Source organism: Kangiella marina (genome assembly GCF_039541235.1).
GTDB classification, from domain to species: Bacteria; Pseudomonadota; Gammaproteobacteria; order Enterobacterales; family Kangiellaceae; genus Kangiella; species Kangiella marina.
Genome location: NZ_BAABFV010000001.1, coordinates 230542 through 288212 on the forward strand (window position 1 = coordinate 230542; position 57671 = coordinate 288212).

General features: G+C 44.1%; 52 protein-coding genes and 2 tRNA genes (2 of these 54 only partly in view). 31 read left to right on the forward strand and 23 right to left on the reverse strand.

Features of this window, described 5'->3' with window-relative positions; genetic code table 11:
• Positions 1 to 159, reverse strand: partial view of a hypothetical protein gene (locus ABD943_RS00970; protein WP_345291331.1) — the beginning only. 714 nt of this gene lie to the left of the window's left edge; 159 of the gene's 873 nt are visible here — the first part of the coding sequence; its start codon is at positions 157 to 159; its stop codon lies beyond the left edge, outside the window.
• A 173-nt stretch (positions 160 to 332) separates the two neighbouring features.
• Here ABD943_RS00970 and ABD943_RS00975 point away from each other — a divergent pair, with 173 nt between their 5' ends.
• On the forward strand, positions 333 to 2747 hold the full coding sequence (locus ABD943_RS00975) for an acyl-CoA dehydrogenase (protein WP_345291332.1): 2415 nt from the start codon (positions 333 to 335) through the stop codon (positions 2745 to 2747).
• Between the two features lie 652 nt (positions 2748 to 3399).
• Here ABD943_RS00975 and ABD943_RS00980 read toward each other — a convergent pair.
• Positions 3400 to 4044, reverse strand: a complete 645-nt coding sequence (locus ABD943_RS00980) for a site-2 protease family protein (RefSeq protein WP_345291333.1) — start codon at positions 4042 to 4044, stop codon at positions 3400 to 3402.
• Positions 4045 to 4166: 122 nt separating this feature from the next.
• Here ABD943_RS00980 and ABD943_RS00985 point away from each other — a divergent pair, with 122 nt between their 5' ends.
• Positions 4167 to 5492, forward strand: a complete 1326-nt coding sequence (locus ABD943_RS00985; RefSeq protein ID WP_345291334.1) for an amidohydrolase — start codon at positions 4167 to 4169, stop codon at positions 5490 to 5492.
• Positions 5493 to 5612: 120 nt separating this feature from the next.
• Complete coding sequence (ansA, locus tag ABD943_RS00990) at positions 5613 to 6626, forward strand: asparaginase (protein WP_345291335.1); 1014 nt, start codon at positions 5613 to 5615, stop codon at positions 6624 to 6626.
• Here the strand turns inward: ansA and ABD943_RS00995 are convergent.
• Entirely contained in the window at positions 6623 to 7093 is a 471-nt protein-coding gene (locus tag ABD943_RS00995) for an OsmC family protein (protein ID WP_345291336.1), read from the reverse strand. The two genes, ansA and ABD943_RS00995, sit on opposite strands and share 4 nt — an antisense overlap.
• 73 nt (positions 7094 to 7166) lie before the next feature.
• Positions 7167 to 7517, reverse strand: coding sequence for a YeaC family protein (locus ABD943_RS01000; RefSeq protein WP_345291337.1), 351 nt, complete (start codon positions 7515 to 7517; stop codon positions 7167 to 7169).
• A gap of 192 nt (positions 7518 to 7709) precedes the next feature.
• Between ABD943_RS01000 and ABD943_RS01005 the strand changes: the two genes are divergently transcribed.
• Both ABD943_RS01005 and ABD943_RS01010 read left to right on the forward strand, forming a co-directional pair.
• Positions 7710 to 8915, forward strand: a complete 1206-nt coding sequence (locus tag ABD943_RS01005) for a cyclic di-GMP phosphodiesterase (protein WP_345291338.1) — start codon at positions 7710 to 7712, stop codon at positions 8913 to 8915.
• A 131-nt stretch (positions 8916 to 9046) separates the two neighbouring features.
• Positions 9047 to 10927, forward strand: a complete 1881-nt coding sequence (locus tag ABD943_RS01010; protein ID WP_345291339.1) for a cation:proton antiporter — start codon at positions 9047 to 9049, stop codon at positions 10925 to 10927.
• Between the two features lie 3 nt (positions 10928 to 10930).
• Here ABD943_RS01010 and ABD943_RS01015 read toward each other — a convergent pair whose 3' ends face one another.
• On the reverse strand, positions 10931 to 12262 hold the full coding sequence (locus tag ABD943_RS01015; RefSeq protein ID WP_345291340.1) for a hypothetical protein: 1332 nt from the start codon (positions 12260 to 12262) through the stop codon (positions 10931 to 10933).
• Between the two features lie 196 nt (positions 12263 to 12458).
• Between ABD943_RS01015 and mfd the strand changes: the two genes are divergently transcribed.
• The 6 genes from mfd (at position 12459) to ABD943_RS01045 (ending at position 21125) form a co-directional block, all read left to right on the forward strand.
• Positions 12459 to 15911, forward strand: coding sequence for a transcription-repair coupling factor (mfd, locus tag ABD943_RS01020; protein ID WP_345291341.1), 3453 nt, complete (start codon positions 12459 to 12461; stop codon positions 15909 to 15911).
• Positions 15912 to 16005: 94 nt separating this feature from the next.
• Positions 16006 to 16755, forward strand: coding sequence for a CsiV family protein (locus ABD943_RS01025; RefSeq protein WP_345291342.1), 750 nt, complete (start codon positions 16006 to 16008; stop codon positions 16753 to 16755).
• A gap of 33 nt (positions 16756 to 16788) precedes the next feature.
• Positions 16789 to 17928: a saccharopine dehydrogenase family protein gene (locus ABD943_RS01030; RefSeq protein WP_345291343.1), complete on the forward strand. Its 1140-nt coding sequence runs from the start codon at positions 16789 to 16791 to the stop codon at positions 17926 to 17928.
• A gap of 29 nt (positions 17929 to 17957) precedes the next feature.
• Positions 17958 to 18197 carry an EF-hand domain-containing protein gene (locus ABD943_RS01035; RefSeq protein WP_345291344.1) on the forward strand — a complete coding sequence of 80 codons (240 nt, stop codon included), beginning with the start codon at positions 17958 to 17960 and terminating at the stop codon, positions 18195 to 18197.
• A 308-nt stretch (positions 18198 to 18505) separates the two neighbouring features.
• Positions 18506 to 20026: an L-piperidine-6-carboxylate dehydrogenase gene (gene amaB, locus ABD943_RS01040; RefSeq protein WP_345291345.1), complete on the forward strand. Its 1521-nt coding sequence runs from the start codon at positions 18506 to 18508 to the stop codon at positions 20024 to 20026.
• A 64-nt stretch (positions 20027 to 20090) separates the two neighbouring features.
• On the forward strand, positions 20091 to 21125 hold the full coding sequence (locus tag ABD943_RS01045; RefSeq protein ID WP_345291346.1) for a Glu/Leu/Phe/Val family dehydrogenase: 1035 nt from the start codon (positions 20091 to 20093) through the stop codon (positions 21123 to 21125).
• Between the two features lie 70 nt (positions 21126 to 21195).
• On the opposite strand, the gene ABD943_RS01050 is transcribed toward ABD943_RS01045, so the two are convergent.
• A complete protein-coding gene (locus ABD943_RS01050) occupies positions 21196 to 21756 on the reverse strand; it encodes a hypothetical protein (protein ID WP_345291347.1) in 561 nt (186 codons plus the stop codon).
• 51 nt (positions 21757 to 21807) lie between these two features.
• Complete coding sequence (locus tag ABD943_RS01055; RefSeq protein WP_345291348.1) at positions 21808 to 22425, reverse strand: hypothetical protein; 618 nt, start codon at positions 22423 to 22425, stop codon at positions 21808 to 21810.
• A 611-nt stretch (positions 22426 to 23036) separates the two neighbouring features.
• Between ABD943_RS01055 and speD the strand changes: the two genes are divergently transcribed.
• From speD to aguB, 5 genes are all read left to right on the forward strand, one after another.
• Positions 23037 to 23510, forward strand: coding sequence for an adenosylmethionine decarboxylase (speD, locus tag ABD943_RS01060; protein WP_345292667.1), 474 nt, complete (start codon positions 23037 to 23039; stop codon positions 23508 to 23510).
• A 27-nt stretch (positions 23511 to 23537) separates the two neighbouring features.
• Positions 23538 to 24386: a polyamine aminopropyltransferase gene (speE, locus tag ABD943_RS01065; protein WP_345291349.1), complete on the forward strand. Its 849-nt coding sequence runs from the start codon at positions 23538 to 23540 to the stop codon at positions 24384 to 24386.
• 168 nt (positions 24387 to 24554) lie between these two features.
• Positions 24555 to 26480, forward strand: coding sequence for a biosynthetic arginine decarboxylase (speA, locus tag ABD943_RS01070; protein WP_345291350.1), 1926 nt, complete (start codon positions 24555 to 24557; stop codon positions 26478 to 26480).
• 14 nt (positions 26481 to 26494) lie between these two features.
• On the forward strand, positions 26495 to 27496 hold the full coding sequence (locus tag ABD943_RS01075; protein WP_345291351.1) for an agmatine deiminase family protein: 1002 nt from the start codon (positions 26495 to 26497) through the stop codon (positions 27494 to 27496).
• Between the two features lie 20 nt (positions 27497 to 27516).
• Positions 27517 to 28377: an N-carbamoylputrescine amidase gene (gene aguB, locus ABD943_RS01080; RefSeq protein WP_425559459.1), complete on the forward strand. Its 861-nt coding sequence runs from the start codon at positions 27517 to 27519 to the stop codon at positions 28375 to 28377.
• 41 nt (positions 28378 to 28418) lie between these two features.
• Here the strand turns inward: aguB and ABD943_RS01085 are convergent, their stop codons facing one another.
• The 4 genes from ABD943_RS01085 to ABD943_RS01100 form a co-directional block, all read right to left on the reverse strand.
• Complete coding sequence (locus tag ABD943_RS01085) at positions 28419 to 28790, reverse strand: VOC family protein (RefSeq protein WP_345291353.1); 372 nt, start codon at positions 28788 to 28790, stop codon at positions 28419 to 28421.
• Positions 28790 to 29476, reverse strand: coding sequence for a rhodanese-like domain-containing protein (locus tag ABD943_RS01090; RefSeq protein ID WP_345291354.1), 687 nt, complete (start codon positions 29474 to 29476; stop codon positions 28790 to 28792). The genes ABD943_RS01085 and ABD943_RS01090 overlap by 1 nt, the downstream gene beginning before the upstream one ends.
• A gap of 62 nt (positions 29477 to 29538) precedes the next feature.
• A tRNA-Arg gene (locus tag ABD943_RS01095) sits at positions 29539 to 29614 on the reverse strand.
• Between the two features lie 67 nt (positions 29615 to 29681).
• A complete protein-coding gene (locus tag ABD943_RS01100) occupies positions 29682 to 30548 on the reverse strand; it encodes a LysR substrate-binding domain-containing protein (protein ID WP_345291355.1) in 867 nt (288 codons plus the stop codon).
• A 98-nt stretch (positions 30549 to 30646) separates the two neighbouring features.
• On the opposite strand from ABD943_RS01100, the gene ABD943_RS01105 reads away from it, so the two are divergent.
• The 7 genes from ABD943_RS01105 to infA all read left to right on the forward strand — a co-directional run bounded on the left by ABD943_RS01105 (position 30647) and on the right by infA (position 36264).
• A complete protein-coding gene (locus tag ABD943_RS01105; protein WP_345291356.1) occupies positions 30647 to 31771 on the forward strand; it encodes an S-(hydroxymethyl)glutathione dehydrogenase/class III alcohol dehydrogenase in 1125 nt (374 codons plus the stop codon).
• 17 nt (positions 31772 to 31788) lie between these two features.
• Positions 31789 to 32622 carry an S-formylglutathione hydrolase gene (gene fghA / locus ABD943_RS01110; protein ID WP_345291357.1) on the forward strand — a complete coding sequence of 278 codons (834 nt, stop codon included), beginning with the start codon at positions 31789 to 31791 and terminating at the stop codon, positions 32620 to 32622.
• 107 nt (positions 32623 to 32729) lie between these two features.
• The gene (locus tag ABD943_RS01115) at positions 32730 to 33152 is read left to right on the forward strand and encodes a LexA family protein (RefSeq protein ID WP_345291358.1); all 423 of its coding nucleotides are present in this window, start codon (positions 32730 to 32732) and stop codon (positions 33150 to 33152) included.
• Positions 33152 to 34405, forward strand: coding sequence for a Y-family DNA polymerase (locus tag ABD943_RS01120; protein WP_345291359.1), 1254 nt, complete (start codon positions 33152 to 33154; stop codon positions 34403 to 34405). The genes ABD943_RS01115 and ABD943_RS01120 overlap by 1 nt, the downstream gene beginning before the upstream one ends.
• Positions 34406 to 34500: 95 nt before the next feature.
• Complete coding sequence (gene aat, locus ABD943_RS01125) at positions 34501 to 35217, forward strand: leucyl/phenylalanyl-tRNA--protein transferase (RefSeq protein WP_345291360.1); 717 nt, start codon at positions 34501 to 34503, stop codon at positions 35215 to 35217.
• Between the two features lie 35 nt (positions 35218 to 35252).
• Positions 35253 to 35957, forward strand: coding sequence for an arginyltransferase (locus tag ABD943_RS01130; RefSeq protein WP_345291361.1), 705 nt, complete (start codon positions 35253 to 35255; stop codon positions 35955 to 35957).
• 88 nt (positions 35958 to 36045) lie between these two features.
• The gene (gene infA, locus ABD943_RS01135; protein ID WP_046561074.1) at positions 36046 to 36264 is read left to right on the forward strand and encodes a translation initiation factor IF-1; all 219 of its coding nucleotides are present in this window, start codon (positions 36046 to 36048) and stop codon (positions 36262 to 36264) included.
• A gap of 107 nt (positions 36265 to 36371) precedes the next feature.
• Here infA and clpA read toward each other — a convergent pair whose 3' ends face one another.
• The gene (clpA, locus tag ABD943_RS01140) at positions 36372 to 38639 is read right to left on the reverse strand and encodes an ATP-dependent Clp protease ATP-binding subunit ClpA (protein ID WP_345291362.1); all 2268 of its coding nucleotides are present in this window, start codon (positions 38637 to 38639) and stop codon (positions 36372 to 36374) included.
• A gap of 47 nt (positions 38640 to 38686) precedes the next feature.
• Positions 38687 to 39019, reverse strand: coding sequence for an ATP-dependent Clp protease adapter ClpS (gene clpS / locus ABD943_RS01145; RefSeq protein ID WP_345291363.1), 333 nt, complete (start codon positions 39017 to 39019; stop codon positions 38687 to 38689).
• Between the two features lie 130 nt (positions 39020 to 39149).
• Here clpS and ABD943_RS01150 point away from each other — a divergent pair, with 130 nt between their 5' ends.
• Positions 39150 to 39707 (forward strand): hypothetical protein, encoded by a 558-nt coding sequence (locus tag ABD943_RS01150; RefSeq protein ID WP_345291364.1) that lies wholly within the window; start codon positions 39150 to 39152, stop codon positions 39705 to 39707.
• Positions 39708 to 39768: 61 nt separating this feature from the next.
• Here ABD943_RS01150 and ABD943_RS01155 read toward each other — a convergent pair whose 3' ends face one another.
• A complete protein-coding gene (locus ABD943_RS01155; RefSeq protein WP_345291365.1) occupies positions 39769 to 40269 on the reverse strand; it encodes a SixA phosphatase family protein in 501 nt (166 codons plus the stop codon).
• A gap of 203 nt (positions 40270 to 40472) precedes the next feature.
• On the opposite strand from ABD943_RS01155, the gene ABD943_RS01160 reads away from it, so the two are divergent.
• Entirely contained in the window at positions 40473 to 40994 is a 522-nt protein-coding gene (locus ABD943_RS01160) for a TIGR00645 family protein (RefSeq protein WP_345291366.1), read from the forward strand.
• 61 nt (positions 40995 to 41055) lie between these two features.
• On the opposite strand, the gene ABD943_RS01165 is transcribed toward ABD943_RS01160, so the two are convergent.
• Positions 41056 to 41385: a YegP family protein gene (locus ABD943_RS01165; protein WP_345291367.1), complete on the reverse strand. Its 330-nt coding sequence runs from the start codon at positions 41383 to 41385 to the stop codon at positions 41056 to 41058.
• Positions 41386 to 41572: 187 nt separating this feature from the next.
• On the opposite strand from ABD943_RS01165, the gene ABD943_RS01170 reads away from it, so the two are divergent.
• Complete coding sequence (locus ABD943_RS01170; RefSeq protein WP_345291368.1) at positions 41573 to 42049, forward strand: DUF3465 domain-containing protein; 477 nt, start codon at positions 41573 to 41575, stop codon at positions 42047 to 42049.
• Positions 42050 to 42055: 6 nt separating this feature from the next.
• Here ABD943_RS01170 and ABD943_RS01175 read toward each other — a convergent pair whose 3' ends face one another.
• The 3 genes from ABD943_RS01175 to ABD943_RS01185 form a co-directional block, all read right to left on the reverse strand.
• A complete protein-coding gene (locus ABD943_RS01175) occupies positions 42056 to 42646 on the reverse strand; it encodes a carboxymuconolactone decarboxylase family protein (RefSeq protein WP_345291369.1) in 591 nt (196 codons plus the stop codon).
• A gap of 26 nt (positions 42647 to 42672) precedes the next feature.
• Positions 42673 to 45543 (reverse strand): M16 family metallopeptidase, encoded by a 2871-nt coding sequence (locus ABD943_RS01180; RefSeq protein ID WP_345291370.1) that lies wholly within the window; start codon positions 45541 to 45543, stop codon positions 42673 to 42675.
• A 181-nt stretch (positions 45544 to 45724) separates the two neighbouring features.
• Positions 45725 to 47671 carry a M1 family metallopeptidase gene (locus ABD943_RS01185; RefSeq protein WP_345291371.1) on the reverse strand — a complete coding sequence of 649 codons (1947 nt, stop codon included), beginning with the start codon at positions 47669 to 47671 and terminating at the stop codon, positions 45725 to 45727.
• A 298-nt stretch (positions 47672 to 47969) separates the two neighbouring features.
• Between ABD943_RS01185 and ABD943_RS01190 the strand changes: the two genes are divergently transcribed.
• A complete protein-coding gene (locus ABD943_RS01190; protein ID WP_345291372.1) occupies positions 47970 to 48788 on the forward strand; it encodes a cyanophycinase in 819 nt (272 codons plus the stop codon).
• A 66-nt stretch (positions 48789 to 48854) separates the two neighbouring features.
• On the forward strand, positions 48855 to 49460 hold the full coding sequence (locus ABD943_RS01195; RefSeq protein ID WP_345291373.1) for a hypothetical protein: 606 nt from the start codon (positions 48855 to 48857) through the stop codon (positions 49458 to 49460).
• A gap of 99 nt (positions 49461 to 49559) precedes the next feature.
• Here ABD943_RS01195 and gltX read toward each other — a convergent pair whose 3' ends face one another.
• Complete coding sequence (gene gltX / locus ABD943_RS01200) at positions 49560 to 50978, reverse strand: glutamate--tRNA ligase (RefSeq protein ID WP_345291374.1); 1419 nt, start codon at positions 50976 to 50978, stop codon at positions 49560 to 49562.
• Positions 50979 to 51198: 220 nt separating this feature from the next.
• On the opposite strand from gltX, the gene ABD943_RS01205 reads away from it, so the two are divergent.
• The 3 genes from ABD943_RS01205 (at position 51199) to ABD943_RS01215 (ending at position 53593) form a co-directional block, all read left to right on the forward strand.
• A tRNA-Val gene (locus tag ABD943_RS01205) sits at positions 51199 to 51274 on the forward strand.
• Positions 51275 to 51464: 190 nt separating this feature from the next.
• Positions 51465 to 52859, forward strand: coding sequence for an FAD-binding oxidoreductase (locus tag ABD943_RS01210; protein ID WP_345291375.1), 1395 nt, complete (start codon positions 51465 to 51467; stop codon positions 52857 to 52859).
• Entirely contained in the window at positions 52859 to 53593 is a 735-nt protein-coding gene (locus ABD943_RS01215) for a hypothetical protein (RefSeq protein ID WP_345291376.1), read from the forward strand. Before ABD943_RS01210 ends, ABD943_RS01215 begins: the two co-directional genes overlap by 1 nt.
• Positions 53594 to 53608: 15 nt before the next feature.
• Here ABD943_RS01215 and ABD943_RS01220 read toward each other — a convergent pair whose 3' ends face one another.
• The 4 genes in view from ABD943_RS01220 to purF are tightly spaced (at most 25 nt apart) and all read right to left on the reverse strand, a layout consistent with a single transcriptional unit that may run on beyond the window.
• On the reverse strand, positions 53609 to 56059 hold the full coding sequence (locus ABD943_RS01220; protein ID WP_345291377.1) for a ligand-binding sensor domain-containing protein: 2451 nt from the start codon (positions 56057 to 56059) through the stop codon (positions 53609 to 53611).
• Positions 56060 to 56929 carry a ligand-binding sensor domain-containing protein gene (locus ABD943_RS01225; protein ID WP_345291378.1) on the reverse strand — a complete coding sequence of 290 codons (870 nt, stop codon included), beginning with the start codon at positions 56927 to 56929 and terminating at the stop codon, positions 56060 to 56062.
• Positions 56930 to 56954: 25 nt separating this feature from the next.
• Positions 56955 to 57515 carry a lysophospholipid acyltransferase family protein gene (locus ABD943_RS01230; RefSeq protein ID WP_345291379.1) on the reverse strand — a complete coding sequence of 187 codons (561 nt, stop codon included), beginning with the start codon at positions 57513 to 57515 and terminating at the stop codon, positions 56955 to 56957.
• 12 nt (positions 57516 to 57527) lie between these two features.
• Positions 57528 to 57671, reverse strand: partial view of an amidophosphoribosyltransferase gene (gene purF, locus ABD943_RS01235; protein WP_345291380.1) — the 3' portion only. The gene runs 1377 nt beyond the window's last position; 144 of the gene's 1521 nt are visible here — the last part of the coding sequence; its start codon lies beyond the right edge, outside the window; it ends in the stop codon at positions 57528 to 57530.

The following is a 57671-nucleotide window of genomic DNA, read 5'->3' on the forward strand; positions in this document are numbered from 1 at the left end:
CTCATGAAATAACAAATCATCTTCGCGACGGTGCTTAGCATCCCCTCTTAGTCTTTCTCCCTTGAGATAGCGCTCGACCACACGGTGCTTAAATTCCGTAGAATAATGCTTATCTTCCGAGCCAATACCGTGGATTATTGCCACCGCTATACGCTTCATCTATCCGTTACCCCATAAACCTTAACAAAACCCTGATATACTCTAATAAATAGCCAAGCACATCAAGTCTTTACGGCACATTTGTATCATTTGCTTTCCGCCGTCATAATTCGCTTCAACTGGTACGAGCAGTTATGTTAGACTGGTATAAGTTAAATATTAAAGGGGTTGCTATGTTAACAATAATATTACTTCTGGCCTTGATGGGTGCACTTTACCATCGAGCAAGCCTTAAAGTCACAAGCCTAGTATTGGCAGCGATTTTAGTGGCTTGGAGCGCTTATGACGGTATTCCATACGTACACTGGATTCTCTTCTTGGCCATTTTCGTGCCACTGAATCTAACCTTTGTGCGTCGCAAACTTTCAGCAAGACTGCTGGATGTCTTTAAAGGCATCATGCCGCGTATCTCTGATACAGAGCAAGAAGCGCTGGATGCGGGCACAGTATGGTGGGAAGCTGAAATGTTTGGCGGTAAGCCAAACTGGAAACGATTCCATAACTTCCAGAAAGCAACGCTATCCAAGGAAGAGCAAGAGTTTATCGAGGGGCCTCTTGAGGAACTGTGCAGCATGATTAATGACTGGCAGATTACTCATATCGACCGCGACCTGCCGCCTGAAGTTTGGAACTTCATTAAAGAGAAAGGTTTCTTTAGCTTTATTATTCCAAAAGAATACGGTGGTTTAGGCTTTTCGTCTTACGCCCAGTCTCGTGTATTAACCAAGATCAACTCGCTAAGCGCAACCGCAGGCAGTATCGTTTCAGTACCTAACTCGCTTGGCCCAGCTGAACTGTTAATGCACTACGGTACGCAAGAACAGCGCGATCATTATTTGCCGCGTTTAGCCAAGGGTGAAGACGTTCCTTGTTTCGCCTTAACAGCGATTGAAGCCGGTTCTGACGCTGGCGGCATTCCTGATAAAGGTGTGATCTGTAAAGGTCAATGGAACGGCAAAGAAGTTGTGGGTATGAAGTTAACTTGGAACAAGCGTTATATCACGCTAGCCCCAGTCGCCTCATTGCTCGGTTTAGCTTTTAAGCTGTATGACCCTGAAGGTTTACTCGGCGACAAAGAAGATTTAGGCATTACCTGTGCCTTAATCCCAACCGATACGGATGGCGTTGAAATCGGACGTCGCCACTATCCTTTAAGCACACCATTCCAAAATGGCCCGACAACCGGCAAAGATGTTTTTGTACCATTAGATTACATCATCGGTGGCCCTGACAATGCAGGCAAAGGGTGGAGAATGTTGGTCGACTGCCTATCAGCAGGTCGAGCAATTTCATTACCATCTAGTGCCAATGGCGGCGTCAAAATGGCCTCTTATACCACAGGCGCTTACGCACGTATTCGTCGACAGTTCAACGTGCCAGTGGGATATATGGAAGGCGTGATGGAAGCCTTGGCTCGTATCGCGGGCAAAACCTATATGGTTGACTCCATGTTAACCTTTACTGCGTCGGGTATCGATAGTGGTGAAAAGCCATCGGTCGCATCAGCTATCGTAAAGTGCCACACCACTGCCCTTGCCCGTGATGTTGCTTGCGATGGTATGGATGTGCATGGCGGTAAAGCCGTGATGATGGGGCCGAAAAACTACATGGCTCGTGCCTACCAAGGCGCGCCAATCTCCATTACGGTTGAAGGTGCGAATATCCTAACCCGAAGCTTAATTATCTATGGTCAGGGCTCAATCCGATGCCACCCTTATGTGTTAAAAGAAATTCAAGCAACACAAAACGAAAACCGCAAAGAAGCGATAAAGGACTTTGATAAGGCCTTATTCAGCCACGTCGGTTTCGCCATGAGTAATAAGATTCGTACGTTCTGGTTAGGCTTAACCGCAAGCTTGTTGGTTAAAAAACCGCAATCAGATTTCACCGGTCGTTACTATCAGCGCATCACTCGTTTTTCCAGCGCACTAGCGTTCCTGTCAGACGTCACCATGGGTGTCTTAGGCGGAGAACTTAAACGTCGCGAAATGATCTCAGGCCGCCTAGGCGACATGCTGAGCAATCTTTATATCGCTTCGTCGGTCTTAAAGATGTACCACGACAAAGGACGCCCTGAGCACGATAAAGAAATTGTTCAGTGGTCGTTAGAACACTGCCTGTACGAAACACAAATGGCGGCAGACGGTGTGTTGAAAAACTTCCCGATCGGCTGGCTAGGAAAAGCGCTTCGTATCGTCGTGTTCCCGCTTGGCTTACCATTGTCGCCACCGTCGGACAAACTCAGTCGCAAGCTTGCTCGTCAGCTACAAGAGCCACAAGCAATGCGCGAAGAGTTAACTCACGGCGCTTTCAAGTCTGAATCCGAAGGCAGCAACCTGTATAAAGTCGACAAAGCACTTCGCCTACAGCTTGAAATGGAGCCTATTGTTAAGAAATTCTCACAAGCACTCGGTAAACGTGCCGGTAATCACCAAGTCGTGCCATTCGCCAAAGAAGCGCTCGACGCAGGCCACATTACCCAAGACGAATACCAATTAGTGTTAGATGCAGAAGAAGCTCGACTCGAAGTTATTAATGTCGACGACTTCGCCCCAGAAGAAATGAAGCATCACTTGTCGGAGAACTAAAGTAATACCCGCGGTGGGCTAAGCTAAGCCCACCCTACTGACTTGTACGATCGTCATTCCCACGGAAGTGGGAATCTTGATATCAACAGATCCCCGCCTTCGCGGGGATGACATAGTTGCCGTTTACTGAAAAGTAAGCGGCATTTTTTTATTCATTAATCCTTTAACCATGATTTTCGATTGTCATCGAGTCCCTTTTCTTATCTGGCTAAGAAAAGGAACCAAAAGAATGCCACCCCGTCGTTAGGCCTTTCAGGCTTCCTTCGCTCCCAAAAGTTACTGACGCGCCGTCAAACTCAACATCCTGTTTCGTTTTGACTAAATTTGGCTGTCCTTGCCAAATTTGCGCTATAACTTTTTATCACTCAGCTAACTCCAAGGGGAAATAATAAACTTTCAGGCAACTTTATGCCCTTATATTGAGCTAGATTCATATCAAAATATAGCAATTAAAATCTGGATGATTTTAATAAGAGTTTTCAGCACAGGGAAGTGCTGTAAACTCTGGTGCGTTGAATATTTTGAGAGGAAGCTAGGAAGTCATGCTTGCATGACCTCAATATAGGGTGGTCTTCTCTTTGGTTACTTTCTCTTAACCACGTAAGAGAAAGTAACTCGCTGAAAGAGCGAAATACAATAGTGAAATGAAGTATCAAACAAAAAAATTAATCCACCCCGACATGGTCTGTGCAGCACTCCATAAAAAACTAAACACTGGAACACCCAAAATACTGAGTACAACGAGCCCTAAGAAAAAGAAGGTGCCGTATTTGCCATTCCATTGGTGATACTTATACTTCATCGACTTTGGTAATAGCCATTCCATAACGTAATGTCCGTCAAGCGGACCAATGGGTAATAAATTAAACAGCATCAGAAGTATATTGATCAATGCTAAGAAGGATAGCGAGGTTTGTGCGACGTTAGACTGTAGAGCACCGATATCAAAGACGTAAGCCGCAGCCTGGAGGTTAACCGCGATCAAGGCGATAAGAAAGTTCATCAAAGGCCCAGCCGCCGCTACCGCAGCTCCCGCCCAAGTCGTTTTCAGTTTTCGATGCGTCACTGGTACGGGCTTGGCATAACCAAAGCCGATTAATACCACAAATAACAGCCCCATCGGGTCAATGTGGTTGATGGGATTTAAGTTTAAACGCCCCATTTTTTCTGCCGTATCATCGCCAAGAAGCTTCGCCGAATAGGCATGACCGAATTCGTGAAGCGTTAATGAAAAGATGATAACGAATAAAACAATCGCGAAAATGGCGTAATGGCCATTGGTAAGTAATGGAAGCATGTGCTTTCTCTAAAAGTTAGATATGTGCAATTTAGGGACTTTACCACCGATTTACAAGTCCAGCCGAGGTTTGCAATATTCCAACAAAGGCTGTAAAAGTAATAAAAAATAGGGGAAATATTATGAAACAGACATTATTGGGCTTGCTAATGATGGCATTGCTTCAACCCATCAGCTATGCCGACACGCATGACACAAAAAATCAGAAAATCGATCAAAGCGCCGACGCTCTAGAGCAGAAAGTCATTGATTGGCGTCGTCACCTCCACCAAAACCCAGAGCTGGGTAATCGCGAATTTGAGACCAGTAAATATATTGCTACACACTTGAAAGCACTCGGATTAGAGGTGCAAACAGGTGTAGCGCACACTGGGGTTGTCGCTGTGTTAAAAGGCGGAAGCCCTGGGCCTGTGGTCGCTTTAAGAGCCGACATGGACGCTCTCCCCGTTAAAGAACGTGTCGACCTGCCCTTTGCGTCAAAAGCAACTGGTGAATATATGGGCAAAGAGGTTCCTGTGATGCATGCCTGTGGTCACGATACGCATGTAGCCATTTTAATGGGTGTTGCAGAAATTTTATCAGGCATGAAAGACGAGCTACCTGGGAGCGTGAAGTTTATTTTCCAACCCGCAGAGGAAGGCCCTCCCCCGGGTGAAGAAGGCGGCGCTGAGCTGATGGTTAAACAAGACGTTCTTAAAAACCCTGACGTTGACGTGATCTTCGGATTGCATATCTCAGCCGGAACTGACGTCGGTAAAATTAATATTCGAAAAGAAGGCATCATGGCCAGCTCTGATGACTTTAAAATTACCATTGATGGTAAGCAAGCTCATGGCTCAACCCCTTGGGACTCTGTCGATCCGATTGTTACAGCGTCGCAAATCATCAATAGCTTACAAACCATTGTCAGCCGTCATATGCCACTAACGCAGCAGGCGTCAGTAGTCACCGTTGGCTCTATACATGGCGGCGTTCGCTCAAACATTATTCCTGAAAAAGTTGAAATGCTCGGGACTATTCGCACGCTCAGTGAAACTGATCGCACGAGAATTCACGAACTAGTACGCAAGAAAGCAACCGCCGTCGGTGAAAGCATGGGCGCCACAGTCACTGTTGATTTACCCTTCTCTTCGGCCTACCCAGTGACCTATAACAACCCTGCATTAACTGATGAAATGATGCCGACATTAGAAGCTGTAGCCGGTGCTGACAATATTCAAATCATTAACCCCATTACTGGCGCTGAAGACTTTTCATTTTATGCACGAGAAGTTCCTGGAGTCTTTTTCTTTTTAGGCGGTAAGCCTAAAGGTCTCCCCGCCTCGGAAGCTGCTCCGCACCATACGCCAGACTTTTATATTGATGAGTCAGGCTTAAAGCTTGGCGTAAAAGCCCTTTCGCGCTTGGCGGTTGATTATATGGAAGCGCATGCGAAGGATAAGAAGTAAGCGCCGTTTTAGGTATTAATAACTCCTTCAACCAGCAGAGATAAAGGCTTTTTATCTCTGCTGCATACCGTTATACTTTCCAGCCAAAGAATTGAGTCAAGCGAATGATTGGTAGTTGAGATGGCAAAGAAGAAAGTCTACATCGCATACACTGGCGGTACCATTGGGATGAAACCCAGTGACCAAGGTTTTGTGCCACAAAAAGGCTTTCTTGGTGCGACCCTAAAAAGCTTTCCTGAGTTTCAGCACCCCGAAATGCCAGACATCACCATCCATGATTACGCCGAGCCCATTGACTCAGCTAATATGTCGCCCGAGGACTGGCATCACATTGCTGAAGATATTGAACGCAATTACGACGATTACGATGGTTTTGTGGTACTGCATGGCACTGATACGATGGCCTACACGGCCTCAGCATTATCATTCATGTTAGAGGGCTTGCAAAAGCCGGTGATTTTTACAGGTTCACAAATTCCTCTAACTCAGTTAAGAACGGACGCGCGTGATAATTTAATCAATGCAGTTTACTTGGCAGCGAATTACCCTATTCCTGAAGTCAGTTTATTCTTTCATGATCACTTGCATCGTGGAAATCGCACGATTAAGACTGATGCGGATGGTTTTGCAGCATTTAGCTCACCGAATATGCCGCCGTTGGCCAGCATCGGTAGCACCATCAAGGTTCGCGAACACCTCGTTTGGCAGCGCAAACATAAAGAGCTGACCGTTAGACGCTTCAGTTCGCCCAAAATTGCGATTCTGACATTATTCCCTGGAATTTCTGATGACTTAGTCAGAGACTTCCTGGCACAAGATCTAGATGGCGTCGTATTGCAGAGTTTTGGCGCAGGTAATGCACCAGTGAATAACAAGCCTTTGATGCAAGCCATCGATAATGCCACCAGCCAAGGTAAAGTTATAGTGAACTGTACTCAGTGCCTAAAAGGCTCCGTCAATATGAGCACTTATGAAACGGGCCAAGTTCTAATGGATGCTGGGGTAACGTCTGGTTTTGATATGACGACCGAAGCCGCGCTTGCAAAGCTATACTATTTATTTAGCCGAGGGCTTGATGCCGATACTATCCGTGACAATATGGTGATCAGCTTACGCGGGGAGTTAACTAACTAACACTCCGTACGAATATCGATAACTACCTTCGTTTTTACCGAGTTAGCAATAAAACAAAGTTCGTGTGCCTGATGATGTATTTTTTCGATTTGGTCTAAACTAGGTACTTTATTGCCGGAAAACCTCACATAAGGGCGAAGTGTCACTGTCTCAACAAAAGCTCTGCCTTGCTCATCTTCCCCCATCACGCCAATAGCATCGTCTTCATAACTATCGACTATGAGTCGCTTTTTCGCTGCAATCGACAAAAAGAATAGCATATGACAGCTCGATAGTGATGCGACAAAAGCTTCTTCCGGATCAACGTTGGCTTCAACCGAATACGGCAGCGGCACGATATGAGGCGATGAAGAAGCTTCGACAGTTGCCCCTCCATCAAAGTGCCATTGATGGCCACGGCTGTATTGATTATTGATGAATGCTTGATCACCGCGTGACCAGCTTATATGCGCAAAATGCTGTCCCATATCAATCACACCACTCGAAAAAACATTTTGTAGACCACCGCATATATACTAAAGCTGCGACACATACCCAACGTTAATGCGTATTTTTACCTGGAATAATCATCGATGGGTCGATGACAAAAGAGTCTTTGGACTGGCGCTCATTGGCTGACTGTCCAGGATAAGCATCACGCATCTTTTTGCCTGTCACCAAGTCACCGTCTTTGGTCACGGTAAAAGGCTCAGCATCATCATTCGTTTGGCTCGCTTTATACATCATGATGGCTTGGATACAGGTTTCTTTTTGTTGTTCAGTCAAAGCCGTACCGTCAGGCCATTTCCCCGTCTCCACAGCATCAGAAAAGCGCTCGATCATGTCTGGGGTTAATGTTTTGATAAGTTGCGAAAAGTCCATAGCAGGATAAAAGAAGTCAAGATGACGCAATTATGCAGCGTTTCGCTGAAGTTTTCCAGTGTGAATGACTCTTCTTTACTTCCTCCCTATCAATAATAAAACGTAAAGTCTTCATGAACTTAGCGACTTCTACCTCTATTGCTTCACACTGATTATGTGATATAGTTAACAATATATAGCTGTATCTTGATGTACCACTGGGGAATTCCACTAAGGTTATCTATGTCATTGATCAAGGTCAAAGTACCTACCGATTCTATTGATATTGGAATGTTTGTCGTTGAACTCGACAGACCGTGGACTGATGTGCCCTTACCTTTCCAGAAGTTCGAAATTTCTACAGAGCGAGAAATCAAGGTACTGAGCGAATACTGTAAATACGTTTATATCGAAATAGATGCCTTCCTATGGCAGAAGAAAAAACAACAGCTTGCAAACAAGTCTTCAACGAGTACTTTACCTGAAAACACCCCAATTCATCACGAGTTGCCTCGAGCATCGAGTACTTTCCAATCGGCCAAAGAGTTCGTCATAGAATTATTTGAGTCGACAAAGTTGGGCTTAGACTTGGATTTAGAGCAAAGTAAACAAGTCATCAATAACTGTATTACCAGTATTCTCTCGAATGCTAATGCCTTATTCTGGCTAACTCGAATTAAAGATCGCACCCACTATACCGCAGAGCACAGCTTAAGAGTGTCCATATTAGCCATTGCTTTTGGAAACTACCTTAAGATGGATCGAAAGCAGCTCGAGTTGCTGGGGCTGTGTGGCCTGCTTCATGATTTAGGTCAAACTCAAATACCTGAAGATATCGTCAAAAAGGCTGGGCCTTTAAACGAAGCAGAGTATCGCGTTATGCAGAAACACAGTTTGTTGGGACATGAACTGGTGATTCATGATCAAACGATCGACTCAGCGGTTAAAGATGTTATCTTAAATCATCACATCCATTATGATGGCAAAGGCTACCCTAAAGGGTTAGCTGGAAACTCTCTCAGTAAATTTTGTCGTATGGTTAGTATCATTGATGCTTATGACTCAATCACTAGCGAGAGTCCTTTCAAACTCAGCCGTTCTCCTCGTGAAGCTTTAAAAATACTCTTCGATCAACGTGATAAACAATTTGATGGCAAATTAGTCGGCAAGTTTATCCAAATGATGGGGATTTACCCACCTGGCAGCTTGGTTCGAATGGCTAATGGCGAAGTCGGGATTGTCATATCAACCGACAGTAAGCATAAATTACAACCTAAAGTTGAGTTGGTTCAGGATGATAATGGTCGCCTCAAGCGCTCTATTATTATTGACTTAAAGCGCCAGCCCAAAGATGCTAATGGCGAACCTTACAAAATAGCTGCCTCCCTACCTGATGGCTCGATGGGCTTCGATATGCGCCAGTATATCCAAACCACCCATCAGTGCTAACCTCTAGATTTTTTGTAAAATTTAAGCTTTTACTGGACAGTAAGCAGCTTGTCTATCATCATATAACACATTGAAAAAACATCTCATTCGTTGAATAACACCATTCTAAACGGACTACCCAACTCGACATTATGCAGACACTTGACTTAGCCCTTATTTTAACTGGAATTCTTGCCTTAGGTATTGGCGCTCAATGGCTCGCCTGGTACTTAAAGCAGCCTTCAATTTTATTCTTATTATTAATAGGAATTTTGATTGGTCCAATTCTTGGTTTTTTTAACCCTGATGAAACTTTAGGCGATCTACTGTTCCCATTTATTTCATTAGGCGTTGCGGTTATCCTCTTTGAAGGCTCCTTAACCCTCGAATTTCATGAGGTAAAAAGTCATGGCCGGGTGGTTCAGATGCTGGTCTCTGTTGGCGTTTTGGTCACTATCATCATTGTCTCGATAGCCGCTTACTTCCTGTTCGACATGGATCCTAAAATCGCGATTCTTTTCGGTGCTTTAGTCTGTGTAACAGGACCTACTGTTATTGTGCCCATTTTGCGCAGCGTTAGACCGAATAAGAACATTAGTAATATTCTTCGTTGGGAAGGTATTATCATCGACCCCATCGGTGCTATCGCGGTTGTTTTGGTTTACGAGTACATTATTTCAGGTGGCTCAGGCGACCACGCCCTGCTGGTCTTTGGTAAGATTCTGCTGGTCAGTACGCTGATTGGAATGTTTGGCGCTTACTTGCTGGCACAACTATTCAAGCGCCACTTAATCCCCGAGTATTTACGCAATGTTTTTGCACTCGCTTACGTACTATTGCTGTTTGCCATTTCTAACCATATTGAACACGAGTCGGGCTTATTAACGGTCACCATATTAGGTGTCGCTCTAGCCAACTGGCCCAAGTTCGAGAAAGACGACCTGCTCGACTTTAAAGAATCTCTGTCGTTACTCCTGATTTCAGTGTTGTTCATCGTGCTTGCTGCACGCTTGGATTTAGACAGCTTGTTAAGCATTGGTATTCCGAGCCTTATTCTATTAGCTGTTGTTATGTTTGTGGCACGTCCTGTGTCGGTCTGGGCTTCCAGTATTGGCTCAAAACTTAAACTCAACGAAAAGCTAATGATCTGCTGGATTGGCCCGCGCGGTATCGTTGCTGCGGCTATTTCATCGCTCTTTGCTATTAAGTTAGCAGAGTATGATTTAGCCGGTACTGAGTACCTTGTTCCTTTGGTATTTGTCATTATTATTGGTACTGTTTTGATTCAAAGCCTTGGCGCTAAACCGATAGGAAACTTGCTCAAGGTTCGAGAAGCCTCCGACAATGGCGTGTTAATTATTGGTAGTAATCCTGTCGCCCTAAAAGTCGCTCGTTCGTTACGAGACTCTGGATTTGATGTAGTGATGGCGCATAACAACTACACCAATATTTCTCGTGCTCGCATGGAAGGAGTTAAAACCTACTTTGGCAACCCAGTCTCTGATCATGCCGATAGAAACCTTGACTTGATTGGCTACGGTCATCTATTCGCCATGAGCATGGATAGAGAATTAAACACCTTGTGTGAAATCAACTACCGCCATGCTTTTGGTAAGCAAAATATTTATCGCTTACGTTATAACGATGACAGTAGTAAAAAAAATGAACGTCAAGAGCGTACTGATTACTGGCAGTCGGCCTGGTTATTTGGTGAAGGGATCAACTACGGCAAATTGGCCAGCATGATTGCGAATAACGCCAAAGTTAAAATCACCAACATCACCGATAATTATAGTTACGAGCAATACCGCGAAGACAACAAGAACTATATTGCGCTGTACATGATTGATAAAAATGGTTCTTTAAAAGTCTTCTCCTCGAATACTGGTGAGAATATCCCGAGCGGTACTAAAATTATCGCTTTGGTTCATGATCCAGAGAATAAGAAAAATATTCCGAATGACAACCCGGCCAACAAAGGGCAGAAAAAGTTAAAAACGCTAGCCGATAAAGAAAGAAAGATCGACGACTAGAGGTTAGTAACCATCCGCAAAAAGGACCGTTTGAACACCTTGAACGGTCCAATCACTTCGCCCACCGTTCGCTAGCGGCATAAGCTTATACCGGCGCTGCCCCTTTGCGTCTTTGGACGTATTAAGAACTTGGACCATTTGTTGTACCAATTGGCTTGCGGCGATTTGTGAACGCCATGAGCGATAGCCCTCTGGCCATTCCAGCGTATATTGTCTTGGACGAGTACCACCATAGCCCGGCACAGTACCAATATGTTTAAATCGATCGCCTAATTCTTCAACGCCCGCTTCGGCAAGCAAAAAGTCCAATCTTGAAATTATGGAACTTGCCACTCGACTACACCACCAAACCATAGGCAGCCGCCCAGCTTCTTGATCTAAGTGCGACGTTGCCGCTGATGCTAAAAAAGACCAACCGCTGTTCATCTTGGCATCTGAGTTAAACTCTTGCCGTAAGGCCGACTCAATAACCTTGTGAACATTATCCAACGTCACGCCTTTTTGCGGTGTGCCACTAACGTCAAATAATTCTACCGCGGTCTTAACCGCCATTTCACGCCACTCCTTGTCCCAAGGTACACTGCCCCAAGTTGCTGCCGAGTCAACGGTTTTAGCCAACTCAGTCGCTCGATAATACAGAGGGTCGATTGCAGCATGATATAAAGCATAGCCAATACGAGGTTTTGGCCAGAAAAAACTGATCAAGCGATCTTGCCAGCCTGCGACCGCATCGCCTGCTGGTTGCTTCAAGTAAACGGGTTGAAATGGGGCATCATCGATCCATTGAACCAGAGCCTTGATAAACTCTTCATCACTCGCATCGGCGCTAGGCACGTAAGGTGGATAAGTATCCTCGCCTATCATCTCAATCCCTTGGTCGTCGAGCACCACAGGATCGCTCGTTGGAGCCTCGATATCCGCTTGTACCCTCGCCTCAGCGTAATTCATGAAGTCATCTTGAACAGCAAAAGCTAGGCTGTCCCAGTAAGCAACCGCATGCTCTGTAAGACACACGGCCGCCACATCATGACCGCTTTCATCACTAATAGAAGTCAACTCTATCCACTTGGCGTATTGTTCAACGAAATGCTGACTGACTTGTGAAGCATCGCGATAAGCCCAAGGCACCATCATCCGCCCTAGCATTTCGAGACTGAAACGTTTCCGCTGACGAATTAACTCACTTAATGAGTCCGTGCTATCACCGAGTGGCATTTTACCGAACTTCCACTGCTGAGGATGTTCAGAAAAGCGTTTAAACCAAACTTTCCAGCCAGCAATAAACATGGTGGGCGTAATGGAAAAGTTGTCTGCGTGCTCAAAATTGATGTTCATACAAACCTAAGTGATTGCTTTTTCGACTGATTATCATACCTTATCCAGAATCTTAATTTTGTGCAAATACAAAGATGCTCTATCAACACTAAGCTAAGACCGTTATAATTCGCCAGCTCCACTCTACAAAAGTATTAACGTTCACAGTCGATCGGATACTGAATAAATCAGCAGCGACGCCAAACGATAAATAATCATGTTATTGACATTACCTGAGTTAAAACAAAAATCGAACTTCATTAACCACTGGCAAGGCTTTGCTGGCTCAAGTCGCGCCTTGGCGATCGCTGAGCAGGCTAAAAATGCCAAGCAGCCAGTCATTGTCGTGTGTAATGACGCGCCTCAGGTATGGCATCTGCAACAAGAAATCGAATACTTCTTAGGCAAAAATCATTCTGATGAGTCCCCCGAACTGCCCGTGTTTGGTTTCCCAGACTGGGAGACCCTGCCCTACGATAATTTCAGCCCGCACCAAGATATCGTCTCACAGCGTTTATTAACGCTCTATCAGTTACCTCGGTTAAAGCAAGGCATTGTACTTATTAGTGTCAGTACGCTCTTACTGAAACTGCCTCCGCGCGAATATATCGAGCAAAACAGCTTGATCATGCATACCGGTCAAGAACTCGATATGCATGAAGTTAGGAGCCTCTTTGAGCAACATGGTTACCATGCCGTTAACCAAGTGTACTCTCATGGTGAGTTTGCCGTTCGAGGCTCGATTTTAGATGTCTTCCCGATGGGTTGTGATAAACCATTGCGTATTGATTTCTTCGACGATGAAATTGATACCATTCGGTACTTCGATCCTGAGAGCCAGCTGTCCGAAGAAACACTGAAAAGCTTTGAACTACTACCGGCTAAAGAATTCCCTTTGGATAAAGACGGTATCGAAACCTTCCGTCAAAATTTCCGCCAAACCTTTGACGTTGACTTACAAAAAGTCTGGCTGTATCAAGAAGTCAGCAACGGCAATGCTCCAGCAGGTATTGAGTACTACTTGCCGTTATTTTTTAACGAAGTTGATACCTTGTTTGATTATCTGCCCGATAACAGCCTTATTTGTTCGCTGGGCAAGCATGAAGACGCGACCAAAGATTATTGGGCCGAAATTACAGAACGCTATGAGCAGCGACGCCACGATGTAGAGCGTCCTATTGTAGATCCGAAGCAGCTGTACTTGGTTGAAGAAGAACTTAATTCACTGCTCAAAGAAACCATCAGAATACGTTTAGAGCCCTCGGCTCCCGATCAGCAACAGCTGACTCAACCAGTGCCGATGATGCCGATTGAGCACAAAGCAGCAGATCCAGCTCACCATTTGCGTAACTTTTTATCCCACTGGAAAGGTCAAACCTTAATTGCTACCGAGTCTCCTGGTCGCCGCGAAGCGTTAAAAGACTTGTTAGAACGTCACAATATTGCCACTAAGGTATCTGCTAGCTGGGCTGCTTCTGCCAGCAGTGACCAGTCAGGGCTGGTTGAAGTCGGCGTTGCACCACTCACCCAAGGCTTTGTGGTCGAAAACCTCGCCGTCGTTACCGAGATGGAGCTGTTCGGTGAACAAGCGATTCAGCGCCGTACCACTGAGCGAGATCATAAACCGTCGGTTCAGGCTGAAGATGTCATACGAAACCTGGCTGAACTGAAAGAAGGTGATCCCGTCGTTCATGTGGAACAAGGCATTGGCCGCTACCGTGGTTTGGAAAAACTGGCGAGCGGCGATCTTGAAGCTGAGTACTTAATGATTGAGTATTCAGGAGGTGACAAACTCTACATCCCGGTGCAGTCGTTACACCTAATCAGCCGCTATTCAGGCACCAACCCAGAGTTCGCGCCATGGCATAAACTCGGCACTGAAAGCTGGGACAAAGCCAAGACCAAAGCTGCTGAAAAAGCACGAGACGTTGCCGCAGAGCTATTGGATGTTTACGCTCGGCGTGAAGCTAAAGAAGGATATGCTTACCAGCTGGATGAAACAGAGTACAACCGCTTTAGTAGCGAGTTTCGTTTTGATGAAACCGCCGATCAGGTCACAGCGATTAACTCGGTGATACGAGATATGACAGCACCACAACCGATGGACAGATTGGTTTGTGGTGACGTTGGCTTTGGTAAAACAGAGGTCGCGTTGCGTTCAGCATTTATCGCCGCTCATGGCGGTAAACAGGTTGCGGTATTAGTACCGACAACCCTGCTTGCCCAGCAACACTTTGAGACCTTCAGCGACCGCTTTGCCGACTGGCCAATCAAGGTGGCAGCGCTATCGCGTTTCGCCACTGCAAAAGAAGTCAAAGAAACCTTAGAAGGTCTCGCTAAAGGCACCGTTGATATCGTTATTGGCACTCATAAAATTATCCAGCAAGACGTTAAGTTTAAACGCTTAGGCTTATTGATTATCGACGAAGAACATCGCTTTGGCGTACGCCAAAAAGAGCAGCTTAAAAAGTTTAGAACTGAAGTCGATATTTTGACACTAACGGCAACACCAATCCCAAGAACGCTCAATATGTCGATGTCGGGCATGCGAGATTTATCCATTATCGCCACCCCACCTGCTAAACGACTGTCGGTAAAAACCTTTGTTCGCGAACACAATAAACCGCTCATTCGGGAAGCCGTCCTGCGTGAGATTCTCCGCGGCGGTCAGGTTTACTTCTTACATAACAGCGTTGAAACAATCGAGCGAACGGTTAGAGAATTACAAGAGCTGCTCCCAGAAGCTCGGATTAACTATGCCCATGGTCAGATGCGGGAGCGTGAGCTTGAACAAGTTATGCGAGACTTTTACCACCAGCGCTTTAACGTGTTGATCTGCACCACGATTGTCGAGACCGGTATTGATAACCCCAACGCCAACACCATGATCATTGATCGAGCCGATAAGTTTGGGTTAGCGCAACTCCATCAATTACGAGGTCGCGTTGGTCGCTCACATCACCAGGCTTATGCCTACCTTTTAACGCCTGCTGAGCGCAAAATCACCAAAGACGCTGAGAAACGGCTTGATGCTATTGCGTCGTTAGAAGACTTAGGCGCGGGCTTCACTCTGGCAACCCATGACCTCGAAATTCGTGGCGCTGGCGAACTATTGGGTGAAGAGCAGTCCGGTCAAATGCAAGCCGTGGGCTTTACCCTTTTTATGGACATGCTAGAACAAGCCATTAAGGATATCAAAGAAGGTAGAGAACCAAGCTTGCAACAAAGCTTAAATCAAAAAACCGAAGTTGAGCTGGGTGTTTCAGCGATTATTCCTGATGACTATATTGGCGATGTGGCGACCCGCCTTTCTCTTTACAAGCGTATCGCAAGCTCTAAATCAAAAGATGATCTTGATGCATTACAAATTGAGTTTATTGATCGTTTTGGAATTCTGCCTGTCGAACTGAAGAATCTTTTCGCTATTAATGAATTAATATTAGAAGCTCAACCGCTTGGCATTAGTAAGATTGACCTAGTACATTCAGGAGTTCGAATTCGCTTCAACCAAGACAGCAGCATAGACCCAACGAAATTAATTAAAATGATTCAAATGAATCCAGCACTCTACCGCTTCGAACAAAATGTCATCTTGAAAATTTTAACGGAAGAGGAAGAGTTAAAGCCCTTATTGAAGTCGATTCGCCAAGTCTTCGAGACATTACAATAGCTCAAATTCGACTGGGCAATCGCTAAAATCATGTTAAACTCATGGTTCACTGTGGGGTTAACTATCAAAAATATAAATACAGATGAATGATAAAATGTTCAAATATTTCATAAGCTTGGCGCTATTACTGACTTCAACAGCAGTAAGTGCACAAACCATTTTTGACGTTGAGCTAGTCTTCTTCAAGCGAATTAACGATTTACACTTAGTTGGTCAGCCAGAGCCAATCCCCCTGTCAGAAGAATTTGATAGTGAATCCAGCCCCTTTTATCTTTCAGAAAACAGTCCTATGCTACCCGAAGGCTACACACTTTTAAGCCGTCAGCAGCAACAACTGGAAGGTGTTTACCGCCGCCTAAGGTCGAGCAGTGATATGCGACCACTGCTGCACATAGGCTGGCGTCAAGAGTTACAAGACAAAGCCGATACACCATGGCTGAGCTTTAATTTAACCGATAGCCCTCAGGTCAAAGGACTAGAAGGCTTTGAAGGAATTATACGCTTAAGTCGTAACCAAGGACTTGTGCTTGAGAGTCAAGTGGTAGGCTATAAAGAGCCCACTCAAGTTGAAGTATTCGATACTGTTGACGAAGAGACTGAGGAAGTGTCTAACTTAGACCTTCCATTTGAAAAACAGCAAGATGACGTTGAAAGCAATGCTGAAGACCAAGAATTCCACGAAAACCTGCAAATTCCTGACGAACTAAGCGGTTTCTTTGAGATGTCAGAGACTTTAAAAGTTAAGTTAGGCAAACTGTATTACATCGATCACCCAACTATGGGATTGCTGGTAAAGGTAACGCCTTACCAAGCCAGTTTAGAAGAGCAAGACGCCCTGAATTAATTCCGTACAAAATCTAGGTAAGAAGGATACTTTATGAGTAACATCATTGTGTTAGGTGCTGGTATGGTGGGAAATGTTATCGCAAGGGACATTTCTGAAAAACATGATGTCACTATTGGCGATATAGACCCGCAAACACTAAAGCTAATCAAAAAGCGACTACCAGCTATCAATACAGAAGAAATTGATGCACTGGATGCTGAAGCGCTAAAAAATGTACTACAGCCCTTTGATATTGTTATTTGTGCCGTGCCAGGCAACTTAGGCTTTAGAGTCCTTAAAAATATTATCGAAGCAGGCAAAGATGTCGTGGACATCTCATTCTCAGAAGAGAACAGCTTAGAGCTCGACTATCTTGCTAAAAAACATAACGTCACTGCAATTATTGATTGTGGCGTTGCTCCTGGAATGGATAACCTTCTGCTAGGGTTCCTTAACACCAAAATGGAAGTCACCGACTTTGAGTGTTATGTCGGAGGACTGCCGAAGACTCGTAGCAAGCCTTTCGAATATAAAGCTCCTTTCTCCCCTTTAGACGTTATCGCGGAGTATGTTCGCCCCGTGCACTACTTTGAGAATGGTCGGGAGCTGGTCAAAGAACCACTGACCGATCGTGAGTTGGTTGAATTTGACAAAATTGGGACTTTAGAAGCTTTCAATACCGACGGCTTACGAAGCCTGATATACACCATGAGCCATATCCCTAACATGAAGGAAAAAACGCTCAGATATCCCGGCCATGTGGAAGCGATTAGAACACTAAAACACAGCGGCTTTTTCGATAAGGAACCTGTGACTGTGAATGGTATGGAAATTAGTCCGTTAGAATTCACATCGAAAGTTTTGATCAACGAGTGGAAGCTTAAGCGTAAAGAAGAAGAGTTTACCATCATGCGCGTACACATTCGCGGCATCGAGAATGGTAAGCGCAAAGAGTACATTTATGACCTGTATGATGAGTACGACAGCATTAAGCAAGAAACCTCAATGGCTAGAACCACTGGGTTTACAGCGAATGCCGTTGCTACCCTGATACTCAAAGAAAAATTCGACAAAACCGGCGTTTATGCACCTGAGCATATCGGTGGCCACACAGATTGTTGCAAAACGGTGATTGACTACATGGAAGAACGTAAAGTACGGTATCGACTTGAAGTAAATAGCTTGGATTAAGCTAACCGTATAGCAAAATAAGGAGTTATATGAAGCCATTAAGTGAAGAGCGCGTTGAAGAAATTAAAGAGCACTTTAAGTTTTTTGATCGCGATAATAACGGTCAGATCGATGTCGAAGAATTTGGAGAACTACTGCAAGTCTTATCGCCAGATGCAGGCGAGGAGCAAATTCACAAAGGTTTTTCTCTGGTCGATACCGATAGCAGTGGTTATATCGACTTTGATGAGTTTTTAGAATGGTGGAAAACCTGCTGGTGGGAGTTTTAATCCGCCCACTCCTTGGATAGAGCCCCTGCTGTTTATAATGATGGAGGCTCTTCCCCATCCCTCTAGCATGTATTCTAAAACTGCACACCGAACAACCAAAGATTAATTATTCTAATTAAAAACCCAAATACCATAGACTTTACTTGAATAACTTGTCCGACCAGGGGCGAGTTTGATTAATCTTTAATCAAGTGACCTAAAATCTACTGGCGAAATAGCAATTCTGGTGGTAAGGTTGCTGCGCAAAATTGAGATACGGAATTGTATATTTCTAACACTTTCACGTATTTAACGAATTAGGGGTTTGTATGGATTTTTTAAACGAGTTAGGTATTAAAGCCGTCAACCAATCAGCAAGTTGGGGTGAAGGCTACACCGACTCTCAAGATGCAGGCATTATTGAGTCAATCAATCCTGCAACTGGCGAACTCATTGCAAAAGTCCATACCTCATCAGAATCAGACTATGAAATGGTCATGCAAAATGCGGAACAGGCTTTCGCAGAGTGGCGCATGGTCCCTGCTCCTGTTCGTGGCGAATTAGTACGCCAAATGGCTGACGCTTTGCGTGAGCATAAAGATGCGCTGGGTAGCTTAGTTAGCGCTGAAATGGGCAAGATCAAAGCTGAAGGCGACGGTGAAGTTCAAGAAATGATTGATATGGCTGACTTTGCCGTGGGCCAATCGCGCATGCTTTATGGCAAAACCATGCATTCTGAACGCCCCGAGCATCGGATGTATGAGCAGTGGCACCCGCTTGGTGTGACTGGCGTTATTTCAGCTTTTAACTTCCCTGTCGCTGTTTGGTCTTGGAATGCATTTGTGGCAGCAGTTTGTGGCAATACGGTAGTGTGGAAGCCATCCCCTAAAACACCTCTTACAGGTGTTGCGGTTCAGAATATTTGCAACACTGTCCTTGAGAAAAATGGCTATAAAGGTATTTTCTGCCTATTCATCGACAATGAAGATAACAAGCTGTCTCAAAAGTTTATTGAAGACAAGCGCGTCAAGAAGATGTCATTCACTGGCTCCAGTGAAGTCGGCCGAATGGTTGGCATGAAAGTTGCAGAGCGCATGGGAAAATCCCTCCTTGAGTTATCAGGTAATAACGCCCTGATTCTTGATGAAACAGCGGATCTAGATCTAGCCGTTCCTGCCGTGGTTTTTGGTGCCGTAGGTACCGCAGGCCAGCGTTGTACATCGACGCGCCGTTTAATCGTGCATAAAAGCGTTGCCGATGAAGTGATTCCAACCATCTCCAATGCTTACAAGCAAGTGAAAATAGGTAACCCATTAGATGAAGACACCTTGATGGGCCCACTTATTGACGAACAAGCGGTACAAAATTTTGAAAACACAGTCGCTAAAGCCAAAGAAGCTGGCGGCGAAGTGTTAGCGGGTGGTAAACGCGTTGAAGGCAATGGGCACTTTGTCGAGCCGACCTTCATTCGCGCTGAAAATCACTGGGATATTGTGCAAACAGAAACCTTTGCCCCGATTCTTTATGTGATGACTTATGAAACCATCGATGAAGCTCTTGCGATGCAGAACCACTCTAAAGCGGGCTTGTCATCTGCAATCTTCACACGAGATATTAAAAACGCTGAGCGTTTCCTTTCAGCGATAGGCTCCGACTGTGGTATTGCCAACGTCAACATCGGCACTTCTGGTGCTGAGATTGGTGGTGCTTTCGGAGGCGAGAAAGATACTGGTGGCGGCCGTGAAGCGGGTTCTGATGCTTGGAAAGCTTACATGCGTCGTCAAACCAACACGATTTTCTGGGGTGATACTCCAGTATTGGCTCAAGGCATTAAATTCGACTTGAGCTAACGGTTTACTTTTGATGCCACATGTTTGATGTGGCTTTTGTTTTTCCTTTTGATAGGAGTTTTTTATGGCGGTTTTTAACCTTCGCGCCTATGACGATCACGAACAAATCGTATTTTGCCGTGACGTAGAGTCAGGGCTTAAAGCAATTATTTGTGTCCATAACACAAACCTTGGCCCTGCGGTCGGTGGTTGTCGTATGTGGGATTATAATTCTGATGAAGGCGCTTTGATTGATGCGCTTCGCCTTTCTCGAGGCATGACTTATAAAAATGCTATGGCTGGCCTTAACATGGGCGGTGGTAAATCAGTTATTATCGGCAACTCTAAGACCATGAAGTCGGAAGAATTATTCCGTGCTTTTGGGCGTTTCGTTGATAAGCTGAGCGGTAAATACATTACTGCTGAAGACGTTGGTATCAACCCTCAAGATATGGCTGTCGTGAACAAAGAAACGAATCACGTACTAGGCCTAGAAGGCAAGTCGGGAGACCCTTCTCCTGTTACGGCTTACGGCGTATTCACAGGACTAAAAGCCGCGGTTAAACACCGTTTGGATCGTAATGATCTTGATGGTTTAAAAGTGTCAGTTCAAGGTCTTGGCCACGTTGGTTATTATTTATGCCGTCACCTGCATGAGCAAGGCGCTCAGCTGATCGTGACTGACATCAATAAAGAAAGCGTTGATCGCGTTGTTGATGAGTTTGGTGCAAAAGCTGTCGATACCGATGAAATTTACCACCAAGAAGTGGATGTCTATGCACCGTGTGCTTTAGGCGCAACGATTAATGACAACACGATTCCTAAGATTCAGGCGTCAGTTATTGCTGGTGCAGCAAACAACCAATTGGCTGAAGATCGTCATGGCGATATCCTCATGCAAAAAGGCATTTTGTACGCACCAGATTACGTTATTAACGCTGGTGGCATCATCAATGTATCGTTTGAAGAAAACTACGATCAGGCAGCAGCCTTAAAGAAAGTTGATGAGATCTATGGCACCTTAACTGAAGTGTTTGATGCATCAAAATCATCTGGTCGTCCGACTAACGTGATTGCTGATGAGTTAGCACGTCAACGTGTTGCAGCTGCTAAAAAATAGTCTTTAGCACGAATAAAAAAAGCGAGCTCTAAGCTCGCTTTTTTTTATTCCCAATATTCTCTTTCCCTGATTAATCAATCGCGTACTGGAAGTACATACGATAAGCCGTTGACCAGATTGGATACTCCACCTGCATTAAGAAGCACGTATAATCGTCACGACTGCATTTCGACATGGCGAATAATTCATCGACCAAATCATTTGCCATTGGGTAGCCCAGTTTTTGACTAAAGTCTTCATTAGGTCCTGAAAGACCAAGATCAGCTTCATCATGGAAACGATCAAACCACAAAGAGTCAGGACTTGTAATAATATTGATTAACTGTGAGCCACTTGAATAAATACCCGCGTTTGCAACGCTGCGCATGGCATATTTTTTATCAAGAAAACACAACAAATAAAGGTTTTTGGTTGGGTAGCGAGTATGGCTTCCAATACAGCTTGCCTTTTTGCCACCATGGAATGGGCCCAGTTGCTCTTTCGGATAATTCTTGATCACACCAATATTGAGCTCAGAATGATTGTCGGTTTCAGTTGGAACCACCATCCAGTTTTCACCATGAGTGAAATCTCCAATACGATCAATAATCGATGGACTGGTTAATTCACGAATAACCGAGACATGCCCCAAGTCATCGCCTTTATGATCGTTCTGAGAAATGACTTCCGGCTTTTCAAAATCCTAGGTGTTTTCACCTGGCACCACAGGGACCATCACTGGACGAGAATTTTCTGAAGCACGGCAGCCCTCGTAATAACTTAACGTAAACTGCTGAAGAAACTTTGAGTCCTGATCGTTTTCTTTAATGATACATGCGAAGAAAGAACTGTCCATTGACTCGCCAGTTACAGCTTTTGCTGCTTCATATAAAGCAGCACGAGCGTCTCTTTTGGAGCCGGTTTTTTCAGTCGTCGAAGAACTTGACTCTTGAATCAATTTTTTTAATGCCGAATGACTTCGTGAGTACTCATAAATTAAGTTTTCGAAACGCTGAACCACAGCTCTAGCATCGTCAATTAATTTTGGATTAATGCTTTTTTCTTGAGCTAGATCGATGAAGCCTTTAAGACCAGAAGGTCCTGGCAGAGAGTGGATAACTTCCAAACCATCAACAGCCTTATTAATGGTCTCAACCATTCTTTGGCAAGTTGATTTGTTAGCAGCTAGCCATTTAGACATTCCCGTGATCGTCTTGGCATGATTCGGGAAATCATCAACGAGGTTTGCTAAACCATTTTTAATGCGTTCTCCCTCACGCCCTATAAGGGATAATTCCTTACGAGATAAAGTCTTACTCACATTTCTCTCCAAACAAACTAAAAGCAAATATGCATTTACGCAGTCATTATTGCACAATCCATGATTTACCTCACATTTTTTTTTATCTGATATGTAAAAGTTTGTATCAACTGATAATAGAAAATGCGGATTTATCCCAATCTTACTCTTAAGTTGCTGTAAAGCCTTAATACTAAAGAATTTTAGAGCCAATCAGGTAACAAGTAACGCTGATAAACATGTAAAAAATACTGACACTACATAGTCATTGGTAAATATATCTCAAAGTGGAATTTCTTGCTAGTGCAATTAAAGTATTTTTATTACCTTTTTACATACGTCACATTAATAACAATGAACCTATTAGTTTCTATGCTCATAATTTATACAGATTTAATGCGAAAAGTATTGCATTTTTAGCCAAAAAGCGTATAAAGCACAGTCTAAATTGTGCTGGTTAATACAGTGTTTGACACAACCCTTTTATTCAAACACCAAAATGTCGATAACCCGTTGAACTATAACGAAAATTAGCCTGCTCAGTAGGTCTGGGAAGTTTCTATCGTTACGCCCCCAGAAAAATACATATACAAAGCTTGTTTATGGCTTCCCCATTAGAGGAGATTAAAGAAGTGTATAAAGACTTCGACTATAACCAAGAGATTGATCCTACTGGCGCAACAGAAACTCATTGGCCTTCGTTTAAGAATGTTAATGAGAACGATGAGCGAAACGATCATTTCATACAACGTGATGGCAAGCAGTTTGCTGGTACGCACCTGATCATCGATTTATGGGGCGCTTCAAAACTTGATGATTTACAAGTTATGGAGCAGGCTTTCCGTGAAGCTGTAATCGAGTGTGGCGCTACCCTGCTTCATATCCATATGCATCACTTTACCCCGAACGGCGGTATTTCAGGCGTTGCTGTGCTTGCAGAATCTCACATCAGTGTTCACACATGGCCTGAGCGCGATTACGCAGCCTTTGATGTCTTTATGTGTGGCGATGCAGAGCCTCACAAAGCGACTGAAATTCTACGCAAAGCATTTTTACCCTCTGAAGTGTCGGTAAAAGAGATTTTGCGTGGCGAAGTCCATAATTAATCCACAAATTCAGTACGACGAAACGCTATGAGCAAACGCTTTATTGAAACGCTATACAAAACCTATGGCCAGAGTTTTATTGTCGACGAAATACTGTTTGAGAGTAAAACCGATCACCAGCATCTGATCATTTTCAATAATGAGCAGTTCGGACGTGTTATGGCTTTAGACGGCGTGATTCAGACGACAGAAAAAGATGAGTTCATTTATCATGAAATGTTAACTCATGTTCCTCTATTTGCTCATGGTAACGCGAAGCGTGTGTTGATCATTGGCGGCGGTGATGGCGGTATTTTGCGTGAAGTACTGCGCCACCCTGAAGTTCAGCATGTCACGATGGTTGAAATTGATCAGGCCGTCGTCGATATGTGTAAGCAATACTTCCCGAAACACTCCGACGGTGCTTTTGACGATTCACGAGTAAACCTGGTGATCGATGATGGCGTTGACTTTATCGTCAACAACTCAGAGAAGTTTGATGTCATTATTTCTGACTCAACCGATCCCGAAGGGCCTGGTGAAGTCCTGTTCAGCTCGCGTTTCTATCAAGGTTGTAAAAACAGTTTAACCGAAGGTGGCGTTTTAGCGACTCAAAACGGCGTCAGCTTTATGCAAATTGACGAGGTTAAAACCACCTTTAATCGTTTCGAGGGCCTGTTTAACGATCGCTGGTTTTATGCAGCACCAGTACCAACTTATATCGGTGGGATTATGACGTTGGCATGGGGTACTGATAATACAGCACTTCGTCAGCAGTCAATTGAAGCGATCCGAGAGCGATTTACACAGAGTAACATCAAGACCCGGTACTACACGCCGGAGCTTCATGTTGCCAGCTTTGCATTACCCCAATATGTTGTAGATGTCTTAAAATAAAAGCATCACAGTGAGTGGCGAAACAAGGCGGGCATCAAGCACCGCCTTTTTTGTACCTGTAGAAAACGTACTAATTAACAACACATTAGGTTTACCCTATTTTATCAATACATTAGCCTTTATACTGTGGAAAACACAGGGCTACATTGAACGGAGAAACAACAGCGCATGACTGTTAAAACAAACGATTGGTCAATTGAACAAGCACGTTCTTTTTATAACCTTCCTCACTGGAGCGATGGTTACTTCGATCTTAACGAAGGTGGTGATTTAACGGTATCTCCTGATAAGAGTCGCCCAGAACTCACTTTTCCTTTGTCGTCTGTGTGCAAAGAGTTGCAAAGCCGCGGTTTTCAAATGCCCGCCCTGCTTCGTTTTGGCGATATCGTGCATAATCGCGTCAACAGCCTATGCCAGGCATTTAACCAAGCCATTGGTGAGCTGGAGTACCAAGGAAAGTATACCGTTTGCTACCCGATTAAGGTGAACCAACAGCGTCGCGTGGTTGAAGAAATCGTGCAAAGCCAGTCAGCCATCAGCAAAGCAGAAAAGCAGATAGGCCTAGAAGCCGGTAGTAAGCCGGAACTGATGGCGGTTTTAGCGATGTCAGAAAACACTAACTCAACCATCGTTTGTAACGGTTATAAAGACCGTGAATATTTACGCGCCGCTTTAATAGGCTCAGAGCTTGGTCATAAAGTTTATATTGTGATCGAAAAGCTTTCTGAGTTGAGCTTACTATTGGACGAAGCGGAAATCATGGGTATCAAGCCCACGATTGGCGTGCGCGCTCGATTAGCCTCAAAAGGTGAGTCTAAATGGCAAACCTCAGGCGGCGATCACTCCAAGTTTGGCTTGTCAGCGAGTCAGATCTTACGCCTCGTCGAAACATTGCAAGAACGCGACCAACTCGATATCTTCCAGTTGCTGCACTTCCACTTAGGCTCACAAATTACCTCGATTCATGACATCCGTAATGCCCTAAAAGAGTGCGCGCGTTTTTATGCGGAACTGCATCAAATGGGCGTGCCTATTACTACTGTCGATGTCGGCGGTGGTTTGGGGGTTGATTATGAAGGCACCCGCAGTCAAAGCCATTGCTCAATGAACTATACTCTTGAAGAGTACGCTTATAACGTGGTGAATGGCTTTTATGAAGTTGCGGCTGAGCAAGACTTGCCTCACCCAAATATTATCACCGAGTCAGGCCGTGCTTTGACAGCCCATCACGCTGTCTTAATTGCTAACGTGATTGATTCAGAGTCACCGATCAAACATCAGGTCGATGAGCCCAACGATGAAGCACCGACAGTATTGCAGCATTTATGGACGACCTACCAAGACTCATTAGAGGGTGATAATGATCGCTTGATTCAAGCACACCACGATGCAGGCTATTACTTAAACGAAGCTCAAGGCATGTTCAGCCATCAAGTTTTAAGCTTGGCAGACCGTGCCGTTGCTGAACGTTTGCATCGTTTGATCTTGCTAAACATTAAGCAGCGTTTAGAGCCAGAGAGTCACGAGCAAGAGAATATTCTAGCCGGTTTGAATGAACAGCTTGCAAGCAAGTTCTTCGTTAACTTTTCTATCTTTCAATCGTTACCTGACGCCTGGGCGATTGACCAGATATTCCCAGTAATGCCATTAAAAGGCTTGCACGAGGAGCCCACTGAAAGTGCGATTATTCAAGACATTACTTGTGACAGTGATGGCTTGTTGGAGCAGTATGTCAATAATCATGGCATTACTTCTACTATCCAGCTGCCAGAGTACCAACATGGTGAAGAGTACTTACTGGGGTTCTTCCTCGTTGGCGCTTATCAAGAAATCTTGGGCGACATGCATAACTTATTTGGTGATACGCACACCATCGACTTACGCGTAACTGACAATGGTGAGCTTGATATTTACGGAACGGACTATGGTTCTGGTGTTGACGAGTTACTTGATTATGTCGACTTCGATGCCAAATCATTGCTTGAGTCTTATCGTCGTCAATTAAAAGCGAGCAACCTTGAACTCACTCAACAACGCCAATATCTCGCTGAGTTACGCGAAGGTATTTATGGCTACAGTTATTTAGAAGACTAATTTTTAGGATACGTATGCAAAAGTTAACACCGCGACGCTGGCCTGCTGAATGGGAAAAGCACAAAGCCACTTGGATGGCCTGGCCCTGTCGCAAAGAGATTTGGACTAATGGTTTAGAGAAAGCCCAGCGGGCTTTTGCTGAAGTGGCTAATACGATTTCTGAGTATGAGCCAGTGAACATGATAGTGCGTGCAGAAGATGCTCCTTCTGCACAAAATCTTCTTAACTCCGACATTGAGATCCATTTTTTTGAACTCGACGACAGCTGGGCGCGGGATATTTCGCCGCTCTGGATTGAAGAACATGGAAAAGAAGTGTCCAGCCCTTTAGCATTGAAGTTTTTGTTTAATGCTTGGGGCAATAAGTTTGAGACCTATGCTCACGACGCCAAAGTCGCCGAGCACATTACTCAGATTACAAAAAGTAAAGTTGAGACCTATGACTTTGTGCTAGAAGGTGGTGCGATTCATGGTAATGGACAAGGCACGCTCTTAACGACTGAGGAATGCTTACTAAACGCAAACCGCAACCCTGACCTGAGTAAAGATGACATTCAAACCTTACTGCTGAATGCTTTTGGGGCTAAAGACATCGTTTGGCTTAAAAAAGGCATTTTTGGTGATGTTGATACGGACGGTCATATCGACAATATTGCTTGCTTTGTTGATAACAAAACCATCATCAGTCAGAACACCAATAATCGCCAAAGTGAAAACTTTACGATTTACCAAGACAACAAAGCCATCATTAAAGAGGCTGGTCTCGAGCTTATTGAAACTCCTGAACCAGAGCCGAGATATATTGATGGAGAACGAGTGCCTTTGTCTTATATCAACTACTACATTGCGAATGATTTAGTGGTACTGCCCTCTTTCGGTTGCAAGCAGGATCAAGTGGCTTTATCAACCTTAAAAGATTTGTACCCTAAACGTGATATTAAACAGATTGATGCCAATGAAATATTGGTTGGCGGTGGTGGTATTCACTGCATCACCATGCAACAACCGCTTATTTAAAGCTTATTACGTGAGATAACATCATGAGAAACGTTACCTTTGCAGCAACACAATTCGCCGTCACAGACAACTTTGAACAAAACTTAAGCCTTGGTGAGACTTTAGTTCGTGAGGCAGCATCACAAGGAGCGCAAGCTATTCTCTTGCAAGAGCTGTTTGCTGGCTTTTATTGGTGCAAAGATCAGGACCCAAAGTATTTTGATTGGGCCGAGCCTTGCGACACCAGCAAAGTGTTAAAGCATTTTTCTGCGCTGGCTAAAGAGCTGGGCGTGGTATTACCTATTAGTTACTTTGAGAAATCAGGCAACGCACACTTTAACTCTCTGGCGATGATTGATGCTGACGGTACTGTATTGGACAACTATCGCAAGGCGCACATCCCTGATGGCCCAGGCTATCAGGAAAAGTTCTATTTCAGCCCGGGTGATACAGGCTTTAAAGTTTGGGAGACCAAATTCGGACGTTTAGGTGCAGCCATTTGTTGGGATCAATGGTTCCCAGAAACCGCCAGAGTCCTCGCACTCAAGGGCGCAGAAGCTATTTTCTACCCAACCGCTATAGGTAGCGAACCGCAAGATCCAAACTGGGATTCACGCCGTCATTGGCAACGAGTAATGCAAGGCCACAGTGGCGCCAATATGGTTCCCGTTATTGCCTCGAATCGTATTGGAGCCGAGCAAGGTGAAACGTGCGGTATTAACTTTTATGGTTCATCATTTATCACTGATAACTTTGGCGATAAAGTTCAAGAAATGGACAAAACTACGCAGGGCGTTATCACGCAACAATTTGATTTAGACTTGCTGGCTAAACAAAGAGCAAGTTGGGGTTTATTTAGAGATCGACGTCCCGACCATTATCAAAGAATCACGTCTCTATAGCATGTCGTTATAAAAAAGCCTCTTCGAAAAGAGGCTTTTTTTTATTTCACTTGCCACAGTTCTATTTTGTTACCTTCAGGGTCCATAAACCAAGCAAAGATTCCCATGTCATCCTCGCAAGGCTCTCCTACCAATTGTCCACCAGCTGTCTCCACTTGCTTTAGACACTGATGAATATCATCCACGATAAAATTTAGCATGAAGTCTTTTGTCGAAGGCTCAAAGTAATCGGTATCCGCTTTGAAGGGCCCCCATACAGTACAGGCTTTCTGAGGGGCATCACTCTGTAGAAAATGTGAGCCGCCATAACTCGGATCAATGTTAAAACCTAAAGTCTCCTGATACCACTTACCCAAGGCATCCCTGTCTTTTGACTTAAAAAATACGCCACCAACGCCAACCACTTTGCCCATTACTGATTCGCCTCGCCGATTAAGCTTTCTACCGTGTCTTGATCGACTCCATTAATCACATTGGTGTAACCTAATTGATTGAGTGTTGCTTTCGCTTTACCCGCGCGGTTTCCACTGCGGCAGTACACCACCACAAGATCATCTTTGGCAAAAGACAACTCAGAGGCACGGTCAGAGATGTCGTCATAAGGAATATGGGTCGCCTGTGGGTAATGCCCCGCATCAAACTCTTGCTGAGTACGAACATCCATGACCACAGCATTATCAAGCTCAGCGCCCTCCATCACAATAAAGTGGGCTTTGTAGTTCGCAGGATTAATTTTAATATTGGTCGCAGGGTAAGGTTTTAAATAGCCCAACTGCACAGTCATCCCATTAACCGATAAACGCTCGCCAGCATCTTTCCCACCAATTGACATCACTTTCTGTATAGGTGTTTTATCAAGCGTATAATTGATAACCACTTCGGCTCTTCCCTGCTGTATACATTGCGCGCCCTTCGGACAACGGGAGTCTTGCTTAACTCTTTCAAACTGAAAGCCCATATCGTTAACCAATACTTTTTCACCCGCCGCCAGCGTGAAATCTCTTGGTAGCTCTGAGCTATTTTTAGTTAATGCCTCACTACGGCATCCCAAAGCAATCAAAGTGATCGACATAATGATTAACAAACGCGTAAATGTCATGACGTTACTCCTCTATCAATAATAAAAACATTGTTGTCGTTGAGGAAAGAAAAAGCAAGGAATGGCGTCCCCACCAGGACTCGAACCTGGAGCTTAGGCTTAGGAGGCCCATGATTTATCCGGTTAATCGATGGGGACACAAAAAAAGAAATTTCACAATAAAATCAAAGATATTATAGTGTTTAAAATATAAAGATAAACGATGTCATTCAATATTGGCAACAAAGTGATCAATCAAGACCCGTAACTTGGGTGACATGAATCGATTTTGCGGATAAACCGCCCAAATTCCCTCTTCCGGAATTCTAAACGGTTCGAGTAGCGGAACCAGCTGACCACTGTCTAAATAGGTTCGAGTGTAATAATCTGGCAGCTGCACAATGCCAATACCTTGTAATGCAGCTTGGGCTAAACCGAAGCCACTGTTGTAACGCAAACTACCGGACACTTTAATACTTTTCTCTTTATCGCCCACATTAAATCGCCAATAATCCAACGTTCCCAAAAGACAATTGTGGTTAGCCAGTTCAGATAGCGTATGAGGAGCTCCAAACTTATTAATGTAGTCACTCGAGGCACAGACATAATTCGACCGACGGCTGAGCTTTCGTGCCATCATAGTCGAGTCTTTTAAGTCGCCAATGCGGATAGCTAAATCATACCCTTCTTCAATAATATCAACCCGCTTATTCGTCAGGTATGCCTCGACTTCGACATCAGGGTAATCATGCACAAACTGATTGATTAGCGGCAAAATAACTTGCTCACCATAGGTGACGGTTGCCGTCAGTTTAATCTTACCTTGCGGCTTACTTTGTAGATTTAAGACTTCATTTTCGGCATGCTGCAAGCCATCCAAAACCGCTCGGCAGTGTTGATAGAAAACACTCCCTTCCTGCGTTATGGTCACGGTCCGGGTTGTACGATAGAGTAACTTAACCCCTAGACGTGACTCGAGTTGACTGATTTGCCGACTTACCTGAGCCGTTGATAGCTCGAGCTTGTCGGCTGCTGCTGTAAAGCTTCCCTCCTCGGCAACAGCTACAAACTCAGATACGCCTTGCCACCTCATATTGTTACCATTGTGTAATAGTGATTTAATAAAATTGATATTATCATTATTTTGTAAACAAATATAATAAAGCCATTACTCATCATGAAGGAACTCTCATGTCACAAGATTATATAAAGTCAAAAGCTGCGATCGCCTGGGAAGCTGGCAAGCCCCTCTCCATTGAAGAAGTGGACGTTATGCCACCTCAAAAAGGCGAAGTTTTAGTCAGAATCGTCGCCACAGGCGTTTGTCACACAGACGCTTTCACCTTGTCGGGAGACGACCCAGAGGGTGTTTTTCCGGCCATTTTAGGACATGAAGGCGGCGGTATCGTTGAGCAAGTCGGCGAAGGCGTTACAGGGCTAGAGCTCGGTGACCACGTGATTCCACTGTACACGCCTGAATGTGGCGAATGTAAGTTCTGCTTATCGGGCAAAACCAACCTGTGTCAGAAAATTCGTGAGACCCAAGGTAAAGGTTTGATGCCAGATGGTACTACCCGCTTCTATAAAGATGGCAAACCTATTTACCACTACATGGGGACGTCGACCTTTTCCGAGTACACCGTACTTCCAGAAATATCACTCGCAAAAGTCAACAAAGAGGCTCCGCTAGAAGAGGTCTGTTTATTAGGTTGTGGCGTGACAACAGGCATGGGTGCCGTGATGAACACAGCCAAAGTCGAAGAAGGAGCAACTGTTGCGATCTTTGGTTTAGGCGGTATTGGTCTATCCGCTGTGATTGGCGCGACCATGGCTAAAGCAAGCCGAATTATCGCTATTGATATCAATGAGAGTAAGTTTGACCTCGCTAAAAAACTTGGCGCAACGGATTGCATTAACCCGAAAGACTATGACAAGCCTATTCAGGAAGTGATTGTAGAGCTTACTGAAGGCGGCGTGGATTATTCTTTCGAGTGTATTGGTAATGTTGACGTCATGCGATCAGCCCTTGAGTGCTGCCATAAAGGTTGGGGGGAGTCGATCATCATTGGTGTTGCTGGCGCTGGCCAAGAAATCTCAACGCGCCCATTCCAGCTGGTTACGGGCCGCGTGTGGAAAGGTACCGCTTTTGGTGGCGTTAAAGGTCGCTCAGAGCTTCCAGACTACGTCGAGCGCTACATGAATGGTGAGTTTAAACTCAATGATTTTATTACTCATACCATGAAACTTGAAGAGATTAATGAAGCATTCGAATTGATGCATGAAGGCAAAAGTATTCGCAGTGTCATTCATTACTAAAGGACTGAGGAGCAGTGATGACTATCGAAAACACAAGTTCAAACAAGGCTTTTGGCGGCTGGCATAAACAATACCGTCACCCCTCAAGTACATTAAGCTGCGACATGCAGTTTGCCATTTACTTGCCACCGCAGGCTAGTGAGTCTACCCCAGTGCCAGTATTGTACTGGCTCTCAGGGCTAACCTGCACGGATGAAAACTTCATGCAAAAAGGTGGTGCACAGCGGATGGCCGCAGAGCTAGGTATCGCGATTGTTGCCCCTGACACCAGTCCTCGTGGCGATAACATTGCAGATGACGATGCATACGACCTAGGCCAAGGCGCTGGTTTTTACGTCAATGCCACGCAAAGCCCATGGGCAAAGCACTATCAGATGTACGACTACATTAATGAGGAGCTGCCTGAGCTGATCAAAAGCACCTTCCCAGTCAATGATAAATGGTCAATCGCGGGTCACTCCATGGGCGGACACGGCGCGATTATGATGGCGCTGCGTACCCCTGAAAAATACGCCTCAGCATCTGCCTTCAGCCCAATCGTCAACCCCATCAACTGCCCTTGGGGCGAGAAAGCTTTTTCCGCTTATTTAGGTGATGACAAAGCTGATTGGCGTGAATACGACTCCACAGAGCTACTCCGCAAAAGCTCAACGCAGATTCCCATGCTCATCGACCAAGGGCTCGCCGACAACTTTCTAGCAGAGCAACTCAAGCCACAAAGCCTAGTAGCTGCCGCCACAGACAAGGAATACCCTCTAACCTATCGAGAGCACGAAGGTTATGATCATAGCTACTACTTCATCAGTAGTTTCATAGAGGATCACTTAAGATTTCATGCAAAGCACCTCTAGTTTTAAGCATCATTAAGCACCTCATTTTGAGGTGCTTCCCAACTGCAATTATGTCCCACATGTGCTAACCTAAATCATTCATCAAGACACCCTCTCTAATACGCATAATGAGCAAAGTATCCATCCTTAAACCACAAGGCAGCTATTCTGAAATTCCACTGTATTCAGGGCGTGTATCAGCGGGCTTTCCAGGTGTTGTTGATGAGCATATGGAAGATACGCTGAGCTTAGATCAGTTACTTATTAAACACCCCGCAACCACCTTTTTCGCACGTGTAGAAGGCGACTCAATGACTGGAGCCGGAATTTTTCAGAATGATATTTTAGTGGTAGATCGCTCAGTAACAGCCAAAGATAGTGATATCGTGGTCGCTTTGTTGGATAACGAATTCACGGTGAAGCGCTTAAAATCCCAAGGTACGTTAAAGCTTCAAGCCGAGAACTCAAGTTATCCGGATATTGAAATCACTGGCGAACATGAACTGGTCATTTGGGGAGTGGTCACAGGGTTAGCGAGGAGCCTCCGTTAATGTCCAGTAACGACGTCACTTATGCGCTATGCGACGTTAATAGCTTTTACGTTGCTTGTGAGCGTCTTTTTCGTCCCGATCTAAAAGACAAGCCTGTTATTGTGCTAAGCAATAACGATGGCTGTGCGATAGCAATGTGTGACTTTTCAAAATCGTTAGGGATAAAAATTGGCACACCCTACTTCCAGATAAAGTCGTTACTAAAACGTCATAACATCGAATGGTTTTCCTCGAATTACGGGCTTTACGGGGATATTTCACAGCGTTTTAACTGGGTATTGCAGCAGTTCACAGACAAGGTTGCCCCTTACTCCGTGGATGAGTCTTTCTTAATGTTTCAGGGCTTTAGTGGCGATCTAACAGAGCACTGTCAAAACCTAAAGCAAACCGTGAACCAGTGGCTTTCTCTGCCTATTTGTGTTGGCTTAGGTCCAACAAAGACACTGGCTAAAGTCGCTAACTACTATGCTAAAAAACATAAACAATCGACCAATGGTGTGGTTGATCTACGCAGCCAGAAAAACCGTCAATGGGCTTTAGAGCACCTTGCCGTTGAAAACATCTGGGGGGTTGGTCGCCGTTTATCGCAAAAACTTAAGCTACAACGCATCGACACCGCTTGGGATTTGCATAACTGTGATTACAAAACCTTGCAGCGCATGTTTTCGGTTAATATGGAGCGTACGATTCTCGAATTACGAGGACAACCCTGCTTTGAGTTTCATCAACACCCACAAGCAAAGCAGTCAATCTTAAACTCACGCTCCTTCGGTAATCCGATCACCAACAAAGCGGATCTCAAAGAAGCACTGGCCTACCATGCAACTCGATGTTGTGAAAAGCTGCGCAAACAATCATCACTTGCGAACAGTATCCAGCTTTTCCTGCGCACGCGTCATAGTGATCACCCTCAAGCGACCTTATCGCTTACTGAGCCTAGCGATGATACCAGTCTATTCTTACAAGCCATTGAACAAGGACTCAATCGCATTTACCGACCAGATCAAGTTTACAAAAAAGCTGGTGTTATGCTGCTTGGCATTGAACCCAGCAAAGGCTACCAAGCAGATATTTTCAATCAAACTCGTCAGCGTCCTGAACTGATGGAAAGCTTAGACACGATTAATGCTAAGTTTGGTAAAGATGCCATAAAATTTGGCAGCCTCGGTTTTGACAAACGCTGGGCAATGCGTGCTAATGCCCGCTCCCCTCATTACACTAGCCGTTGGAATGATATTATTCGTTTGAAATAAAGCGCCATCAAGGAAACGCTATGAGCTCAATCAAAGCGTTATACTTAAACCATTATTTATGTAGAATAATGAAAAATGACAAGCACGTTAATTAAATGAGTCACGATATATTTCTACTCGACAAGTCGAATAAATTTCCCCATGCGAGCCTGTCACAAGAAAGCCCTAATGGTTTACTGGCGGTTGGCGGCGACTTATCGGCCACAAGACTTATTGAAGCTTATAAAAATGGGATTTTTCCTTGGTACTGCGAAGGGGAACCCATTCTATGGTGGTCTCCAGATCCTCGCTGCGTCTTTCCCATTGATAGTATCCACGTATCTCGCTCAATGAAGCGCGAACTGAATAAATCCTCTTATAAAATTACCATCAATCATGCGTTCAGCGAGGTCGTTGATGGTTGCTCTGCTCCAAGAGTTAAAGAAGCAGAAACTTGGATTCTTCCAGAAATGAAGGCTGCGTATGAGCAACTGCATGAAATGGGGTTGGCGCACTCTGTTGAAGTCTGGAGCGGAAAAGATTTAGCCGGTGGTTTATATGGCGTTAGTATGGGACGTTTTTTCTTTGGTGAGTCGATGTTTAGCGAAGGAAAAAACGCATCAAAATTTGCACTGATTTATCTCTCACACTACCTCGCTGAGAATGAGTTTTTATTGCTTGATAGTCAAGTGGGTAACCCGCATCTATACAGCATGGGAGCGGTAGACATTGCTCGAAGTGAATTTATAAAACTGCTCGAAGAGCATATTGCTTGGCCTCAGCCTAAAGACTTATGGCAGCCAAAAACGCTGACTTCGTGGCGCCAATTCTAGTGGCAAACCGATAGCAGGCGTAGTAACCTAACTGTATGAGTCAAAAAGAAAAAGTCACTCAGCACATTAGGCTCTTTAGTGGGCCTGAGCATGCTTGTGGCTACTTAGACGATAAAATCGCAGTGTCGGTTTTCGCCGATCCAAGCCTTTTATTAAATAATGATCTTTACTCTGAGCTAAGCCGACAAGGGTTTAGACGTAGCGGCGAGCACGTCTATCGCCCTAACTGCCCAGGCTGTTCAGCTTGTTGGGCTTACCGCGTACTAGCATCACAATTCAAACCCAGCAAAAGTCAAAGACGTGTCTTAAAAAAGAACCATCAATTTGAAGTTACCTTGGAACCTGCCGACTGCTTCGAAGAAGATTACCAGCTCTATCAACACTACATCAGCACACGACATCGAGATGGTGATATGTATCCCCCATCGAAACGCCAATATTCCGATTTTTTGTTTTCTGAATGGTGTGATACCGCACTATTAAGAGTAAGGGATAATGGAAAGCTTATTGCGGTGATTTGTCTTGATGTATTGGATGACGGGCTTTCTGCGGTATACTCTTTTTTTAATACTTCCCCGTCTTATAAAAGTCTAGGCGTTTTTGTCATTCTGAAGACCATTGAATACTGTAATAAATTACAGCTTCCCTACTGTTATTTAGGGTACTATGTTCAAGGGTGTAGTAAGATGGACTATAAAATCAAATACAAACCAGCAGAAGTGTTTCGCGACAAGTGTTAAAATTCTTTGCGATTGTCTGCTAAATCAGGCATTATACGCCCATTTTTTAGACATCTTGTAAATTAATTGCACAGGAGAGAGAGGCCGAATGGCGAAAGAAGACGTAATTGAACTAGAGGGTAAGGTTCTAGAAACTCTACCAAACACCATGTTCCGAGTGGAGCTTGAGAATGGTCATATTGTAACAGCACATATTTCAGGAAAAATGCGTAAAAACTACATCCGTATTTTGACTGGCGATAAAGTGACCGTTGAAATCAGCCCATACGATCTATCTAAAGGTAGAATTACCTTCCGTGCACGTTAATTAACAGCGGTTTCTAGCCTCATTAAAGCGAAGCGTTAGGAATAAAAGGATACAAAAAAGGCGTTACTGGAATCCCAGCAACGCCTTTTTTAATGAAGCCATAAAGGCTAGGTTTCGCTTTGGGTAATACGCTTGGTCAACGGCTCGATACGGATATCAAGTTTTTCACCATCCAAGCCAATATAGACATCACCACCATCAACCAGCTCGCCGAATAGAATTTCATTGGCTAAAGGCTTACGCACTTTATCACTGATTAATCGCGACATAGGTCGGGCGCCCATATTGACATCATAGCCATGCTTAGCAAACCACTCGCGCGCATCATCATCAACATGCAAGTTGACTTGTTTTGCGTCCAACTGACCTTGTACTTCAGTTAAGAATTTATCCACGATGGACAGAATGACCTTCTTCGGCAAGGCATTAAACCAAACCGTAGCATCAAGTCGATTTCGAAACTCTGGTGAGAAGGTTTTATTGATCGCCTCTTCATTATTTCGCGACATATCCTGCTCTTTGAAGCCAATCGACTGACGAATCAAGTCTTGCGCCCCGGCATTACTGGTCATCACAAGAACCACATTACGGAAGTCCGCCTTACGTCCATTATTATCCGTTAAGGTTCCATGGTCCATAACCTGCAGCAGTAAATTGAAGACATCTGGATGAGCTTTTTCAATTTCATCCAACAGCACTACCGCATGAGGATTTTTGTTAACGGCTTCGGTTAGCAAGCCACCTTTGTCATAACCCACATAACCTGGAGGCGCACCGATTAATCTGGATACAGTATGACGCTCCATATACTCTGACATGTCAAAACGAATCAGCTCAACACCCATCAGCTTGGCTAACTGCTTAGTGACTTCCGTTTTACCTACACCCGTAGGGCCAGCAAAGAGGAAGGAGCCGACTGGACGGTTTTCCTGCCCTAACCCTGCCCTAGAAAGTTTAATGGCCTCAGACAGCGTGCCAATAGCTTTATCTTGGCCGAACACAACCATTTTCAGGTTACGCTCTAAATTCTTCAGTAACTTCTTATCCGAAGAAGATACGGTTTTTTCTGGGATGCGAGCAATTTTCGCAATCACCTGTTCAATATCAACGGAATCAATAACATCTTTACGGCTATCGTCAGCTTGAATTTGCTGACGTGCACCAGCTTCATCAATCACATCGATGGCTTTATCCGGCAACTGTCGGTCGTTGATATACTTAGCTGATAGCTCAGCAGCAGTTTTTAAGGCCGAAGCTGAATACTTAACCCGGTGATGCTTTTCGTAACGCTCTTTAAGTCCTTCTAAAATCGATATTGTCTCAGTAATACTGGGTTCATTAATATCAACCTTCTGGAAGCGACGGGCTAACGCATGATCTTTTTCAAAGATACCACGGTATTCTTGGAAAGTTGTGGAACCAATACAGCGCAACTCACCATTAGCTAGCACTGGCTTGATCAGATTCGAAGCATCCATTGTTCCGCCCGAAGCAGCACCCGCACCAATGATGGTATGAATCTCATCAATAAACAAAATGGCATGACGCTCTTTTTTCAACTGAGCCAAAACCGCCTTTAAGCGCTTTTCAAAGTCGCCACGATATTTAGTTCCAGCGAGTAGCACACCAAGATCCAGCGAGTGAACGACTGCATCAGCAATAACGTCAGGCACTTCCCCATCGACGATGCGCTTAGCTAAACCTTCAGCGATAGCCGTTTTACCAACACCGGCATCACCAACCAACAAAGGGTTGTTTTTGCGGCGACGGCACAGGATTTGCACCACGCGTTCAACTTCGTGAGTACGGCCAATGAGCGGGTCAATTTTGCCCTCTTGGGCAAGATCATTAAGGTTGACTGCATATTGGTCGAGCGGCTTTGCCTCAGTAGCTTCTTCCGGCTGCACATCGTCTTCTATCTCTGAAGTGTCGAAATCTTCCTCTTCTGCAACACCGTGCGAAATAAAGTTCACAACATCTAAGCGCGAGACATCTTGCTGAGAAAGTAGATATACCGCTTGGGATTCTGGCTCGCTAAACATCGCAACCAAAACATTGGCACCACTCACAGACTCTTTACCAGACGACTGCACGTGAAAGACAGCTCGCTGTAAAACCCGCTGAAAACCGATGGTGGGTTGGATTTCGTAATCGTCATCTTCTTCTGAAAACTGAGGTGTGGTTTTACCAATGAAGTTTTCAAGCTCATCGCGAAGTTTGGATAAATCAACTGAACAAGCTTTTAAGACTTCGATAGCATCTTTATTGTCGAGCAGAGCTAACATCAGATGTTCGATAGTGATGAACTCATGGCGATACTCTCTCGCCCTATGGAATGCTTTATTGAGTGACTGCTCTAATTCTTTATCCAGCATACTGACCTCTACTTAGAAACCGTCAAGGCTTCATTACCACTATAAGCTTATTTGTCTTCGGGTTCCATAACACACAACAAAGGGTGTTCATTGGAACGGGCAAACTCATTAACTTGCACGACTTTGGTTTCAGCAATATCTGGTGTAAAGATACCACAGACACCCTGTCCATCGTTATGAACTTGTAGCATAACTCTGGTCGCTTTATCTTGGTTCATGGAGAAGAATTTGCGTAAAACCTCCACCACAAAATCCATCGGTGTGTAATCGTCATTCAAGATCATGACCTTGTACATTGGCGGCTTTTTGAGCTTAGGCTCAGCCTCTGCCACCGCCAACCCATGGTCTTTTTCTTCATTAAACTTGTGGTCGTTACTCATAACTCGCTAATACTGGTATTGTTACCTCTATTATGGCTATTAATGAGGGCATTTGGAAGGAGTTCAAGCTTGTAATTACAGAATATAGCCCTATAATTCGCAGTGCTTTTTACAAGGGAATAATAACATTATGAAATATTTATTTTTACTCATCTTATCTGCGCTCCCACTAAGTTCTTATGCAGAAGTTAAGACTAACGGGATCGTTGGTGGTGGCTTGGCATTCGGTGGCGACGCCATTATCAACAATATTGAGTTTGAAGATGGCTCAACTGATGATGTTGACGCTGGTGAAGGCTTTTGGGTTGATGTTGGCATGCGCTTTGACTTTGGTGCGTGGGCCTTAAAAGGGACTGCCGGTTACAAGACAGGTGGAACTTTTGCTGCCAATGGAGACGCTACGTTCAGTCGCTTTCCACTAACAGGTATTGCTTCTTACAATAACAATGGTCACTATTTTGGCGGTGGCTTTACTCACGAATTAAGCCCAACACTTGATGTGGATCTTCCCTACGCCAGTGGTAGCGCCGATTTTGACGATGCTACGGGATTAGTCCTTGAGTATGAAAATAACTATGACCGTTGGGCTTGGGGAATCCGTTATACCAACATCGAGTATACCCACTCAAGTTCAGGCTCTGACTTTGACGGAAGCAATATCGCCGCGTTTGCGCACTTCTATTTTTAATTTACAAATTTTAGACACGTAAAAAGCATCATAGGGAGTCTTGTGAAAGGCTCCCTTTTTCTTACCCCATAAGACTCTTCGGCGTTAGTAGCCAAGCCAGCTGCCCCTTGTCGCTGTCGATATCGCTCCAACTATCTACTTTAAAATCAACTCTAGCAATACTCGCGGTAGGAAACTTCACATGACCGCCCATGGTTAACTCGGCCACTAACGAGGAGCACAGAGGCTCATGGGACACTATCATCAGTCGCTTCACCTCAGGGTTAAGCTGTTGTATCAACTCGATAGTTTCGTCAACGCTGGATAGGTATAATGCCCTGGTGCTTTCCATGGGACAGTCCCATTGGCCAAACTCCATAGCGAGTGAAGCGGTATCTATAGCACGCTTTGCCGCTGAGCTTACCACTAACTCAGGCGTCTGAGTAATAGCGCTCAAGTGTTTCCCCATGTTTTTAGCTGCCTCAATACCACGCTCAGCCAGTGGCCGCTCATAATCGGTTTTAAACGTTGCTTTCCAGTCAGACTTGCCGTGTCGAAAAATGTATAACTTCTTGCTACCCATTACTATGTTCCTCTGCAATTCAGCGACGATAGCGCTTTAACATTTAGGAGAATGATAGTCGCCTGCGAATAACCTCTTATGACACAAATAAGACACTTTCTTTACTGTAACCGATTGTTACAACAATCAGAGCAAAGATATTTACAGAGATATCGATTAGATTACAATAAGCCCAGTTTGTTTAAAGATATACAGGATTTAACATGAAAAAAGTGGAACATGCTTTTGAAGCTGGTATTTTCAGCAGTCGCTGGATTTTAGCCCCATTCTTTGTCGGACTCATTCTCTCAATCGTAGTACTGCTCGGCGGATTCGCGAAGGAGTTATGGCATTTACTATCGCACTTTGGCTCATTGAGTGAAACCGACACCATTCTTGGGATTCTGGCTTTGGTTGATATGACCTTGCTGGCTAACTTATTAATCATCATCATTTTCAGTGGTTATGAAAGTTTTGTCTCTAAGTTGGATGTTGCTGATCATGAAGACAAGCCAGGCTGGATGGGCAAAGTTGGATTCTCAACCTTAAAGGTTAAGCTGATCAGTTCTATCGTTGCTATTTCGGGAATTGACCTACTCAGAACTTACATGCAACTGGATAATGACGGCACAATCAGTATTGAGATTGTGAAGTGGAAACTATTAATTCACGGTGTCTTTGTGATTTCTGGCTTATTGTTTGCGGTGATGGATTACTTGACCTCGAAAAGCGGCAATAATCACTAAAGTAAAACCTAGCTTGCACAAAAAAGCCCCGATAACCGGGGCTTTTTCATAGTAACTGCAATTACTCTTCAACGACTGATGCATCCGGCGCATTTCGAGCCACCGATGAAATACCGTTGTTGCGTCCACTTTCCGACTTGTACATTTGGCTTTTACCGATTTGCTGACCGTTAGACGCATTCAATACGAAATAGAAGCGACCGTCTTTTGCTGTTTTCTTTTCAAAGCGACCATCTTCTTGTGAGTTTTTACGAACTGAGTCAATTCCATTTTCACACGCAGATTGTGAAGAGTAACCTTGGCTTTGCAAAATCACTTCACCATTACCTGCCTTTAACACGAAATAACTTTTGCCGTCATTACCCTTTGAGATTACGAATTTTCCCGCCATTTCTATTACCTCGTTTTGTCTATACGACTGAGTTCGGTCAGCCTCCTGACTTCAAATACTTACCTATTTAACGAAAAAACTCAAGCATATAGAGTCATATTTAACAGTTTCTAAATATTTGTGTCTATTCAAGAAACCTTGTTTTCTGCATAATATGATTACTAAAACTTATACCTAGCCACCTATCGTGACCAAGAAAAAGCAGCACCTACTCTCTAGTATCGTTGTCATTGCCTTAGCCATCGGCTATTATTTTTCTGCCCATCAAAATGCTCCAGTTACTAACAGCTCCGTTAACAAAACTGTTCAGCCTCTCGATTCCGGCCTTGCTCCCCATAAAACGCTCCAAGATTACTATGAACATAAAACCTCAGGGGACATGGTCACTGTTAAAGCAAGTGTGGTGCGACTGTTAACTGATGACAATAAGGGTTCAAGACATCAGCGCTTCATTATCGAGCTCAACAATGGTCAAAGTATACTTGTTGCGCACAATATCGACTTGGCACCCAGAGTGGAGTTACTTCAGGTTGGAAGCGAGGTGATTGTAAAGGGTCAGTATGAATGGAATGAGCGCGGTGGCGTTATTCATTGGACCCACCACGATCCCAAAGGGAATCGTGATGGTGGCTATATTAACTATAAAGGCAAAGTCTATCGATAATACTTTTTACTTGTGGCGTTTACCATCCCAGCCACCCTTGGCTAAGATTTTCTCCCCAACCGCAGTAGGCACATCCTCAAGTTCCGTCGCCATAGAGTCATTCCAGCGATTTAAGAAGCCATAAAGACATATCGCACCTAGAATTTCAACGATCTGATCATCGCTCCAATGCTGCTGCATACGGTCCATCAAAGGCTGATCAACTGTATTGGGTACTGAGCCTGCCGCTAGAGCATAATCCAAAGCCACACGCTCTGCATCGGTATAAAGCTCACTACTGTGATACTCCCACACCGCTTCCAACTTTTCATCACTAATGCCGTGTATTTTAGCGGCCACCAGCGAGTGAGCTTCACAGTATTGGCAACCCGCTGCTCGACTGGCGAAATGTGCTAGCAAGCGTTTAAAGCCAAGGTCAACCTCGCCATCTGGAGACATTACAGCCTTGGTTAAAACGCCGAACCCCTTAACAATGTCTGGGCGTCTTTGCATGGTCAGCAAACTGTTTGGAACAAAACCTAGAATCTCTTCAAAAATAGCAAAATCAGATGCCAGGTCCGGGTGCAAGTTTTTATCTAAAGGCTTTAAAAATGCCATGCTTTCTCCTTCTCTTATTGATTAAATTATTCGCTGACAGGGTTACCCTTGATATCAAGCACGACAGGCTCACCGAAACCGAGATCATTTAACCTTTCTAACTGAGTATCAGCATCTCCGACGACTAAGTAGTCCATCTTATTAGGGCTCATATACTTCGCCATGGTCTGCTTAAAGTCAGATAAGGTTAAGTTTGATAATTCCTTTTGTTCGTTAGCCAAGTAATCCAGCGGCAAGTCAAAGCGACTAATGTCTTGAAGAACACTCAATAAGCTTCCTAGGGTTTCAAACTCACGAGTCTGACGTTTGATCACAATATTCTTGGTGGTTTCAAAGTCTTCCTTAGTGAAAGTGTCTTTGTAGACTTCTATTTCATTGGATAAAAGATCGAGAGATTCTTTCGTCACGTTTGCTCGCACACTAGTTTGAGCCATCAAAGCACTCATTGCTTCTCGACGTAAAATATAAGTATAGGCACCATAGGTATAGCCTTTTTGTATCCGCAGCAGCTGGAATAACCTAGCGCTCGAACCAGCACCCAAACGGTCATTGGCATAGACCAAGTTATTGTAATCTTCGCTAGCTCCAGGGAAAGTCAGCTGCCCGGCCATAAGCACGGATTGCTTAGCATCAGGCACGTCAATAAAGTACAGCTGTGAATCTCCGTCATTGGCTTTAACACTGTAATCAGGCCACGCCACTGTCTTTTTAGCCCAAGCTTGCTCTAACCCGTGCAAAGAATTTATAACAGCGCCCTGATCGATATCACCCGCCACATGGAAGGCAGAAACCGTAGGAGAGATATTGTTTCGGTAATAGGCTTTAACATCATCCAATGTGATCGAGCTGACGGTATCAATGGTGCCACTGGTTGGAATACCAAGAATATGATCTTCACCATACAGCAACTTTTTACCCACAACTGAAGCGATAGCTTGAGCATCACCCTCGCGTTGTTTTAGCCCTGTTAATAGACGCTTTTTAATGCGTTCAAATTCAGCAGGGTCAAACCGTGGCTCTAATAAAACTTCTTTAACAAGCGCTAAAGTTTCGTCGTAATTTCGCTTGAGGGTATTTGCTGAAATGACAATTTCTTCATCACCGGCATCAACAGAAATACTCGCTCCGAGTATCCCAATGGCGTCCTCAAGTTCTTCAGCAGTTTTGCCCTCAGTTCCCTCCATCATCAGTTCAGAGAGAATGTAAGCAACGCCTGACTTTTCAGGCTTATCAAGATAGTGTCCACCCTCTATGCGCAACGTAAACTGAACTAATGGCAGTTCGTTATGCTCGATACCTAAGACTCTAAGGTTATTCTCTAGTGTCTGACTCCACACAGCTGGAGGCGTTAATAATGGCGTTTTGCCTAATGGCGGTTCATGACGAGGAAAGCTCGTTTCCGTCCGCGGGAAGTCTTCGTTATCATTGAGCACAACCTCTTTCTCCGCTCCTTGAACAATTTTTTCTTCTTTAACCCCCGCATCGGTTGCGCCTTCTACCGCTAAGTCAGCCTGACCTTTTGGTACAAAGCTGGTCATGACGTAGTTTTTCCCTTTAATGTACTGGTTGTAAGCAGCTATAACATCGCTTTTACTGACAGCCTTAATTGCCTCAATATCCTTTTGTAAAAAATCTGGTGAGCCAGCAAACTCATTGTAAGACGCTAGGTTAAATGCTTTATTGAGTACGCTTGAAATACCATTATAAAACTGAGTTTCTTGGCGCGCTTTGATTTGTTGTAAGTCTTTCTCCGAAAAGCCATCTTGTTCAAATTTAGCCAGGGCTTGCTCAATAGCGTCTTTGACTTGGTCAAGATCCGTGCCAGAATTAGCTCTTACACGAATCGTAAACTCACCAGCGATTTCTCGAGAACTGTTGTATGCGCTTGCGCCCGGTGCTAATTTTTGCTCTTCAACAATCACTTTATAAAGTGGCGCCCTTTTACCATCAGACAATATCTCTCCAAGAGCATCTAAAGCATAGGAATCCTCATGATACTGTTCGACGGTTGGGAACGTTAAACGGATTTCAGGTAGTTTGGCGAAAGTATCCTCATGCGATAAAGAAATCGTCTTATCGAGTGTCACCGGTCTAGGTTTCATCGCCGGCACTGGCTGACCTTTATCAATTTCACCAAACCACTTTTCCACAAGGGTTTTAGTTTCAGCAATATCGATATCACCAGCAATCACCAAAGTCGCATTATTAGGTCCATAGTATTTTGCGTAAAACTTTTTAACGTCTTCTAGTGTTGCGTTTTGTAAGTCTTCTAAACTTCCTATGACAGACCAATTATAGGGATGGTCATCCGGGTATAAGTGGCTCGAAATAACGCCGCCTGTATGGCCATAAGGTCGATTATCCACTCGTTGACGCTTTTCGTTTTTAACCACCTGCTTCTCGCGCTCTAAGGCATCTTTGGTCACGGTATTAATCATGTAACCCATGCGATCTGAGTCAATCCACAATAATTTTTCAAAAGCATCTTTAGGCACGACTTCATAGTAAATGGTGCCATCGTTCCAGGTACCACCATTACGAGTACCACCCAGTTCACCAATCATTTTGCGGTTGGCGCCTAGAGGTACATTCTCGGAGTTATTAAAAGCCATGTGCTCAAAAAAGTGAGCGAAGCCCGTTTTGCCCGGCTCTTCACGGCTAGAACCTACATGAAATACTGTCGCTAAAGCAACGATAGGATCGGACTTATCTTGATGCAAAATCACCTTAAGGCCATTGTCCAGCGTGTACTTTTCATAAGGAATCGAAAAGCTGGATGCTTCGACTGCCTCCTCTTTAGCGGGAGTCTTTGCTGTTTTTGAACTTTGACAAGCTCCCAATAACAAGGCACTGGAAATAGCAGCAGCGATAAACGTTTTGGACGAAGATAATTTCATGTAAGGTCCTTTTGGTCATTATTGCTAATGCTATAATAGTAATCACTGAGCTGGATTAGGCAAGCCTTTTACATCAGTTGTTACAAAATGTAGACATACCCCACAAAATCCTATTCAAGTTTACTTACCCATAAAAAAAGGCCTTCCGAAGAAAGCCTTTTTTATAAACTACAACAAACTCTTATTTAACGACTTCGTCGATAGTCCCTTGCGCTAGTGGGTGGTAGCCAGGACGAGCCACTTTATAAACGCGTTTCGCAAAAGCTGCACCGTCTTCTGTTTCCATTAACGCTTTATACAATGGAACAATCAACTTACGGCGACCGATTGAAACCAAGTAAGTCTCAAGTCGTGGCATGACTTCGTCATAGCCTGCTTTTAGCGACAATAATAACCATGCATGAGCAATTTCGTTATTCGTCGAATCAGTCAGCTTAAACTCGCTATCAAGCTGAGTCATGTGCTCAAGCGACAAGTCTTCTGGCAAATTATTGATAAAATGTAACCATTCATGCACAGTCCACTCAGATGAACCTAAATCTGCAAGCGTTTTCTGATCCGCTAACCAAGCCTTTGTTTCAGCATCGACCGTGGTGAAAGCATCAGACGTCGGATTAGGCATCATTTCTGGCAACATAGGCTCATGAATCCACGTGTCTATTTCATCCATACTAACCACGCCCGGGTGCTTATCCAGTAAATTAGCTTTCAAATACTTTTTAAACTCTGTGGTGGTTAAGCTTTGGAAGGCATGTGCGTTAAAATACTTCACTAAAAACGCATCGAAAACATCTCGACCAAACTTTTTCTCAAGGTAAGTCAGGAACATCTGACCTTTGGTATAAGGCACGCCGGAAAACGCATCGTCAGGATCACGACCATTCAAATCAACATTAAGAATCGTGAACTCTTTTGGCAAGGCCTTCACTTCTTCATGTAACCCTTGAACAGAAAGCGCTCGCTCCATGGTTGCTCGCTCTTCTCCAAACAACTCTTCCATAATACGATTTTCAACGTAACTGGTGAAACCTTCGTTCAACCAAAAATCTTCCCAAGTCGCATTGGTCACTAAGTTGCCTGACCATGAGTGCGCCAGTTCGTGAGCAATAAGATTCACCAAACTTTTATCACCCGCAATGACTGTAGGCGTAATAAATGACAAACGAGGATTTTCCATACCACCATAAGGGAAACTCGGTGGCAAAATTAACAAGTCATAACGTCCCCAACGGTATGGGCCATACATTTCTTCAGTCACTTGAACCATACGCTCTGTGTCATCAAACTCTGCAACCGCAGGGTCTAGCAAGCTCGGCTCTGCATAAACGCCGGTACGATCACTCATCGCTTTAAACTCAAGATTACCCACGCCCAGTGCAATCAGATATGGCGGGATCGCTTGAGGCATTTCAAAGTGATAATCACCATCCAGCTCAGTGTCCGGTTCGTTAAAAGCACTCATCAGAGCGAGAAGCTCTTTAGGCGTTTTCAGATTAGCCGTATAGGTTACGCGAACAGCAGGTGAATCCTGAATAGGAATAAAGCTTCGTGCATGTATAGCTTGAGCTTGGCTGTATACGAAAGGATGCTTTTTGCCAGCGGTTTGCTCAGGCGTTAACCACTGCAATCCACTCGCTTGAGGCTGGGTTTTATAATAAACACGAACTTTGTTACTGGAGTCGTTTAAGTCAATACTAAGTTTAGAGCCAAGGTCTGGATCTTTTTTGGCTAACTCAAAGCTGGTGTCTTGCCATGAATCGTTGACCCACTGTTGAGCTTTGTCAATCGTGATATCGCGAGTGTCCAGTACCAACTCTGATACACCATCTTTTAAGCGTTTAAAGCTTAAATCCACAAAACCTTCTAAGGCCTTCGCCTCAAAATTAACCGTTAACTCAAGATCGAAATGGTGTAAATTGACTTCATCAATATTGCCGTAAGAGTGTTCATCAACGCGCTGGACAACCTTCTTCTTAACATCTTTTTGGGTATCAGCTTTCACTTCAACCTTTTTTTCAACGACAACTTTATCGTCAGCACTATTTACTTCTTTTTGTTCTGCGTCTTGCTGACATGCTGTTAGGCCCATCGCTGCGACTAACATCAAATACTTATAACTTGTCTTCATTGGTATTCTCTTTTATCTTAGAAGACAGACATTTAACCAATTATAAAAAATGAAGTAAAGCCAGAAGCACCATCACGAGTTTTAGCTGTACGATTTATAGGCATAGTGTTGAAAACTTTGCTATAAGTTATTAAAACAGAGACTTATACTGGCTTGTTCATTCTGCACATCACCTTAGGTGTCAGATTTTTTTACGCATATCACCAACTCTGCCACACTTTTGGTCAGTTGTTGATGTTAGTATTCTCGCTAGATGTGCTGGTATTCTAGGCGAGTAAAGTAATCATGGAGTCTATAAATGCCATCACAAGGTAGCGGGAAGTTTGATAGAGGATACATCATCCCTATCGGGGGCTGTAGCCATAGCTTGTATGATGACGTCGCTGAGCAAATTCGTAGTGTATGCCTCAACGCTTCAGCAGCAGCAATAATTCTCAATGTTGGGCAGGAGAAAGTTGAGCACAAGCTCGATAAAACCTTGCTTAGCAATGGCTTTGAAGCCTGTGATGAAGTTGAGGTTCGCTCGCGACAAGAAGCCAATGATGAGCTCGTTATTAAGCGTATGCTTGAAAAAGATCTCATCGTCATCGTCGGCGAAAGGCCGCTACAAATATCGACCATTATTGGCGGTACACCAGTAGCGAAACAGCTCAGAAAGCTCAACGCTGATGGCGTTCATATCGCAGGCAGTTATGGTGCAGCGGCATTGTTGAGTGAGCACATGATCGCCGGCGGCGAAGACTCAATCACCCCCAAACAAGATGGGGTCACGATGGCGCCAGGCCTTGGACTCACTAACCGGTTCATGCTGGACTATCACTTTGAGCAGCCGGGTCGACTGGGGCGTTTATTAACCGCCCTCTCCTACAACCCATTTACTATTGGGGTGGGAATTGACGAAGGCTCGGCGTTATTTATCAGCCCAAAGGATGAGCTACAGGTTTTCGGCAAAGGCTCCGCGACCCTAATCGATCCAAGTAACCTGCAATATTCCTCTATGGGTACGGCAGGAAGTGGAGATTTAATTTCTCTCTTTGGCTTACAGATGCATATTTTAGCACCAGGAAGTCGCTTTAAAGCATCCGACCATAAAGCCTTTGATGAACATTGGGCATAGTTAGGTTTCGTCGCAAGGCGCAACCTAGCAAACATTTTAGAACAACCATTACTTCAGGTGATATTAATGACAAAATCGAGTTTAAGAAACATTGGTCTCATTCTTGCGGGTTCACTAGTGCTTTGGGCTTGTGCAACCCCTCCTAAGCAGGACTCTCAAAAACCAACGCCTCCTCCTAAAGCTGCAAAAACTTACAAAGATGTTCACATTGGATCCAACAACTTTATGACGGTTCCTTCTCACTGGAATCTTAAGCAAAATATTATGCCTAAAGGCTATGTCAGTTATTCCATCAAAAGCCGCGATGTTCACCTAGTAATCACCGGTTATGAAGCTAAGAAAAGTGAGTTCAATATAGCGAAAAGCAAAAAAGACTTAGCCAGCGTCACGATTCTTTACCGTACTGGCTCGAAAACGAAGCAGAAGCGGTATAAAGAAATCACCGACCAACATAAACTTGGCGGATACACACACCATACCTGTCATGGCGGCAACAAGTGCTACCAAGTATTCCCGCTATCAAACTGGCGCTCTATGATGGCTGCTGACTTCCACGTTGGTGGTATGAAGTATACTCTGACTGCGGGCGTTGATGACCTTGATGGCGTTCATGCAAAAGATATTTTAAAAGGTTTACACAGCATTCGCGTTAAATCGAGTGCTCAAAAGTAACCTTAAAAGCTTTAAGTAACACAATTACTTGATGTAAAAAAGCCTGCATTTAGCAGGCTTTTTTATTGCACTATGAACAGGCTGAGTTACTGATGATAGTTAAGCCTGAGCTTCTCTTTCTGCTATGAACCCAAGCGCTTTATCAATACGCTTTATAACACGCTCTTTGCCAATCCACTCCAAAGTTATTCCTAGGTCGGGCGACATACCAGAACCTGTGACCGCGACTCTAAGAGGCATTCCTACTTTACCCATGCCAAGCTCCAACTCTTCAGCTGTAGCGCTAACCAAGGCATGCAAAGCTTCTGCTGACCAGTTTTCACTCGCAGAGAGCTTTGCTTTGGCTAACTCTAGCGGCTCACGAGCTACTGGGCGCAAATGCTTTTTAGCCGCCTTGGCATCAAACTCATCATAGTCTTCATAAAAATAACGAACGGCTTCAGCTAGCTCATTAAGTGTTTTGACTCGCTCAGCCATTTCAGGAATAAGCGCCTTGATGTCTGGCCCAGCTGACAAATCAAGGTCGGCCGCTTTAATGTGCCACTCAAGATGCTTTAATACCTCTTCAACCGGTAATGTTTTCATATAATGCTGATTGAGCCAGTTAAGTTTCTCTGTATTAAATGCAGACGGTGCTCGATTAACGTCTTTTAGGTCGAACAAGCGAATCATTTCTTCGACAGAAAACACTTCTTGATCACCATGGGACCAGCCCAAGCGAACCAAATAGTTCAGTACGGCTTGCGGCAAATAACCTAAGTCACGGTATTGCATCACACTGACAGCGCCATGACGTTTCGACAGACGCTTACCGTCTTCACCCAAAATCATCGGCACATGCGCATACTTAGGCACAGCGGCACCCAAAGCTTCAATCATATTAATTTGGCGCGGTGTGTTGTTGACGTGGTCATCGCCACGAATGACATGGCTTATACCCATATCTAAGTCGTCCACAACCACCGTAAAGTTGTAAGTCGGCGTGCCATCAGTCCGCGCAATGATCAAATCATCAAGCTCAGAATTGCTCACCGCAATTTGTCCCTTAATTAAATCATCAAAAACAACCTTTCCGTCTTGAGGGTTCTTGAAACGAATAACATGTGGTTTTGACATATCCTGCTCGTCAGCAGACATATTCCGACAGTGACCGTCATAACCGATGTTTTGTTTACTCGCCTGTTGCTCTTCACGCAACTTTTCAAGACGCTCTTTTGAGCAATAACAACGATAAGCTTCACCCTCTTCCAATAAGACGTTAATTTGCTCTTTATAACGATCAAAGCGATGGGTTTGATAAAAAGGTCCCTCATCATGACTTAGCCCTAACCACTCCATTCCTTCAAAAATAGCCTGAACAGATTCCTCGGTCGAACGCTCACGATCAGTATCTTCAATTCTTAACACAAACTGCCCTTCATGCTTTTTCGCATACAGCCAGCTATATAGCGCAGTTCGAGCGCCGCCAACATGTAAATATCCTGTAGGGCTTGGTGCAAAACGTGTTTTAACGGTCATAATTTAAACGCATAATCAAAAGTTGCGCTTATTCTATCAAGGCCTTATCTTTTTCAAAACCTATTTACGCTAAACGCCTAATAATTAAGCAAAATAGTCACTAAATAACAGCCGTTATCATTTTTTTAATGATTTTCAAAAAAAATGGTTGACCTAAAGCTCCGACAAACCTAGAATGCGCTCCGTTCTTGAGGAACACATCCCAAGAATTCTGGAATGTGGGTGGTTAGCTCAGTTGGGAGAGCATCGCCCTTACAAGGCGAGGGTCACTGGTTCGAGCCCAGTACCACCCACCACTTTCCATACCCTTTTAGATTGAAAAGTATTCTAAGCCTCTGAGTTTCTCAGAGGCTTTTTTTTGCCTGATATATAGGCCTCTTTAACAGCGCAATTCTGTTAGTTTTAACTGGCTAGATGACAACAACACGTTTCATTTGGTTAAAACCTCTGGCAAAATATGCAACACTCGTTTGAAATCAATACACTATGGAGCACTCAGTGCAACCTTCGCTAGACTCACTTCACCAGATCCTTGGTGCTGACAGCCTATTAACCGAAGCTGATGATTTAGCCCAGTACGGTAAAGACTGGACTAACCAATATACGCCCTCTCCCATGGCCATTGCATTGCCTAAAACAACGGAGCAAGTACAGGCTATCGTGCAATGGGCAAACGAGCACTCGGTATCTTTAGTCCCTTCTGGTGGCCGTACCGGCCTTAGTGGCGGCGCAGTTGCTAATAATGGCGAGTTGGTCATAGCGTTAGACAAGATGAATAAGATCGTGGGCTTTGAAAGCTCAACTCAGCAAGTCCAATGCCAGGCAGGTGTGATTACTGAACAGCTTCAACAATTCGCCCTGGATAACAACCTTTACTATCCGGTTGATTTTGCGTCGAGCGGTTCGAGTCAAATAGGCGGCAATATCGCAACAAACGCTGGCGGTATTAAAGTCATTCGCTATGGCTTAACCCGAGACTGGGTCATGAGCCTAACAGTCGTCACGGGTAAAGGTGAAATATTAACGCTCAACTCTGGTTTGATTAAAAACGCTACAGGGTATGACTTAAGGCATCTCTTTATTGGCAGTGAAGGTACTTTAGGTATCATTACCGAAGCGACCATTAAACTCACACGTCAACCAACTAACTTGACGGTATTGATGTTGGCTATACCTGAGCTGGACAAAGTTAAAGAACTGCTGAATAACTTCCAGAAAGATATCGATTTAACCGCGTTTGAGTTCTTTTCCGAGGAAGCGATGCAAAAAGTCATGTCGCATCATGACTTACCACGCCCGGTAGAAACTGAGGCACCTTTTTATTGCTTGTTAGAGTTTGACGCCACGTCTGAGGACATCCTAGAAAAAGCGTTAGGTTGCTTTGAGCATGGCCTTGAGAATGAATATATTTTTGACGGTGTGATGAGCCAGAGCCAACAACAAGCCGAAGAGCTATGGAAGTATCGTGAGTATATTTCTGAGACCATTTCGTCGCAAAAACCCTACAAAAACGATATCGCAGTAACGCCAGATAAAGTGTCTGACTTTTTACAACGCGTTGATGCCATAGTTGCTAATGAGTACCCAGAATTCGAAGTGATTTGGTTTGGCCATATTGGCGATGGTAATTTACACCTCAATATTCTAGCACCGGATGAGATGGATTATGCTGAATTCACAAAGGCATGTGAAAAAGTTAACCCTTTAATTTTTGAGGTGTTGAAAGAGCTAGGCGGCAGTATTTCCGCGGAGCATGGCGTGGGTTTGCTGAAAAAACCTTACCTCAACTATACTCGCTCTGAAGCAGAAATCAGCTACATGAAAGGGATAAAAGCAGCCTTCGATCCTAACAACATCATGAACCCTGGAAAGTTATTCTAATGCTACTCTTTCTTAGCGTTCTTGCGCTGCTAGTTGGGCCTATCACCTTAAAGGTCATTGGCCATAACCGTCGTATGGATGATTTTCTTTTTCCGTTTGTACTGGTCTCAGTGGGGTCTTTATTAATTCTCGACGTGCTGCCTGTGCTGTGGGGAAATATTGGTTATGCCCTACTTCCTTTGTTATTACTTGGATTCTTCGGTCCTGCGCTTGCTGAAATCACTTTCAGGCGCTTTGCTCACAAAACCCATAGCATAGCACTTTTTCTGGGGATTCTTGGCCTGATGACGCACTCAGCTATCGATGGTGCCGCAGTGGTCACAGTTGCCGGTAATGAAATGCTTCCTTATGCCGTAATTTTGCATCGTTTGGTGGTCGGTCTAAGCTTATGGTGGATTGTGAATCCTTTATGGGGGACTCGAAAATCAACCTTAGTTTTTGCACTTATGGTCATAACAACGGTTGTAGGTTTTTACATTGGTGAAAAGCAGCTATTCGGCCTTCATAATATTTTTATTGATTACTTCCAAGCCATAGTCAGCGGCACCTTGTTGCATGTAATTATCCATAGGCCGCATAGCCATGAGCACTCAAATAGCGAACCTCACGCCCACACCCATGAAGAAGCAGCGAAGCATCAGTTCATCAACTCAATACATCATAAGGGTTATTTTGTTTCCGGCTTAGTGATTGCAGTGCTACTCGTTATACTACTCCATCACTGGCACTACTAAGGCTATATAAGCCCTCTACCATTCGATTTTATTCGACTTAGGGATTGAAGAAACATAATCAAGCTGGCCACTGGCCAACAAACCACTGAGGTTCGTGGTAATCTTAGCTCGTATTTCTTGGGGGTGTGAGAACTGGTTAGTATAAATGCCCAGCCACGCATTACGGCTATTATGTTTGGCGACATTTAAGGCACGGTTGATAACATAAATTAACTGCTCCCAAGTAATCACCTCGTTAGGGTCACCCAAGAATGGGAAGCGACCAAAGCCGACACTACAGGTTACATCAATACTCGCACCATTACCCAAGTCGAACTTTCTTGATGCAATGATCGAGCGTATTTTTTCGGCCATAATCATTTGCTCGCGCTTTTCGATACCACGACTCAAAATTAGCAGCGTGGCGCCCTGCCATCTGACAAGAGTATCCGTTCCATAACTAATCGTTCGTAAGCAGTCAGCAGCTTGTTTTAAAACCTCATTTCCGCATAAGTGACCGTGCTCTTTATTGATCATTGATAAGTTATCAATGTCGACAGCAAAGACTCCTAAGTAAACACCTGCAATGCCATCATTTTCCACCCAGGTATTCGCAATGCTTTCCAGTTCAGAATCGATATGCCTTTTGAGGTAATGTTTACTTTTAAAGCCAGTAAGCTGATCTGTTACCGCTTGGCTATCCAACTGTGTTTCCAGTCGCTCTGATAAGTATCGCTGTTCGGATAACGAATATTGCAGATCTTCAACCTGATATAGCAAGGTTTTCTTTTCACTTAAGAGTAGTTGTGTTTGAGCGCTTTTCTCTTTGAGTTTTTTCTCCTGAAGCGTCAACCGTCTAGAGAAGTATCGGGAAACGTAAACCGCCACACCGATGACAACAACAGAAAGTATCAGCAAATAGAGCATAAACCCTTGGGTACTTGCCCAAAAACTCCTTGTAACAGTAAGGAGCAAGGCTACCTCTTCACTTCCCCATCGACCATCTTTCTGACGAACTTGAGCTCTAACCAATAGTTGTTCTTGATGAATGTTATGCAGTTTTATGGTCGGGCCATCAAGGTTCAGCCAGTTAGGGTCAAGGGCATCCACTTTATAGCGGTAATCTGAGTGCTTACCATTAATAAAATCGAACGCTGAAAGCCGAATGACTACGGTTCCGCTATCATTAACATTGGAAAAATACGTACTACCTTCATTGCTCAGACTTCTTACGTCACCATTTTGGCTAACACTGACAACCTGAAGCGGCTTTTGCTCTTTATTAATGCTCACATCGTCTGGGCTGAGCATAGTGATACCATTGAGGCCGCCGAAGAACAGGTTTCCTTCTTCATCAGCAAAATCTGCGTTGGTATAAAACTCGTTATACTGTAATCCGTCTTCATAGGTAAAGTTAACTGGCGTTCCTCTATCAGGGTGAAACTTAACTAAACCATTAGCCGTAGAAATCCATAAATAACCAGAATTGTCTGCCAATATTGAGCAAATAAAGTCATCGACAAAACCATCGCTTTCCGTAACTCGCTGAAAATAGACATCACCCCTAGAGTCATAACGAACACGGTTAAGGCCAGAAACAGTTCCAATCCATAAGACGCCCAGTAAATCTTCATAAATAACCGTAATATCAGAGTTGGACAAGGTTTGGGTATCGCTTTGCTTACTTTGATAAAGCACCGCAGTATCGTTAATCGGATTGAAACGAACTAAACCTTGAGCACTACCAATCCAGAGATAACCCTGCAAATCCTCATAGATGGTATAAACTCCATACTTAGACTTAATGACCTGCTCTGGTATAGCCGATGAGTAATCAAAAAAGCTGAGACTTGATGCCTCAAGGCCTGTACCTTGATTATTCTCTATTTTAATTTGTATAAAACGATTAGAGCCACCGAGCCAAATGTCTCCGTTTCGAGCTTCAACAATACTAGAAAGATCCGTTAAGCTAAGTAAGTTACCATTTGCGTCGTGAACTTCTTTTAATTGTCTAAAGCCCTCCTCACCAAAAGGCTTAAGAAATACACCTGCCGTTGAGATGATCCATAAGTTTCTATGTCTATCCTCGATTAACCCACCAACATATCCCGTACTAACAAACTCCTCGCCGACTTTTATTGGCGTGTAATCGCTAAGAATTGAAAAATCACTACGGTACTCATATATTCCTGAATCGGTACCAATGAGCAAAGCGTTGTCATGGGTTCGCAACAAACTAGTCGTATAGTTATTGCCTTCGAAATTCATGACTTCAGATTTTTTCAATAAATGAACAAAATCTTGCTCAGACTTCCAGTAATTGATACCGAATAAACTCCCCAGCCAAAACAAGCCATCCTTTGATTTCCAAATGGACATTCCAGTGTCATTACTGATCGAATGCGGGTCACTGTAATTAGAGTAAAACTCTGTAGCTACTGACTCTGTAGCTCCATCCCAAAACTTTAAGCCATCTTCAGTTGCCAACTAGTAACCGTTTTTATAAGGGAGAAGTTGGCGTATCCGAGCCAAATTTTGGCTCCGACCATCCATTACAGGGAAATATCTAAATGACGCCACCTGCTCCTCTGTTTCGGTATCGAATAGTGCAAACCCTTCTTCTGCGGTGACTAGAATTTGATCATTATCCTCAGGATTAACAAAGAGCTCTAGCAATTCTAACTGGCTGGACAGGCATTCTGTATTCTTATCACGTCCAGTCATATCAACCGATATGATACAACTGCCTTCTAACAGGTAAACTCTATCTTCGCGCAGGACGAATTTAGAAACCTTATGATCTTCTAGAATATTGTCAAATTGAGTTAAACGGGTGACTGAAGCAGTGTCTTGTGAAATTAATGCCAAATAATGATCGGTTAGAGCGACAACCTTATTGTCAGGCGCAAGCGCCACGGCATGTATTTGGAAAGTGTCATCGCCGCTGTCTGTATCGACAGCGACATCCTTAAGTTCTTGGGTCCAATGTGTGATCCCTAAACTGATAATATCGACTGAATCTAAGCCCTGAGGCGTTAAGACCCATACGGCATTTTGTTGATCGTACAATAGTTGGTTAATGGTAGGCGAAGAAATCGTTGTTGAGTCATGGGACTCGTGCCGTAATTGATCAAATCTAACACCGTCATAACGGTTTAGGCCATCCTGGGTGCCAAACCACATGAAGCCCAAACGGTCTTCTGTAATATCATAAACAGTGCTTTGGCTTAAACCATCCTCTAGTGTCAACGACTGGAAGCGAATACGGTCTGAGACGGCGCCATCAGCTTTTGTTGAAGAAATAAATAGGGTATTCGCGATTAGTGCTAGCGCAAATAACAAAAATGAAGACATCATCTTTCTATAAAATGATGTTCGATGTTTAACGTTTACCCTCGACTTCAATATCACTCGCCAACTCTGGTCTAATTCCCGATTTATCTTTATAGAAATCCCTTATTTTATCCATATCCGACTGAATATCGCCTGTTGGCTGGATAAAATCTCCAATCCCCAAGGTCTTGGTGCTTGTATCTAAATAAGTGAACACTATAGGCACACCCGCCTGCACTGCAATATGATAAAAGCCACTTTTCCAATAAGGCTTCTTGCTCCGCGTTCCTTCAGGCGCCAGTGCTAACTGAACTTTATCCCGCTCACTAATTTGCGAGACGACTTGTTTAACCACATTACTCTTTGTGGAGCGCTCGACTGGAATGCCACCAACCCAGCGAAAAAACCAGCCAAGTGGTGGCTTAAATAAAGTATGCTTACCGAGATAAGCAACATCCATCTTAAAGCAAAACCGCGTCATCAACATTAAGACAAAGTCCCAGTTCGACGTGTGTGGAGCAAAAATTAGCACACATTTGTCGACTTTAGGCAGCTTACCGACGACTTTCCAGCCGAAAAGTCGCAGTAAGGCACGCATAATATATCTCATAACTCTCCGCGATTATTGATTATGTAAATCCATAACCATAACAGAATTCTCCACTTCTGAAGAATCTGTCGAAGATTTCGCCATGTCATTACGACGCGCTTGAAGCTCGTGTAAGTAGTTAGTGTCAATATCACCGGTCACATACTCACCGGTAAA

Bases quoted from the DNA above. Each gene is read 5' to 3' on its own strand.
- ABD943_RS01165 (WP_345291367.1), bottom strand. From the start codon at position 41,385: ATGGCGGGAAAATTCGTAATCTCAAAGGGTAATGACGGCAAAAGTTAT.
- fghA (WP_345291357.1), top strand. From the start codon at position 31,789: ATGACTATCGAAAACACAAGTTCAAACAAGGCTTTTGGCGGCTGGCAT.
- ABD943_RS01215 (WP_345291376.1), top strand. From the start codon at position 52,859: ATGCTACTCTTTCTTAGCGTTCTTGCGCTGCTAGTTGGGCCTATCACC.
- clpS (WP_345291363.1), bottom strand. From the start codon at position 39,019: ATGAGTAACGACCACAAGTTTAATGAAGAAAAAGACCATGGGTTGGCG.
- aat (WP_345291360.1), top strand. From the start codon at position 34,501: ATGAGTCACGATATATTTCTACTCGACAAGTCGAATAAATTTCCCCAT.
- ABD943_RS01075 (WP_345291351.1), top strand. From the start codon at position 26,495: ATGCAAAAGTTAACACCGCGACGCTGGCCTGCTGAATGGGAAAAGCAC.
- ABD943_RS01005 (WP_345291338.1), top strand. From the start codon at position 7,710: ATGTCATTGATCAAGGTCAAAGTACCTACCGATTCTATTGATATTGGA.
- amaB (WP_345291345.1), top strand. From the start codon at position 18,506: ATGGATTTTTTAAACGAGTTAGGTATTAAAGCCGTCAACCAATCAGCA.
- ABD943_RS01120 (WP_345291359.1), top strand. From the start codon at position 33,152: ATGTCCAGTAACGACGTCACTTATGCGCTATGCGACGTTAATAGCTTT.
- ABD943_RS01225 (WP_345291378.1), bottom strand. From the start codon at position 56,929: ATGATGTCTTCATTTTTGTTATTTGCGCTAGCACTAATCGCGAATACC.
- gltX (WP_345291374.1), bottom strand. From the start codon at position 50,978: ATGACCGTTAAAACACGTTTTGCACCAAGCCCTACAGGATATTTACAT.
- ABD943_RS01015 (WP_345291340.1), bottom strand. From the start codon at position 12,262: ATGAACATCAATTTTGAGCACGCAGACAACTTTTCCATTACGCCCACC.
- ABD943_RS01030 (WP_345291343.1), top strand. From the start codon at position 16,789: ATGAGTAACATCATTGTGTTAGGTGCTGGTATGGTGGGAAATGTTATC.
- mfd (WP_345291341.1), top strand. From the start codon at position 12,459: ATGTTATTGACATTACCTGAGTTAAAACAAAAATCGAACTTCATTAAC.
- clpA (WP_345291362.1), bottom strand. From the start codon at position 38,639: ATGCTGGATAAAGAATTAGAGCAGTCACTCAATAAAGCATTCCATAGG.
- speE (WP_345291349.1), top strand. From the start codon at position 23,538: ATGAGCAAACGCTTTATTGAAACGCTATACAAAACCTATGGCCAGAGT.
- ABD943_RS00985 (WP_345291334.1), top strand. From the start codon at position 4,167: ATGAAACAGACATTATTGGGCTTGCTAATGATGGCATTGCTTCAACCC.
- ABD943_RS01185 (WP_345291371.1), bottom strand. From the start codon at position 47,671: ATGAAGACAAGTTATAAGTATTTGATGTTAGTCGCAGCGATGGGCCTA.
- ABD943_RS01115 (WP_345291358.1), top strand. From the start codon at position 32,730: ATGAGCAAAGTATCCATCCTTAAACCACAAGGCAGCTATTCTGAAATT.
- ABD943_RS01160 (WP_345291366.1), top strand. From the start codon at position 40,473: ATGAAAAAAGTGGAACATGCTTTTGAAGCTGGTATTTTCAGCAGTCGC.
- infA (WP_046561074.1), top strand. From the start codon at position 36,046: ATGGCGAAAGAAGACGTAATTGAACTAGAGGGTAAGGTTCTAGAAACT.
- ABD943_RS01190 (WP_345291372.1), top strand. From the start codon at position 47,970: ATGCCATCACAAGGTAGCGGGAAGTTTGATAGAGGATACATCATCCCT.
- ABD943_RS01130 (WP_345291361.1), top strand. From the start codon at position 35,253: ATGAGTCAAAAAGAAAAAGTCACTCAGCACATTAGGCTCTTTAGTGGG.
- ABD943_RS00980 (WP_345291333.1), bottom strand. From the start codon at position 4,044: ATGCTTCCATTACTTACCAATGGCCATTACGCCATTTTCGCGATTGTT.
- ABD943_RS01175 (WP_345291369.1), bottom strand. From the start codon at position 42,646: ATGGCATTTTTAAAGCCTTTAGATAAAAACTTGCACCCGGACCTGGCA.
- ABD943_RS01195 (WP_345291373.1), top strand. From the start codon at position 48,855: ATGACAAAATCGAGTTTAAGAAACATTGGTCTCATTCTTGCGGGTTCA.
- ABD943_RS01085 (WP_345291353.1), bottom strand. From the start codon at position 28,790: ATGGGCAAAGTGGTTGGCGTTGGTGGCGTATTTTTTAAGTCAAAAGAC.
- ABD943_RS01045 (WP_345291346.1), top strand. From the start codon at position 20,091: ATGGCGGTTTTTAACCTTCGCGCCTATGACGATCACGAACAAATCGTA.
- ABD943_RS01025 (WP_345291342.1), top strand. From the start codon at position 16,006: ATGTTCAAATATTTCATAAGCTTGGCGCTATTACTGACTTCAACAGCA.
- speA (WP_345291350.1), top strand. From the start codon at position 24,555: ATGACTGTTAAAACAAACGATTGGTCAATTGAACAAGCACGTTCTTTT.
- ABD943_RS01230 (WP_345291379.1), bottom strand. From the start codon at position 57,515: ATGAGATATATTATGCGTGCCTTACTGCGACTTTTCGGCTGGAAAGTC.
- ABD943_RS01150 (WP_345291364.1), top strand. From the start codon at position 39,150: ATGAAATATTTATTTTTACTCATCTTATCTGCGCTCCCACTAAGTTCT.
- ABD943_RS01105 (WP_345291356.1), top strand. From the start codon at position 30,647: ATGTCACAAGATTATATAAAGTCAAAAGCTGCGATCGCCTGGGAAGCT.
- ABD943_RS00995 (WP_345291336.1), bottom strand. From the start codon at position 7,093: ATGGGACAGCATTTTGCGCATATAAGCTGGTCACGCGGTGATCAAGCA.
- ABD943_RS01100 (WP_345291355.1), bottom strand. From the start codon at position 30,548: ATGAGGTGGCAAGGCGTATCTGAGTTTGTAGCTGTTGCCGAGGAGGGA.
- ABD943_RS01155 (WP_345291365.1), bottom strand. From the start codon at position 40,269: ATGGGTAGCAAGAAGTTATACATTTTTCGACACGGCAAGTCTGACTGG.
- ABD943_RS01210 (WP_345291375.1), top strand. From the start codon at position 51,465: ATGGAGCACTCAGTGCAACCTTCGCTAGACTCACTTCACCAGATCCTT.
- ABD943_RS01180 (WP_345291370.1), bottom strand. From the start codon at position 45,543: ATGAAATTATCTTCGTCCAAAACGTTTATCGCTGCTGCTATTTCCAGT.
- ansA (WP_345291335.1), top strand. From the start codon at position 5,613: ATGGCAAAGAAGAAAGTCTACATCGCATACACTGGCGGTACCATTGGG.
- ABD943_RS01090 (WP_345291354.1), bottom strand. From the start codon at position 29,476: ATGACATTTACGCGTTTGTTAATCATTATGTCGATCACTTTGATTGCT.
- ABD943_RS00975 (WP_345291332.1), top strand. From the start codon at position 333: ATGTTAACAATAATATTACTTCTGGCCTTGATGGGTGCACTTTACCAT.
- ABD943_RS01010 (WP_345291339.1), top strand. From the start codon at position 9,047: ATGCAGACACTTGACTTAGCCCTTATTTTAACTGGAATTCTTGCCTTA.
- ABD943_RS01035 (WP_345291344.1), top strand. From the start codon at position 17,958: ATGAAGCCATTAAGTGAAGAGCGCGTTGAAGAAATTAAAGAGCACTTT.